Raw genomic sequence first — 57,671 nt, 5'->3', positions numbered from 1 at the left:
CGCGCGTACCGAGTATCGGCCGGCCGATGATCTGGCCGCGATAAGCGGCCTCCTGAAACCGGTCGAACACCACATCATCCGGTGTGTCCTCGGCGGCGCCGATCTCCTGAAGGATGACGTTCTTCTCGCGCTGCAACTCCTCCTCGGCAAACTGGGAGTCGAGCAGGATGTCGGTTAGAAGGTCGATGGCAAGCGGCACGTCGTCCTTTAGAACGCGGGCGTAGTAGGCGGTCGTCTCTACGCTGGTGGCGGCGTTGAGGTCGCCGCCGACATTCTCGATCTCCTCGGCGATCTGCCTTGCGCTGCGCCGGCTCGTGCCCTTGAAGGCCATATGCTCGAGAAGATGGGCGATGCCATGTTCGCCCTCGCCCTCGTCGCGCGCTCCCGCCTTGACCCAAATGCCGAGCGCCGCGCTTTCCAGGCTCGGCATTTCCTCCGTCGCAATGGTGATTCCGTTGAGGAGTTTGGTGATCTCGACTGTCATGCGGATGCTCCCGAACGCGCGGCGCGGCTGCGCTCGGCGATATAGTTCTCCACCTGTCGCAGATCGTTGGGCAGGGTATCGAAGCGCTCGTGTTTTTCCATGAGGCCTGTGTGGCTCGGCGGCAGCTCCGGCGAGAGGCCGCTGGCTTTGCGAACGGCCTCGGGGAACTTGGCTGGATGAGCGGTGCCAAGCGTGACCATGACGCCGGGTCCCGCATGCTCACGGGCGACCTTGACGCCAACCGCGGTATGGGGATCGAGAAGATAGGCGGTGGTGGACAGGAAGGAGCGGATTGTTTCGGCTGTCGCCGCCTCGTCCGATCGCCCGGCGGAGAATTCGGCGCGGATGGCGGAGAGCGTATCCTCGGGAACCGTGAAGCCGCCGGACTGGGTGAGGCTCGCCATGGAGCGCTTCACCATCTCGGCGTCGCGGCCGGAGGCTTCGAAGAGCAGGCGCTCGAAATTGGACGAGACCTGAATGTCCATGGAAGGCGACATGGTCGCTGAAACGCCGGATGTCTCGTAGCGGCCGGAAGAGAGCGTGCGCTCCAGAATGTCGTTGGAGTTGGTGGCGATCACCAGCCTGTCGATGGGCAGCCCCATGCGCTTGGCCGCATAGCCGGCGAAGATGTCGCCGAAATTTCCCGTGGGCACGGTGAAGGAGATGCGCCGGTCTGGCGCCCCGAGACTCGCCGCGGCGGTGAAGTAGTAGACGATCTGGGCCATGATGCGGGCCCAGTTGATGGAATTGACGCCGGAAAGCGCCGTCGCGCGGCGGAAACGGGCGTCGTTGAACATGCCTTTGACCAGCGCTTGGCAATCGTCGAACGTGCCATCGACCGCGACGGCATGGACGTTGCGCGCGCCAGAGGTCGTCATTTGCCGCTGCTGCACCGGCGAGACGCGCCCCTTGGGGAAGAGGATGAAGATGTCGGCGCGCTCGCTGCCGGCAAAGGCGTCGATCGCCGCTCCGCCCGTGTCGCCGGATGTCGCGCCAACGATCGTCGCGCGTTCGTCACGCTGTAGGAGTACATGATCCATGAGACGGGCAAGGAGCTGCATGGCCACGTCCTTGAAGGCCAGCGTCGGACCGTGGAACAGCTCCAGGACGAAGTCGGCGGCGCCGATCTGGACCAGCGGCGCCACTGCCGGGTGCCGGAAGGTCGCGTAGGCTTCCTCGACCATGCGCCTCAGGTCGTTCTCGGCGATCTCGTCGCCGACGAAAGGCGTCAGGATGGAGAGAGCCACCTCCGCGTAGGGACGTCCGTAAAAGCCTCTGATCTCTGCCTCGGCGATCTTCGGCCACACGCGGGGCACGTAGAGGCCGCCATCGCTGGCCAGTCCAGCCATCAAGACGTCCGCGAACCCTAGTGCCGGTGCCTCGCCTCGCGAACTCAGATATTCCACAGTCTCACCACTCTCTCTCCCGGAGGAACGATTTCGCTGTTCCAGCCTTCGATGTCGATTTCACGGCGCGGTCGCAAATTCTCCCTCGCGCTGGTATAGAACGGCGCGCCACAGTAAGGGAAGAACCGAAGAATGCATATGTCTTTCGCGTTTCGGGCCGCTGCCCTGGCGGGGTTCGCGATACTGGCCGGGTGCCAGTCGTCGACGCCGCCCGCCGATCTCTCCGCCAATCCAGTGCCTTCCGCGGCTGAAGGACGGATCCCGGAATATTGTCCCCGGGTGAGCCTGCGTGAGGGCACGGCGGTGCTGACCAAGAAGGCGGGAGAGGATGTCGTCTACGTCGCCTCGATCACCGACTCCAGCCGCGAGTGTCATGTGGTCAACGGCCAGCTGATGATGAAGGTGGGCATCGCGGGCCGGGTGATGCCGGGGCCGGCCGCCAAGAGCGGCACCATCCAGTTGCCCATCCGCGTCGCCCTGGTGAGCGGATCGGACGTCCTCTATTCGCAGCTGTCCCAGCAGAGCGTCTCCGTCTCTGCGGGAGGCGGTGCCGTCCAGTTCGTCTATGTCGACGACCGTGTCGTTGTTCCGGAGCCGCCGGCGCGCACCTATGCCGTGTACGCGGGCTTCGACGAGGGGCCGGCGCCCAAGGCGAAGAGATGATCGCCGAGGGCCGCGCGGCTCAGTCCTGACTCCACCCGGAAAGGGCAGTGATGACGGCCGGGAAATCCAGGAGACGGTTGATCACCGTCTCCGCGCCCGCCTCGGTCAGCGCATCCGCATGGCCCGAATAGGTGTGGGCCGCGCCAGTGAAGCCGACGACGCGACAGCCGGCGGCTGCGGCAGCGGCCACGCCGTGGACCGAATCCTCCAGCACCACCGCCGCCTGGGGCTCCACCCCGAACTCCTTGCAGGCGTAATGGAAGACGTCGGGCGCAGGCTTGCTGCGCCGCGTGCCGACCTCCGAAGCGGAATAGACATAGGGACGGAAGCGGTCCCAAAGTCCGACATGGTCGAGTTCCGTCTTCAGCCACTCGGTGGATGAATTCGAGCAGATGCAGCGCGGCAGATCGATCATGTCGAGAATTTCGTGCGCGCCGGCGATGTCCTTTACCTCTTGGCCAAGGCGGGACATCGTTTCGTTCTCGATACGCTCCACGATATTCTCAGGAAACACCATGCCGGTCTCCTCCTTGAGGAGCTCGATGATGCGCGACAGCTTCAATCCGGCGAAGCGCGCCTGGATTTCCGCCGGTTCGAGCGGATGACCGAGATCGGTGAAGATCTCCGATTCCACCTTGGCGGAAATGATCTCCGAATCGACCAGCGTTCCGTCGCAGTCGAAGATGACGAGGGCGATGGCCGTCATTTTTTTGGCGCTCCCGAGTTTTCCGCGATGATGGCGGCTTTCTGCGCACGCGGCAGCACGAAGCAGCCCCCGCGGCGACGAGGGCTCGGTTATCACAGAGGATCGGCCGACACAAAGTGGCGCCTTTGCGCCGGTGATTCATCCCTCGTTTACCGCGTATTTACCGCGCTCAGTAACCATGATCGCAGGATTTTGGTTCTGGCGTATCCGGTGGGTGAACATGGCAAAGGCACAAAGCGCGGCGCTCAAGGTTTCCGAGGCCGTGTCGAGCGCATGGCTCGACCGCATCCTCAAGGGTGATTGCGTCGCGGCGCTGGAGGCGCTTCCCGCCCAGTCCGTCGACGCGGTCTTCGCCGACCCGCCCTACAATCTTCAGCTTGCCGGAGAGCTTCTGCGGCCCGACCAGAGCCGCGTGGACGCCGTCGACAACGCCTGGGACAAGTTCGAGAGCTTTGCCGCTTACGACGCCTTCACGCGCGCCTGGCTCCTGGCGGTGCGCCGCGTGCTGAAGCCCACCGGCTCCATCTGGGTCATCGGCTCCTATCACAACATCTTCCGCGTCGGCGCGACGATGCAGGATCTCGGCTTCTGGATCCTGAACGACGTCGTCTGGCGCAAGACCAACCCGATGCCGAACTTCCGGGGACGCCGCTTCCAGAACGCGCACGAGACGATGATCTGGGCGGCGCGCAGCGAGGATGCCAAGGGCTACACCTTCAACTACGACTCCATGAAGGCGGCCAACGACGACGTGCAGATGCGTTCCGACTGGCTGTTTCCAATCTGCAGCGGCGCCGAGCGGCTGAAGGGAGAGGATGGCCTGAAGGTTCATCCGACGCAGAAGCCCGAAGCGCTTCTGTCGCGCGTCATTTTGTCGTCGACACGCCCCGGCGACGTCGTGCTCGATCCCTTCTTCGGCACGGGCACGACCGGCGCCGTGGCCAAGCGGCTCGGACGCCACTTCGTCGGGGTCGAGCGCGAGCAGGAGTACATCGACGCGGCCCAGAGGCGCATCGACGCGGTGGAGCCGCTGGACGCCGCCGTGCTTGCGCTCACCGAAGGCAAACGCGCCGAGCCGCGCGTTCCGTTTTCCAGCCTCATCGAATCCGGGCTGATCGAGCCAGGGACGGAACTGACGGACGCCAAGGGGCGCTGGCGCGCGGTGGTGCGGGCCGACGGCACGGTCGCCATCGGCAATGAGGCCGCCTCCATCCATCGGATGGGCGCCAAGGTTCAGGGCCTGTCCGCCTGCAACGGCTGGACGTTCTGGCACGTGCTGGACGGCGGCGTTCTGCGCGTCATCGACGAGCTTCGGCACGAGGCGCGCAGCCGCATGGGCCGGGCCGGCGCCTGACGAGGAAGGCGATCAGGCGGCGATCGGCACGCCCAGCTTACGCAGGTCGATCCTGAGTTGGGCAGCGTTTTCGTGGCGGATGGCCTGCCAGCCGGCCTTTCGGGCCGCCTCCACGTTCTTCGGCGAATCGTCGATGAACACCGTGGCGGCGGGATCGAGGCCGAAGGTCTCTGCATGGTGCAGGTAGATCTCCGGGCTTGGCTTGATCGCCTTGATACGGCCGGAAACGGTGATGCCCCGCGCTTCGCCAAGGAAGGGAAAGAGCTTTTCGGCCTCGGCGAAGGTGTCGGCCGCCCAGTTGGTGAGAAGCGTCACGTCGAGCCCCGTCGCGATCACCTCCCGCAGCACCGCGACCGTGTCCTCGAAGGCATGCGGGACCATCTCGATCCAATAGCGGCGGTAGGCGCGGATGAGGTCCGCCTTTTCGGGATAATCGGCGATGAGGACCGCCTCGGCTTCTTCCCAGGAACGGCCGCGATCCTGCTCCGCGTTCCAGAGCGGCGAACATATCTCGGACAGGAAGACGCGGCGCTCCTGGTCGTCGGCGATCAGGCGCTTGAACGGGATTTCGGGGTCCCAAAGGACCAGCACTCCACCGATATCGAACACCACATGCCGGATCATCGTCCACGCTCCTTTATGGTCGGCGCATTCGCCGAGGGCGACGCGCTCGTGGCTTAGCCGATTCTGGCGGGAGACGGTAGTTCAGGGGGCTGCCCGGCCAGGGCGGCGCCGGAAGATGATGCCCGGCAGCGCGACGGCGACCACCTTTTTCATCACCGTCGGCAGCCCTTCCTCATCGAGCCGCTCGGGAGTTGCCCACCATCCGTCGCTCTGCGGATCGGCTGGCGCGACCGCGCGCCAAACATCAAGGGTCAGATCGAAATGGGTGAACCCATGACTCGCCGTGCCGGCAAGCTCCCAACCGGCGGCAAACGGAGCCGATTCCGCGCCGATGGCGCCGTCTGCCTTGACGCTCCAGGCCGTGGTCGGCGGCTCCACCATCCCGCCGAGCATTCCGCTTTCCGGCCGACGGCGCAGCCATATCGCGCCGTCGCCTTGCCGCATCGCCACGAAGGCGGCGCCGCGCCGCTGTGGCTTCGCCCGCTTCGGTGCCTTGACGGGAAAGAACTCCTGGCGTCCCTCCGCGCGGGCGAGGCAGGGCGCCGAGAGCGGGCAGATGGCGCAAGCCGGGCGCTTGGGTGTGCAGATGGTCGCGCCAAGGTCCATCATGGCCTGCGCAAAATCGCCGGGCCTTTCGCTCGGTGTCATCTCCTGGACAAGGTCCCGAATGCGCGGTTTGGCGGCGGGCAGGGGCGTCTCGATGGCATAAAGCCGAGACACGACGCGCTCGACATTGCCGTCCACCACAGCCACCGGTTCATCGAAGGCGATGGCGGCGATTGCCGCCGAGGTGTACTCGCCGATGCCCGGAAGGCATCGCAGGGCCTTGACCCCCTCGGGAAACCGCCCTTGATGCTGTGCAGCCACAGTCCGCGCGCAGGCCAGCATGTTTCTTGCCCGCGCGTAGTATCCGAGGCCCGCCCATGCGGCCATCACCTCTTGAGGATCGGCGTCCGCCAGCTGCTCGACGCTCGGCCAGCGATCGAGGAAGTGCAAAAAATAAGGCTTGACGGCGGCCACCGTCGTCTGTTGCAGCATCACCTCGGAAAGCCAGACACGATAAGGATCGGCATTCCGCCCTCCAGCGCGCTCTGACGGGGGCGTTCGCCAGGGCAGGCTTCTGGCATGACGGGAATACCAGTCCAAAAGGAGAGAGCTGGCTTGGAGAAATCGAGACGACATGGTGGGTGAGAGAGCACTAGGTGGCAATTCCGTCAATCGTCACGCCTCCAGCTTCAGAAAGACATTCCTCGCGCTTCTGTATCCGCCCCCCGAGGCTATGGGATCGCGCAACCGGCTGTCTGTATTCGTCTTCTTCGTTCTGACTGCGGTCGGGGGATCAGGCGCGTCGATCGTTTGCGGCGTGTTGGGTTCCTGGGCGTTGATCTCGGCAGTCGTCCGGCGCGTGCCCTTCCGTCTCGAGCGGACCGACCGGCCGGTCGTCTTCTCGTTCCTGCTCTATGCGGCCGTGATGACCCTGACGGCGGTCCTGCGCCCCGATTGGGCGCGAGGAGCCAAGGTTTCCGTCCCACTGTTGGTGTTCCTGATCCCGCTCTTTCTCATCCCGCGCCTTCGACTCACTCCGTCCGGTGCGCTCCTGCCCGCCGCACTAACGGGCGCGGCGGTTGGCGGCACGCTTCTGTTGCCGGCCTCGCTTCTTTCTGCTTTCGTTTTCTCTGCCGGACGTATGGAAGGCATCGCGGGAAATCCCGGTCCCTTCTCGGTGACGAGCCTCGTGACGCTTGGCCTCAGCCTCTGTCTTCTGGTCAATGCGCCTGGGCGGCGATGGATGACGGTGCTTGCAATGACAGGGGCGACGGGAGCTGCCTCGGCCGTCATCCTCTCCGGCATGCGCGGCTCGTGGCTGGCGCTGCCATTTGTCATCGCGGTGCCGCTGATCGTCAAATGGCGTTCCGTGCATCACGTCGTCTCGAAGATGTCTCGCAGACAACGACTTTGGCGCGGCGCGGCCTTTTCCATCGTCGTGCTTCTCATCGGCTATGTCGTTTCGACGAAAGTGGTGGGCCGCCTTATGTCGACCGAGTCCGATCTGGCGCAGCTCTTTGATCGGACCCCGCAGTTCGGCTCGTTCTCCGCCCGTGCCGAGATGTATCGCGCCTCGTTGGCCGCCATCTCTGAAGCTCCCGTTTTCGGATATGGCCGTCAGCATCTCTGGGATGCGGTTCGCCCCTATTTCGACGCGTCCTTCATGGACAGCGCGCACTTCACGCATCTGCACAACATCCTGCTGACCATTGCGGTGGACGCCGGGGCTGTTGGAATCGTCGCCTTTTTCGCCATGGTTCTCGCCCCTGCCTGGACGGCATGGCGGGCGCGCTCCCTGCCCGAGGGGGGAACACGCTTCGCGGTCGCCGCGACGCTTTTTGTCGCCTATTTCATACCCGGTCTCACCAACATCATGTTCTTCCACGATATCCTCGATGCGGTATGGATTTTCACGGCCGCCGTCATCGTGGCGTCGGTGCCGGCCGGGGAAGAGCGTGGCATAGCGGCGCGGAGCAGCCGTTGAAGAAGGCGAAGCGCGGCGCGCAACTCATCGGCGACCTTGTCGCCCCCATTCTCGATCCGGTTCTCGCGCGCAAGGCCGGGATGAGTTCGACGCTCGCCGCCGCCTGGGCGGATATCGCCGGCAGCCGGCTCGCCGAGACGACGCGGCCGGAGCGCCTCCTTTGGCCACCCCGGCGCGACGCGGACGATCCTTTCCGCCCGGCCACTCTGGTCGTTGCGTGCGAGGGGCCGGCGGCGCTTCTTCTCCAGCATCAGACCCGCGAGATGATCGCTCGGGTCAACGCGCTCTTTGGCTATGGCGCGGTAGACCGCATCAAGATCGTTCAGCGGCCGGTGCGAAGAGCAAAGCCAAGCCGCAAGCCTGTGCTTCGCGACCTCAAGCCGGCGGATCGGCAGCAGATCGACAGGCTGACGGCCGGCGTCGAGGACGAGAAATTGCGCGAGGCGCTGGCCGCCTATGGCGCCAGCGTACTGCAGCGTCGGCACACGCCTAGTTGATTGGCCGCGACGGTTCAGGAGCGGGCGCGCGGTTGGAAAAGCCATGATCTCTATCTAAAGGAGACATTCTCGGCCTGTTCGTTGTTCCGAAGGGCCGCAGGCAATGAGGAAGGTGTAGAGCCGATGAGTCCAATGCCCGATTGCGCCACCGACAACCGACGCACAACCGTTTCTGCATGGACGCGCCATGGAGCGCTTCTGCTTTGCGGCGTCGCCTTTGCCGCATTGCCCGCGGCGGTTGGCAGTGCCGCGGCGGATGACGCCGCTGGTCCGCTTGTCGCCCAGGCGGAAACCGCGCCGGCCAATTCGTCGCCGACCAAGTCGTCCGTCGAGGCGCCGAAGCCTCAGTCGCATGTCGACGTGGAGAAGCTGATGGCACCTCAGGCGCTGCCGGACATCGTCCTCGGCAAGGAGGATGCGCCCGTCACCATCGTCGAATACGCCTCCCTGACCTGCAGCCACTGCGCCGATTTCCACAAGGAGACGTTGCCGGTGGTGATGAAGAACTATGTCGACACGGGCAAGGTGAAGTTCATCCTTCGCGAATTTCCGTTCGACCCGCGTTCTCTCGCCGCGTTCATGATCGCACGGTGCGCTCCTGATGGTCGCCGGACGGCGATGACCGACGTGCTGTTCGACCAGCAGAACACCTGGGCCACAGCGCAGAACGCCTCGGAGGCATTGCTGCAATTGGCCAAGCTTGCCGGCTTCACGCAGGAGAGCTTCAAGGCTTGCCTCACCGACAAGGATCTTCAGCAGAAGGTGATGCAGGTGCAGAAGGCAGGTGAGGCCTTCGGTGTAAACGCGACGCCGACTTTCTTCGTCAACGGCGACATGTATCCGGGCGCATTCCCCCCCGATGAGATGAGCGCCATCATCGACGCCCATCTCTGAGGAAGCGCCACGCCCTTTCGGGCGGAACGCTTTTGATTTGCGCCCCGATGTTCTAGAGGTGAGGTTCCTGCGAAGGCGCGGGACCACCCGACGGGCGAGCCATGACCAAGCGGATCTTCACCTTCAGGCGCGGTGCTGCGGATCGGACGGCCGATGCCGCCGAGGCGCTGGGCCTGAAGGGCGCCAATCTGGCCCTTCTGGCGGCACTGGATCTTCCCGTGCCGCCGGGCTTCACCGTTTCGACTTCCGCCTGGCGTCAGGTGTCTGCCCAGTCTGACATGCCGGCGGAGGTGCGAGCGGAGATCAGTGCCGCCATCAAATGGCTGGAAGAGGTGACGGGGCGACAGTTCGACGGCGACTGTCCGTTGCTTCTGGCCATCCGCACCAGCGCCCGCGTGCCGATGCCGGGTCTGGCTGAGACAGTCCTCGACCTGGGGCTCAACGACCGAACGGTCGAGCGGGTCGCGGCCGAGTTGGGCGATCTCTCTTTTGCCTTTCGCAGCTATGGGCGCTTCATCGAAGCCTTCTCGGCGCTCGTCTACAATGTTGATCCCGCAGATTTCGAGGAGATCGCCGACGACGAACGGCAGCTCCGCAACTGGACCGGCGACGAGCCGCGCACCCTGGAGGAATGGCGCTCGCTGATCGCGCGCTATCTCGCCTTCGTCGAGGATGAGGTAGGCGAGGCGTTGCCTCAGACTCCCCTGGAACAGCTCTACCGCGCTATCGAGGCCTGCTTCGCGACATGGCGCCGCCCCGTGGCCCGCACCTTTCGCCTCGCTCACGGCATCCCCGAGAATGCGGGCGTTGCCGTCACCGTTCATGCCATGGTCTTCAACGAGCGCGACGAGAAGTCCGGGACGGGGCGGGCCATCTCCCGCGACCTGTCCACCGGCCAGCCCCGCCTCACGGGCGAATTCACCCCCGGCGCACGGGATCGGTCGCAGATTGGTGGCGACGGCAAGGTGCTTGATCTGAGAGCGCTTGCTCATCCCGACCAGCGCTCGCTCTTCCCCGGCGATATCGAGGCCCTCGCCGATCATGTCAGGCGCCTGGAAGCTCACGTCGGCGACGCTGTCGAAGTGACGTTCATGGTAGGGGACAGCGAGCTCGTCCTTCTGCAATCAGGCGTCGCCAAGAGGACGGCGCCGGAAGCCGTGCGTGTGGCCGTCCGGTTGGTGGGGGAGGGGCTCATCGACGAGGAGGAGGCCGTTCTTCGGATCGATCCCGCCTCGCTGGAACAGCTCCTTCATCCGACGATCGAGCACACGGACGATCTCCTGCCGCTCGGCAAGGGCATGCCCGCCGCGCCCGGCGCGGCGACTGGCGAGATCGTGTTTTCGGCCGAGGCCGCCCAGGCATACGCCGCAGAGGGGCGGCCGGTGATCCTCGTGCGCACGGAAACCTTCCCGGAGGACATTCACGGGATGCATGTCGCCGACGGCGTCGTGACGATCCGTGGCGGCACCACCAGTCACGCCGCAGTGGTGGCGCGGGGTATCGGCAAGCCCTGCGTCACCGGCGCCGGCTGGCTGCGGATCAATCGCGCCGAGGGCGCGCTCTATGCTTCCGAGCGCGTCCTGAGGGAGGGTGATTGGATCACCATAGACGGGTCGACGGGCGAGATCATCCAGGGGCGAGCGAGCCTGCGCCCGCCCGGCCTCAGCGGCGACTTTGCCAGCCTCATGGATTTCGCCGACGCCGCGCGCCGGATGCGCGTCAGGACCAACGCCGAGACGCCGAGCGAGGCGCGCGCCGCGCGGGCCTTCGGCGCCGAGGGCATCGGCCTTTGCCGAACAGAGCACATGTTCTTTGACGGCAACCGCATCCAGGTCATGCGGGAGATGATCCTCGCCACCGACGAGGCGGGCCGCCGCGCGGCGCTCGATCGGCTCCTCCCGATGCAGCGTTCGGACTTCGTGGAGCTTTTCGAGATCATGGCTGGCCAGCCGGTCACGATCCGCCTTCTCGATCCGCCCCTGCACGAGTTCCTGCCCAAGGGCGAGGGCGAGATCGAGGACACGGCGCGCCAGCTCGGGATCGATCGCGCCGTCCTCTGTCAGCGCATTATCGCGCTGAAGGAGATGAACCCCATGCTGGGTCATCGCGGCGTCCGGCTTGCCATCTCCTATCCCGAGATCGTCGAAACGCAGGCCCGTGCGATCTTCGAAGCCGCGATCGAGGCGGGTGCGCGGGCCGGGGCGGCCGTGGTCCCAGAGATCCTGCTGCCGCTGGTTAGCCTGCGCAAGGAGGTCGACTTCGTCAGGAAGCGCATCGATCAGGTCGCCGCCACCGTCATGGCCGAGCGCGGCTGGAAGGTCGATTATCTGGTCGGCACCATGATCGAGCTTCCGCGCGCCGCCGTTCAGGCGGATACCCTGGCTGAGGCCGCAGACTTCATGTCGGTCGGCACCAACGATCTGACCCAGACGGTTTTCGGCATCTCGCGCGACGACTCGGCCAACTTTCTTGCCACCTACGAGCGTCAGGGAATTCTTGGGCGTGATCCCTTCCAATCCGTGGATGTTGAGGGGGTCGGCGAGCTGATCGCTCTTGCGGTCGAAAAGGCGCGCCGGACCCGACCTTCGATTGCCATGGGCGTGTGCGGCGAGCAGGGCGGCGATCCTGCCTCCATCGATTTCTTCGAGCGGGTCGGCATCGACTATGTGTCGTGCTCTCCCTTTCGCGTACCGATCGCTCGCCTTGCCGCCGCACAGTCGGCGATCCGCGCCGCCCGACTGGCGCAGAGCCGCCCGCGCCCGCGCGGATAGAGTATGACGCCCCGAAGTCGCGTTTCGCTCTCGGGTCGTTGGAATCTTACAGGCCGTAATAGAAGCTGATGGCGATGCAGCTCACCAAGCCGACCAGAATATTCATCGGCAGGCCGACCTTGGTGAAGTCGAGGAACTGGTAGTTCCCCGCCGCATAGACCAGCGTGTTGGTCTGGTAGCCGATGGGCGTTGCGAAGGACGCCGATGCACCGAACATCACCGCCACCACCAGGGCGCGCGGCTCTATTCCGAGCACGCCAGACAGACTGATCACCAGCGGCGTCATGACCACGGCGACGGCGTTGTTGGTCACGATCTCGGTCAGGACGGAGGCGACCGCGTAGATCAGGATGAGGGTGACGAAGGGCGGCGCGTGGCGCACGATGGGCTCGATGGCCGTGACCAACATCTCGACAGCCCCGGTGTTTTCCATGCCCTTGCCGATGGCCAGCATCGCGAAGATCAGGATCAGGATGTCGCCGCGGATTGATCGCCAAGCTTCGTCGGCATCGAGCACCCGCACCAGCAGCAGCGCCGCGATGGCCAGGAACGCCAGCATCTGGATATCGGCGATGTTCATCGCTGCCAGGATTACGACGCCGAGGAGCGCGCCGATGGCGAGCGGCGCCTTGGAGCGGCGGAAGGAACGCGCCTTGGTCACGTCGACGCCGATGAGGTCGTTGGCCTCTGCGATCCGCGCGATGGCATCCGGGCGCCCCTCCAGCAGGAGACGGTCGGCAGGCCGCAGGCGGGTTTCGGCGAGCGACGGGCCGGGCACGTGGCGATAGCGGGCGACGCCAAGAACCGCGACGCCGGAGCCGGAGATTTCGAGAAGATCGGAGATGCGCCGTCCGATGCCTCGTCTGAAGGGGGCGACCGTGGCTTCGACGATGACCCGCGCGTCGTCCTTCGCTCGCTTGGAGACGCGGGCGACGCGGTAGTACTCGCTGTCGTTGAGGGTGAGGATCTCTTCAGGCGTACCAACGATGACCAGACGGTCGGCCTTCTGCAGCTCCAGAAGGCCGAGATTGGAGCGGATGGTTCCGGTGCCGCGTTTGACCGCGATGAGCCGGATGCCGCGTGTCGAGAGCTCGGTGATCTCTTCCAGACGGCGCCCTATGGAAGGCGCGCCCTCCGCGACCGTGACCTCCGTCAGGTAGGTGTTGGGATTGGTCGCACCCAGGAGGTCCGATGCGTTCTGCCGCTCGGGAAGAAAGAAGCGGCCCACCAGCCCGAGATAGATCACGCCGGTTGCGGCTGCGGCGATGCCTATGGGCGTGATCTCGAAGATCGAGAAGGGATCTAGCCCTTTGTCCCGCGCCACACCGTCGACCAGAAGGTTGGTTGAGGTCCCGATGAGCGAGCACGTGCCGCCGAGAATGGTCAGGAAGGACAGCGGCATGAGAAGACGCGACGGCGCCATGTCGAGCTTTCTGGCGAGCTCGATGACGATCGGGATGAAGACGACCACGACGGGCGTGTTGTTCATGAACGTCGAGGCGACGAGAACGCCGGCGGCCATGAGGCCCAGCGTCCAGTGCGGATGCTTCTCCGCACTGGATACGACTTTCGTCGCTGCGGCTTCGAGCGTGCCTGTTCTTATGAGCGCGCCCGACAGGACGAACATGGCGCCGATGGTGATGGGCGCGCTGTTGGAGAAGACCTCCGTGAATTGATCGTTGCTGAGAAAGCCGAGAGCGAGAAAGGCCACGGCGCCCGCGGTCGCCGTCACCTCTGGCGGATAAAGCTCCAGCGCGAAGGCGAGGAAGACCAGAGCGACGATCGCAAGGCCGATGACGGCCGAATAGTCGTGGAGAAACGCGGGCATCGGCAAAGCAGATCACAAAGCTGGAAAGGGGCAAGCGGGATATTTCAGACCGGCGCGGCCGGTAATCCGTCGCTCGCGGCGATGGGCACTAGGCAGGCTCAAGAGCACGGTGTTCCTGCACCGCAAAAAAGGGATCGCTGTCGATAATGCCTGAATCGCCTCAACGGGAGGCGACCATCGAATAGTCAGGCGCAGGCGCTTGCCGGCATCGTTGCAGCGCGTTGTCCATCCCGGAAACGCTCGATCACGCGGACGAACGCCTGAGCGAAACCCGAAAGGCGTTCGCTGATCTCGCTCTGGCCGCAGAGGCGGATGCTCTCGCCGAGCATGTCGAGCGCGGCAAAGGCGATCTGCTCCCTGCTGCCCGTGGGAATACGGACGGCAGCGATTCGCGACGCGTTCTCCATTGAACAATCCGCCGGTACTTCGAAGAGGAATTCTCCGCCTACGGCCTCCGCTGCCCGGCGGACGCATGAGCGAAAATCGACGTCGAAAGGCTGCTCCAGATCGAGAGCAAGCTGGAATTCCATGATCTCGAAAGGCTCAGGGCGCATCGGTCCTGACGGTGCGGTGGAAGTTTCCAGCTTCATGATCGTCCCCTCAACGCCCGGTCGGCGTAATCATGTCGGCCGCTCACATCTCGATATGCGCTTTCCGGCGGGGAAATAACTGCTGGCAATGCGGGACGGTTCCGTGTCCGCCGGCAAAATGCCGGCTATCGTTACCGAACCATTAAGCCGCTCTTTCTCGCCTGACTTCGCAGGGAAACTCGGCTACATCATGCGGCATGAGCTTGGCCCTTCGCTATGCCGGCCACCGAGCGTCCGGTCACTATCTTACCCGCCGTCTGCGCGCGCCGCGCTGGGCTCGGCGCCTGGCGATCTTTGCGCCCGTTCTTCTGGTGGTCGCCATAGCGATGTACAGGCTGGGGGCGGTGGAGCTCGATGCGCTCTACATCCTTTTGGCCCTCGTGTGCGCCTTGTCGGTCGCGGCGCTGATGCTGTCGTTGATGGTCATCCAGTGCGTTTGGCGCAAGGGAGATCGCGGCGGCGGTCAGGCAATTGGCGCGATGGCTCTCTCCCTGCTGACCCTGCTGCCCTTCCTGGCCGGCGCCTATCGCTGGGAGGTCATGCCGCAGACCAATTTCGCGGTGACGGGCGAGGGCATCAGTGTGCCAGTCGGCTCCATCGGAGCCCCCGCCAACGGCGTCGCGGCTTTGGTCGGGGAAGCTTCCGCTCCGGTCAGCGGGCGCCGGTTCCAGGCAAGCGCCGCCGATATCTATTCGGTTGCCGAGACGGTTCTGGAAGACAAAGGCTGGCACGTCGAGAACACATCGTCCAACGCGCCGCCTCCGAGCCCGCCGGTCGTCGCCCCGCGGCAGCCGGCGGACGCGCCGCCGGATATTTCGGTCGTGCCGATCCCTTACGATCCTTCGGAGCTCGAGGAAGGCCCCAACGCCGATCCCACCGCCGTGCCGGAAGCCGACGACTATGTCGTCACCGCCGTGGCGCGCAGCCTTGTCTTCGGCTTTCCCAGCGAAGTGGTGATCCATATCCACGAGCAGGACGACGAGACGTTGGTGGACATGCGCTCGACGTCGCTTCTTGTGCCCTTCGACCTTGGCCAGAACCGCTATTTCATCGAGTCGTTCCTGGCGGATCTCGACGCGGCGGCTGCGGGCATTGAAGGAGCAGCGGCCGCCGAGGAGTAGGCGCCGCTGGATTTGCTAGCGCAAGGCCACGCTCTTCACCTGCGCGAACAGCGGCTGGCCGTCGCCGAGATGGAGCATCGTCCAGGACCGACGCGTCATGCGCGCCAGAAGATGCGCGCCCATACCGTCCGAGCCGAGGCCCAGAACCGCGACCACCTCGTGCTCGCCGCGCCGCGTATGGGAGAGGATGCGGCATGGCAAAATATTGAGAATGGTCGAACCGGACGAGGGCTGCAGCGAAAGACTGACATCGCCCGCCTTGATCGACAGGCGCCGCATTTCGCCACTGCAGCCTGCCGGAGCCGGGACGAGAAAGCGGCCGCCGCGCACCGAGAGCTCCAAAAGCCCGTAGGTCGAATCGTGGCCTTCTACTGTCGCGTCCAAGCTGACGGAGGCATCTCGCGAAAGCGCCAGGGGCAGGCGCGGATCGCTCTGAAGATCGCCCAGCCGGCCCGCCGCCAGCACCTTGCCTTCATTCATCAGGACGAGATGGTCGGCGAGGCGCTCCACCTCCGAGATGGCGTGGCTGACATAGAGGATGGGGACGGCGAGACGGGCGTGGAGCCGCTCCAGAAAGGGAAGGATCTCCTCCTTCGTCTCGGCGTCGAGCGCCGACAGCGGCTCATCCATCAAGAGCAGGCGAGGATCGGAGAGCAACGCTCTTCCGATCGCCACCCTCTGGCGCTCGCCGCCCGAGAGCTTGGCCGGAGCCCTGTCCAGAAGATGGCCGATGCCCAGAAGGTCCACTGTCTCCTCGAAGCCGACGGCTGGCTTGACGCCGGCTGCGGTCGACTTGTGCGGAGCGCCGTAGGTGAGGTTGCGGCGCACGGAGAGATGGGGAAAGAGGCTCGCCTCCTGAAAGACGTAGCCGATCGGCCGCATGTGCGGCGGGCGAAAGGTCGTTTTGTCCTGCCAGGTGTCGCCGCCGACGCGGCAAAGCCCGTCAGCGATGCGCGTCAGGCCCGCGATGCAGCGCAGTACGCTGGTCTTGCCGCAGCCTGACGGTCCGAACAGCGCGGTCAGGCCGTGGGCCGGCAGCGTGAAGGCGGTATCCAGCACGAAGCCGCCGAGCCTTCCGCGAAAGACGGCCTCGATGGTTTGATCGTCGATCATTCCGTGATGTGCCCGAGGCGCCTGCCGATGGCCGTGACCGACAGGATAACCGCGAAGGCGAAGACCACCATCACCGCCGCCAACGCATTGGCCTCGCTCCACCGGCTGGTCTCGACATAGTCGTAGATGGCGACGGACAGCACCTTCGTCTCTCCGGGAATATTGCCGCCGATCATCAGCACGACGCCGAACTCCCCGACCGTGTGGGCGAAGCCGAGAACGGCGCCGGTGAGAAAGCCCGGCCGCGCCAGGGGCACCGCAACGGTCCAGAACGCCTTCATCGGCGAGGCACGCAGCGTCGCCGCCACTTCGAGCGGCCGATCGCCCATCGCCTCGAAGGCGTTGCGGATGGGCTGGACGACGAAGGGCATGGAGTAGAGAACCGAGCCGATCACCAGGCCCTCGAAGGTGAAGGCGAGGGTGCGCGCGCCCCACAGCGAGGCGAGCGCGCCACCCGGCCCGTTGGGGCCGAGGGCGACGAGAAGATAGAAGCCGAGCACCGTGGGCGGCAGCACCAGGGGCAGGGAAACCACTGAGGCTGCCGCTTCCTTCCACCAGGCGCGCGAGCGCGCGAGCCACCATGCCAGCGGTGTGCCCACGATGAGAAGCAGCACCGTCGTGACGAGAGCAAGCTCAAGTGTCAGGCGTATCGGAACGAGCGTGTCGGCGGAAAACAGCATTGACCGTTATTGGGCCCCGTCGACCGCGTAGCCGTACTTCTCGATGATCTTGCGCGCCTCGGGGCCCTTCAGGAACTCGATGAACGCTTTGGCCGCCTCGTTGTCGGCGCCGGTCTTCAGGAGCACCGCGTCCTGGCGGATCGGGGTATAGTCCTCCTGCGGCACCAGCCACTGCGAGCCGTCCTCGCGCCCGGCGATTTGCGACAGGGCGACGAAGCCGAGCTCGGCATTCTTGCTATCGACGAACTGGAACGCCTGAGAGATATTGTTGCCCTCGACGATTTTTGCCTTCAGCGCATCGTAGACGCCGAGCTTCTTCATCGTCTCGACGGCAGCCGCGCCGTAGGGAGCCGCCGTTGGGTTGGCGATGGCGATCTTGTCGAAGCCCCCCGATTTCAGCGTCTCCTCGCCTTTCACGCGTTCTGCGTCAGGGCTCCAGAGGACGAGCTTGCCGATGGCGTAGGTGAAATCGGTGCCCTCGACGCCGAAGCCTTCCGTAATCGCCTTTTTCGGCCGCACATCGTCAGCCGACAGGAACACCTGGAAGGGCGCGCCCTGGGTGATCTGCGTGTAAAGCTGGCCGCTCGAACCGAAGCTCAGCTTGGCCGTGTCGCCCGTGGACTTGGCGAAAGCGTCGGCGATCTCCTTCACCGCCTCGGTGAAGTTAGCGGCGACGGCGACGTTGGTCTCCGCGGCCTGCGCGGGCACACCAAAGGAGAGGGCGGTCGCCAGACCGGCGGCCACCATCGTCAGGGTCGAGGTTTTCATTGGTTCTCCTGTTCAGTCGATGGCGACAATGACGTGAGCGGCTTCGAACAGCGCGAAGGCGGGGCGGCCCGGCTGAAGGCCTAGCGTCTCCGCGCTGCGGGTGGTGATGGTGGCGGCGAGTGTCTTGTCGTCACCTATGTCGAGAACGACTTCGGCCGTCACCGGCGAGGTCTCGCAGCGCAAGACGGTGCCCGCCACGATGTTTCGTGCGGAAATCTTCGGCGGCGCCTCGCCGACAGCGAAGGCGACGAACGGGGCCTTGATCAGCATCGTCGCCTCGCGCCCGATCACGAGGCCAAGCGAGCGCACGCTCTCGTTGGTGACGATGGAATAGATGATCTGACCCTTGGCGACCTCGACCCCGATCTCCGAGGTCAGCGCGTCCTGGGTCATCGTGACGATGGTGCCTCTTAAGGCATTGCGGGCACTGGTCTTCATGAGATAGCCGGAGATCAGGTTGACGGGCGAGATACCGCTTCCGGCAAGCTCCGGCTCGATGGCGCGCATCACCCGCGTCATCTCGCCTTCCAGCCGGTGAAACGCCTGGAGCACCTTGAATCCGGCCGGCGTCAGGCTGGCGCCGCCGCCGGCCCGTCCGCCCGTGCGCTTCTCGAGCAGCGGCTGGCCGAAGAGGTTGGCCATGGCGTCGAGCGCGTCCCAGGCCGCCTTGTAGGTGAGGCCGACGGCCTTGGCTCCAGCGGTGATCGAGCCTTCTCGCGCCACCGCCTCCAGAAGGCGAATGCGATCGCGCCCGACCGGTGAACGGTCGTCCGCGCGCAGGCTGACCAAAGCTTCCATCATGGGCAGGGGCACCAAACGATATGTACTCACCGTACATAACGGAAGAATGTCGCCCTGATCAACCCCCAGCCGCCGGAGACGAATTGCCGCCGTCGGCCGAGGCATGCTCCCCATCCGGCCGGAAAGCCGCGATTGCTGCCGCGAATGCCTCCACCTTTGCCCAGTCCGTATATTCGACGATCGTCGACGGATCGGTCGGCCCGCCCGTCATTCGCATGATCAGGCGGATCATGAAGCGGTCGAAAGGCTTGTAGCGCGGATAGTCCAACCTCCCGGCGAAGGCGGTGGCCAGAACGGGTTTGAGGCCGAGATGAGCGATCAATTTGCGCAGATAGACATTGCTATCGGCGCCATCCTTGCCGGCCTTGCGCGCCGTAAGGTTCACGGAAGCGAGAAAGAGCGGCGGCGCGTCCGGCGTATTGGCGAGCGCTTTGAGAAAGCGGATGCCTTCCGGCAGGTGGTGGCCATAGCGCAGCGCCAGGATCGCGACGACCGGACCGCCGGGCTCTACTCCGGCCGCAGGATCGTTGCGCTCCATGAGGTCGAGAGCGACCGTGGGAATGCCGCGATTGACGAGATGATGGGCGACCTGCTCGGCGATCTTTTTCGACTGACCGTCTCGGGTGGCGTACCAGATGTTCATGCCGCCCTCGCAGCGTTTCCGTTCGATCGTTGGCGTCCCGTCGTTGGCGCTTCGCATGGCTGGATATCCGCCGCCACGCGGCAAACTGAAACAGAGTCCCTCTGGAACCGCGACGACAATTTGACGCAGCGGCTCATTTTGCTTTCGCTCACAACAGCATGTGCGGACCGCCGACAGTTGGTGCCAAGCCTGGTCTGGAAGGGTTCTAAAACATGAAAGTGAATTTCATCATTTTATTCTTGACAATTACTCTCACGCTTTAGAGTGTGCCGCCGAGGTCGGGGACGGCCGGTCCCGGGAGCCGGGACGCCGCGCATCCCCGTCGAAGCCAATGAACGAAGGTGGTCATCATGCGACGTCTGGCCTGGGCGTTTCTCCTGCTCTTGGGGCTGGCGATACCGAACCTGGCTCATGCCGCGCCCGACTATCGCAGCCTCGTGAGCCGGATCGACCAAATGCTCGGAGAGGCGGAAACGGCCTATCGGGCCGGCGAGGCCGACAAGGCAAAGACGCTCGTCCAGCGCTCCTATTTCGAGCTGTTCGAGAACCTCGAGGGGCCGATCCGCGTCAACGTCTCCGCCAAGGCGAGCTATGCGCTCGAAGCCGAGTTCGGCGACATCCGCCAGCTCATCGTCGACGGCAAGCCGGTAGACGAGGTGGCCGATCGCATCGAAAAGCACATCGCCGCGCTGAATGCCGTCGTGCCGACGCTGGAGCAGGGCTTCGTCATTACGGCCGAGCCGACCGCCCATCCGTCCGATACGGCTTCGTCCGACGCCGCGCCGCAGGAGCCTGTTCAGGTCGCCGCCCCGCAGACCATCGAGCCCTACTGGGAGCGCGCCGTCGCCCGGATCACCGATGATCTCAATGCCGCTGCCGATGCTCTGGAGGCGGGAGATGCCGCAAAGGCCAAGAATCTGATCAAGCAGGCCCAGTTCGACGGCTACAAGAACAGCCTGCTGGAGACGGCGGTGCGCCGCTTCGTCTCGCAGCAGCAGGACATCGAATACAACGCCGAGTTCGAACGCATTCTCGGCCTCGCCGAGGACGGGCGCGAGCCGCGCCTCATTCGCGGATCGGCCAAGGTGCTGGCGGCTGACATGACTAGCCACCTTCCCGGTCTGCCGCTCGTTGGAGCGGCCAAGGAAGAGGCGCAGTCGATGCCGGCGCCGGAGACGGACTGGTCCGATGTGGCGGGCCGCGTCAACGCCGCGATCGCCAGCGCCATCGAGGTCGCGCAGGGCGGCAACCAGGATCAGGCGGTGGCCATGCTCTCCGACGCCTATTTCGACGTCTTCGAGGCGAGCGGGATGGAAAACCGCATCGGCGCGCGCGATGCGGCGCTGAAGACGACGCTCGAGGGCCATTTCAGCAAGTTGATGGCGCTTGTCGGGAGCAAGGCGAGCGATGCCGACCTTTCCGCCGAGGCGAATGCCATGGTGGCCGATCTCGACCGGGCCGTCTCGATCCTCCAGCCCGCCGGCGGCAGCGGCCCGTGGGCGCTGTTCGGCTACGCTCTCCTGATCCTCCTGCGCGAGGGCTTCGAGGCGATCCTCATCGTCACGGCCATCACGGCCTATCTCGTCAAGACCGGCCATGGCGACAAGCAGGGCGTCATCCTCAATTCGGTCGTCGTGGCGCTTCTGGCCAGCGTGGTGACGGCGGTGCTGCTGAAGCTGGTGTTCGCCGCCTCCGCCGCGAGCCAGGAGGTGCTCGAAGGGGCGACCATGCTGTTCGCGGCCGTCATCCTCTTTTCCATGAGCTATTGGCTCATCTCCAAGGCCGAGGCGGCGCACTGGTCGTCCTATATCCGCGAGAAGGTCCAGGGATCGCTGTCGTCCGGCTCCATGCGCGCGCTGTGGCTGACGAGCTTCCTCGCCGTCTATCGCGAGGGCGCGGAAACCGTGCTCTTCTATCAGGCGCTGACCATCGGCGCGGACACCAGCGGCCTTCTGGCCATCGCTGGCGGGTTCGTCCTCGGCGCGATCGGCCTCGCCTTCGTCTACTGGGCGATGAAGTCCGGGGCTCTGCGGCTTCCGATCCGCGCCTTCTTCCAGGGCACGGGCGCGCTGCTCTACATCATGGCCTTCATCTTCGTGGGCAAGGGCGTGATGGAGCTGGTGGAGGGCAAGGTCTTCTCGCCGACGCTCATTCCGCATGCGCCGGAGATCCAGGCGCTCGGCATCTATCCCTATTGGGAAAGCATGATCCCGCAGGCTCTTCTCGTCGTTGCCGCCGCCGTCGCCTTCATCGTCATCGCCCGCGCCGGGCGCTCTTCCGAAACATCGCCGGCGAGCGCGGCCCAACGCGGCTGACGCCGCGCATCAAATGCCGTCGGCCGCTGGCTGGCCGACCCGCCTCGAACCCTTGCTTTGCCAACACCAGGAAGGAGACAAACATGAAGCACCTGGTCCTCACCGCCTCGATCCTTGCCTTCGGCGCCTCCAGCGCCTTTGCCGCCGAGGAGTTCAAGGAATACCCGATCGGCGAAGGGCAGACGCTCAACACGCTGGACGTGGCGGCGGTCTACCTGAAGCCCATCGACATGGAGCCGCGCGGCATCGATCTGCCGGCGTCTCAGGCCGATATCCACCTCGAGGCCGACATCCACTCCGCCCAGGGCAATCCCAACGGCTTCGGCGCGGGCGAATGGGTGCCGTATCTGACGGTTTCCTACAACCTTCAGAACACGGACACGGGCAAGGTGCTGACCGGCAATCTGATGCCGATGGTCGCCGTCGACGGCCCGCATTACGGCTCGAACATTAAGATGCCGGGCGCTGGCAACTACAAGCTGACCTATCACATCGACCCACCGTCCAAGCAGGGCTTCGGCCGTCATACGGACGAGGCGAGCGGCGTCGGCCAGTGGTTCCAGCCGTTCGATGTCGATTTCGAATTCCAGTACGTGCCGCTGAAGTAGGCCGTACTTAAAGAGATGACATTGGGGCGGCGCCCGCGTTTCGCGGAGCGCCGCGCCGGTCGTGGAAAGGAAGGGGACAATGGCGTTCTATATCGCGGCATTGGCTCACGCGCTCCTGCCGCTCGCGGTGATCATGGCTCTGGTTCCCTCTCTGGCCAGGCGCGCGAACGGTGCGCTGCCGGCCGGCGGCGTTCTGGCGCTGGTCGCCGGCTTCGTCGGCGGCGGGGTGGCGACGCTTGCCGCCGCGATCAATTCCAGCGAGATCGTCGTCGGGACCTTGATCCATGGGCTGACGCTGGTCGTCGCGGCGCTGGCCTTGCTCGCTCTGGTCGGGCTCCTGGCAGTCCTGATCCGTCGCGGCAAGGGCACGGTCCTCGCCCACGCCACGGCGCTTTTCCTTCTCGCCGCGTTCGCGGCGCGCGGCATCTACGACGCGGCCTCGGCCAGCGCCAACCGGAGCCTGACAGTTACCGGCGTCGTCAACACCGAGATGATCGTCAATTCGGCGGCCCTCGTCATCGGCGTAGCGCTCCTTCTGGCGCTGGCGTTGGTGGGCGCGCGGGTGGTTGCGCGCGCACCGCGCTGGCTCGCGCTCGCGGTTCTCGCGCTGGTGCTTGCCATGGAGGTCGTCGCCGGTTCGGCGGCCGTCATGCTCGGCCTTCTGAAGCTCGACGCCATCGGCGTTTCGTCGGGCCGCATCTCCTATGTCGCCAAGGTGCTGATGGTCGCGCCCTGGGCGGCCTATGCCGAGCTGGCGCTTCTCCTCATCCTCGGCATCGCGACGGTCCTGCGCAGCCCCCGCGTGCCGCCCTTGGCCGATGCCGCGCCAAGCGCCGAGCGCGTCGAGCATCGCAAGGTGAGGGCGAGGGCGCTGTTCGAGCGGCGCTGGCGCACGCGCCTTGCGGGAGTGGCGGTGTTTCTCTTCGCCGTGCTCGCCTACCAGGACCTGTACGCGTCCCTGCCGCCCGCGCTCTCGGCCGCCGCACCGGTGACGCCGGACGAGAAGGGCGAGGTCCGCATCCCGATCGAGCAGGTGAAGGACGGCGACCTTCATCGCTACGCCTATGTCGCCGCCGACGGCCATCGCGTCCGCTTCTTCCTCATCAACCGCTACGACGCCGAACACGTCCGGATCGGCGTCGTCTTCGATGCCTGCATGATCTGCGGCGACGACGGCTATATCCAGCGCGGCGAGGAGATCATCTGCATCGCCTGCGGCGTGCGGATCTTCAAGCCGTCCATCGGCAAGCCCGGCGGCTGCAATCCCATCCCACTGAAGCATCAGGTCGCCGGCGACACCATCGTCATCGCCAAAGCCGATCTCGACAAGGGCGCTTCGTATTTCTCCGAGGTCGTCGAGGTCGATACGGTGGACCCCGTCAACGGCGAGAGCGTCAACAACCTCAAGGCGCCCTATCGCTACGACTATGGCGGGCGGACCTACTTCTTCTCCGGCAAGGACTCCTACGAGGCGTTCAAGGCCGACCCCGGAAAATACACCAAGGGCAATGAGGCGCGGCGGCTGCGCGTTCAGGGCCACGAGCAGGTGGAGGGCTAGGCGATGTTGGGCCGGATGCTGTGGCGCTCCGTTCTGGAAGGGCGCCGGCGCAAGAGCCTCGCGGCGATCACCGTCGCCCTTTCAGCGGCGCTGATCACCACGCTCTTTTCCCTTTCCGTCGACGTCGGCGACAAGATGGCAAAGGAGATGAAGTCCTACGGCTCCAACATCCGCGTCTCGCCCAAGGCGGAGGCCATGCCGCTGGTGATCGACGGTGTCGACTACAACCCGTTGAAGGACCAGGACACGCTGGAAGAGGCCGATCTTCCCAAGATCAAGGACATCTTCTGGCGCAACAACATCGTCGGCCTGTCGCCACGCCTTGCCGTCGCCGCACGGGTCGAGGGTGCGGCGGATACGTCGAAACCGGCCGAGGTGAATCTCGTCGGCACCTATTTCGACCACCCGCTGGCCTTGCCGGACGATCCCGACTACCGCACCGGCGTCAGGGCGACCAACCCATTCTGGCGGGTAGACGGTGCCTGGCCGAACGAAGACATGGCCGGCGCGCCCTCCGAGGAGGTGCTCGTCGGCGCCAACCTCGCCTCGCGGCTTGATGTGAAGACGGGGGACGAACTGACGCTTTCGCTCGCCGCTGACAGCGGAGCCGCCGAGACAGTCAAGGTGTCCGGCATCCTATCGACGGGCGACGCCGAGGACGATGCCGTCGTCGCGCCGCTCGCCCTGGTCCAGGGTATGACCGGCCTCGAGGGGCAGGTTCAGTCGGTCGACGTCTCGGCCCTGACGATCCCCGAGAACGAGCTTTCGAACCGCGCCCGCCGCGACACCGGCCAGCTGACCGCCGAGGAATACGACGTCTGGTATTGCACGGCCTATGTCAGCTCCATCGCCCATCAGATCGAGGAAGCGGTGCCCAACGCCGCCGCCCGGCCGATCTGGCAGGTGGCGGCCAGCGAGGGCGTGGTGATCGGGCGCATTCAGGTTCTGCTCCTCACCGTCAGTCTCGCCGCCATTCTAGCCGCGGCGATGGCGGTGTCCTCGCTGATGAACACGACGGTGCTGGAGCGCTCGCGCGAGATCGGCCTGATGAAGGCGCTCGGGGCGCGCCGCTGGGAGATCCAGGCGCTCTTCCTCGGCGAGGCGGCGATGGTCGGGCTGGTCGGGGGCGTTCTCGGTCTCATTGTCGGCGTCGGCCTCGCTCAGGTGGTCGGGCGCAGCGTCTTCGGCACCGGCATCGACTTTCAGTGGATCACGGTGCCGATCGTCCTTGTCGTCTCAGTGGCGACCGTGATGCTGGGCTCGATCCTGCCGGCGCGCAGCATCTCCTCCCTCTCGCCGGCGGAGGTGCTCCATGGCCACTGATCGCAACGCTTCTGGCGGTGGCGGAGCGGCGGCCCGCCCGCTCGGCCCGCGCGCGCGCATGTTCACTCTGATGGTCGTTCGGGCGCTGACCAAGCGCGGCAGCCGCCTGACCGTAGCCCTCGGCGCGATCGCCGTCGGCGCGGCGGTCGTCTTCGCCCTCACGAGCCTCTACTTCGACATCTCCATCAAGATGAGCGAGGAGCTGCGAACCTTCGGCCCGAACATCATCATCTCGCCCCATGTCGACGAGAAGCAGGGGGGTGAAAGCCGTCTGGCTGATGCCTCGCTTCTGGAGAGCGCGGCGAAAAGCCTTCCGGCGGATCGGATGGTCGGCGCGACGCCCTATCTCTACGGCGTCGTGCGGCTCGATCGCGGCAACGCGGTGCTCGTCGGCGCCGATATGGCGGCCATGCGCGCCCTCGCGCCCTATTGGCAGGTGGACGGAGGATGGATCGCGGCATCGTTCGACGATCGCAACGCCATGGTCGGGCGGCGCCTCGCGACCTCCATGGGGCTGAAGGTCGGCGATCCCGTCACCATTGTGAACCGCGACCGCAGCACCCAGGCGAGCGTCACCATCAAGGGCATCATGGACACCGGCGAGGCCGAGGACGACCAGATCTTCATCAATCTGGCGCTGGCGCAGAAGATCCTGAACGAGCCGGGCAAGGCGAACTTCGCCATGGCCTCCATCGTGGCCGACGGCGCCGAGGCCGATAGCCTCGCCGCCTCGATCGGCCAGCGCTTTCCCGGCATCGAGGCGCGTCCCATCCGCAAGGTGTCCGAGGCGGACGGCCAGATCCTCGGCAAGATCGACGGGCTGATGGCGCTGGTGGCGCTCATCATCCTCGTCATCACCACGCTTTGCGTCAACGCCACGCTGACCGCCATGGTCGCCGAGCGCACGCCGCAGATCGGCCTGCAAAAGGCGATCGGCGCCTCCGACGGCTCGATCGTCGCTCAGTTTCTGGCCGAGACGGCGCTCGTCTGTCTCGTCGCGGTCGCGATCGGCATTGTCGGCGGCTTCCTTCTGGCCCAGCTTCTGGGGCAGGCCGTCTTCAGCGCCTGGGTGACGTTCCGCCCCGGCATGGTCCCGCTGACGCTGGGACTGTGCCTGATCGCGGCGCTTGCCGCCGCGATGTTGCCCATTCGCGGCGCCGTTCGCGTCGTGCCCGCCCGCGTCTTGAGAGGAGAATGATCATGGCTCCCATGGATGGAACGGCGTTCGCCGCCGTCTCCGACGATGCCGCCACGACGAGCGCGCCGATCCCGAACCCGTCTCGCGAGGTGATCGGCTGTGATGCGCTCTCCCGCCATTTCGGCCAGGTCGCGGCGCTGGACGACGTGACCTTCCGTGTCGGAGAGGGCGAGTTCCTCGCCATCATGGGCCCTTCCGGCTCGGGCAAGACGACGCTGCTCAACATCCTGTCGCTGCTCGACGCGCCGACCTCCGGCTCCTATCGCCTCGACGGCATCGAGACCGCGAACCTCACGGAAAAGGACCGGGTGGTCATCCGCCGCGAGAAGATCGGCCTCGTCTTCCAGCAGTTCCACCTGATCCCCTACCTTTCGGCGGTCGAGAACGTCATGCTCGCCCAGCACTATCACTCGGTGGCTGATCGCGACGAGGCGCTGGAGGCACTGGAGCGGGTGGGGCTGGCCGAGCGCGCCGGCCATCTGCCGTCCCAGCTTTCGGGCGGCGAGCAGCAGCGCGTCTGCATCGCCCGCGCCCTGATCAACGCGCCGGCGCTCATCCTCGCGGACGAGCCGACCGGCAATCTCGACGCCGACAACGAGCGCCGGGTGATGAAGCTATTGGAAAGCCTGCGGGCAGAGGGACGGACCATCGTCCTCGTCACCCACAACCCGGCGCTCGGCCGGCAGGCGGACCGCATCCTGCGCCTGGAGCACGGGAGGAAGGCATGAGGCGGCTCGCCCTCTCCCTGGCCCTCGGGGCGCTGGTGCTGCTTGCCGCCTGCGACGACAAGCGCGAGGAAGCCCTGCGCCAGCCGGACGGCGACAGGACGGCGCCGGAGATCGTTGCCACGGACCTCGACGGCTCCACCGTTCGCCTCGCGGATCTCAAGGGCAAGGTCGTCCTGGTCAACTTCTGGCAGGCGAGCTGCGGACCGTGCCTCGCGGAGCTTCCGGATTTCGACGCCTTCTATCGCGCCAACCAGAACAAGGGCGTCGCCATCCTCGCCATCAATATGGGCGAGTCGGAAGACGTCGTGCGCGCCACAGTGCGCCGGCTGGACCTGTCCATGCCGCTCCTGACGGATCGGCTCGACCTGACCAGCGCGCGCTACAACGTGCTGGCCGCGCCGACCTCGTTCCTGATCGACGGGGAGGGGCGGTTGATCGAGCGCGTCAACGGTCCGCTCAACGAGAAGGCCCTCGGCGAGAAGATCGGACCGCTTCTCTCAGCTCCCACCGCCGAGAGAGGAAACGTAGTCGGCTAGGGCCTTCACCTCGTCGTCGGTGAGCGCCGCCTTGACGCGATCCTGCATGGTGCGGGGAGCGGCGCGGCGGGCGATAAGGGTCTCGGTGATGGTCGCGGCATCGAGCGTCGCGATTGGACGCGACTGGCCAAGGGCGCGCTGATCGCCCTTGGCGCCGTGGCAATCGGCACAGGTGGAGCGAAAAAGCTCCGCGCCATCCTCGTCCGCCAGGGCGGGGAGGGGAACAGCCAAGACAGCGATGAACAGCGCGGCGGCGGCGCCGCGAATACGAAAGGACAAGGGATGGCTTTCTCGGCTGGAGCGTTGAGGAATTGCGTGGGCGGTGTCGTCGCGCTCGCGGCGTTGACCTCTCTGGCCGCATGCAGCGACGCCGGCGAGACGGCGACCGGCGTGAAGGTGGGCGATCATCCGCCGTCCCTGGCTCTGGAGGCGGTGCAGGACCCGATCGGCGTCGCCGATCACGGCCTCGATGCCTACAAGGGAAAGGTGCTGGTGCTCGGCTTTTGGCTCGGCGGCTGCGCGCCCTGCCTGAAGGAGATGCCGGAACTGGTCGAGCTGAGGCGTCGCTATGGCGCCGAGGGGCTCGACGTGCTCCTCGTCAACACCGGCGGCAACCGCAAGGCCGTGGATGACGCCATCGCCGACAACGGGATCGATTTCGCCATGGCGATGGACGCGCTCAACCTCTCCTCCCAGCGCTTCGAGGTCGGCGTCTTCCCGACGACCTTCATTCTCGACCGTGACGGTGTCATCCGCGCCCGTATGGCCGGCGAGCACCGCCCCGGCGACATCGCAAGAGAGGCGACGGCGCTTCTGGGCGCCAAAGGGCCGGATGCCTGAGAGGCGGTGCGGGGATAATAGGAAAGTCATGGTCAACTAATATTCGGGCCGAGGAGGACGGATCAAGCCGCCCCCTTGTCGCAGCGCTCACCGAGCGGGGCGCGTCGTTACGGTCATTCAATCGATTCGCGAAAAAAGCTACCGTTGATTGTAAGCTTTTGGCGCGGGGCCGGGGCTTAGCGTGGTGTCTCGGAGCGGTGTCGAGCCACACGCGTTTAAGCCCGCGGCGGCTTTCCGATCAGGATTTCCAGACTCTTCCGCTCTCGTGAAGGCGGGCGATTTTTGCCCGTGCGGAGAACGAAGAGGAGGGAATTTCATGAAGCTCGCTGCGCTTTGCCTGTCCGCCCTCGCTCTCTTGACCGCGCCCGCCCTGGCCAAGGGCGAATGCGATCCGGGCGAGATTGTCGTCAAGTTCAGCCATGTCGTCGCCGCCGTCGGCCATCCCAAGGGGGATGCCGCCAATTTTCTCGCCCGCCGGGTGAACGAGGAGATGAATGGCCGGATGTGCATGGAGGTGTTCGCCAACGGTTCGCTCGTCAGCGACGAGGCGGTGATGGGCGCCCTCTTGTCCGGGCAGGTGCAGCTCGCCGCGCCCTCGCTCGCCAAGCTCGAGCCCTACACCCGCAAATACCGTATCTTCGATCTTCCGTTCCTGTTTCAGGACCTTTCCGCCGTGAACCGGTTTTTCGTCTCAAACGGCGGAAAGCAGCTGCTCGGGGCCATGCGCGGCTCCGGCTTCCAGGGGCTCGGATATTGGGCGTCGGGACTCAAGCAGTTCTCGGCCATGCGACCCCTGGTTCTGCCTGATGACGCAAGGAACATGACCTTCCGAATCCAGCCTTCCGCCGTGGCCGCGGCCATGATCGATGCGCTCGACGCCAAGGCGAAGGTGACCCCCTTCGAGAGCGTGTTCCACGCCCTTCAGGTCGGCGATGTCGATGGCCAGGAGAACACCTGGTCGAACATCTAAACGCAGGACTTCTACGCCGTGCAGGACGGCATCACCGAAACCAATCACCAGACGCTCGCTTACCTGCTGGTGACGTCGGCCGCTTGGCTGCAGGGTCTGAGACCCGATGTGAGGGAGGAGTTCCTCACGATTGTCAGCGAGGTGACGGCCGTTGCGAACGAGAAGGTCGCCGAGACGGAGGCGCGGAACCGTCAGCGTCTCGTCGACGCCGGCGTTCGCATTCGCGTTCTCTCTCCCGCCCAGCGGAAGGCTTGGACCGATCGGATGAAGCCCGTGTGGACGCGCTTCGAGGGGGAAATCGGCAAGGACTTCATCGATGCGGCCGTCGCCGCTAACGCCGACCCCAACACGCTGGGGCTATGACGGTGGACGAGCCGCTGACGAAAAGGCGCAGTGGCGGCTCAAGCCCTTGCCAGTCTTCGCATTTTGCGCAATGCCAAAGGCGTGATGGGAGGAATGTCGAAGACGTCGCGCAGGATACGCCGCCGCGCCGGCCGATGGGCCGTCGCGGTGCTTGTTGTCGTCTGCGCCCTTCTCGTTCTCGCCGCCGCCATGACCTCACGCGCTCGCGTGCTGGATTCGCTGCGCCGCGAGGCCGAGGAGCGGCTGGCGATCCAGACCGAAGTGCTCACCGGACTCTTCGAGAAATACCGTCTCGTGCCGGCGTTGGTGGCCCGCCGGCGGGATGTGGCCGACCTCTTCGCCGCGCCTGAGCAGGCATCACGCGATGTGGAAGCCGCCGCGATGGCTCTGGAGGTGCAGGGGCTTTCCGGCGCTCCGCATGTGCTCTTCGTCAACAGCACCGGCGCGGTCTTCGCCCACGCCGCGCCGCATCGACCTGCGCCGGCGGTGCCCGCCTCGCTGTTCGAGGCGGCGCGCCAGCACCGGCTTGGCCGCGCCTCCGTGACCGACAGTGCCGGCGAGCGGGCCTATCTCTTCTCCAGCGGCGTCTGGCAGGGCGACAGGCTACTCGGCCTTGTAGCCGTCGCGGTCCCGCTCGACAGCCTGGAAGCGACGTGGTCGCTGTCGCGCAACCCCATCTTCGTTACCGACGAGCTGGGGCGTATCCTTATCTCCAACGTGCCGGACTGGCGACTGCAGCCGGGGCGGGGAGCAACCGCCGTTCTGCCGGCGCACGATCTCGACGAGGTCTTCCTCGCCAGCCCCGATGGGCGCGAGCATCCCTTCGTCGAGGCATCGCGCGATCTGCCGCTGCTCGGTTGGACGCTGTCGGTGCTGGTGGACGTCGCGCCGGCGCGGCTCACCTTCTGGATCGGCGGCGGCGCCGCCGCGCTGGTGCTCGGCCTCGTCGCGCTTGTCGCGCTCTTCATTCTCATGCGGCGGGACGCACTACTGCGGCGCATGAGAAGCGAGCGCGCCGCCACGCTGCGCCTGGAGCGCCGGGTTCGCGACCGCACGCGTGAGCTGGCGCGCGAGGTGGAGGAGCGGGCCGAGGCCGAAAGAAACCTGCGCGCCGCCCAGGAAAAGGTGGTGCAGAGCGCCAAGCTCGCCGCGATCGGGCAGATGGCGACGACGCTGAGCCATGAGTTCAACCAGCCGCTGACGGCGATCCAGGCCTTCGCCGACAACGCTAAGCGCTTTCTGGAGCGGGGCAACTCCGAGGCCGCGACCCGCAACCTCGGCAAGATCGAGGAGATGATCCGCCGCACGGGTGAGCTTTCCCGCACGCTCCTCAGCTTTGCCCGGCCGCCGGATCAGAGCGTGACGTCGGTTCCGCTTGCGGTCGTCGTCGACGAGGCGCTGATCATGATGCGGCCGCGCGCGCGGACGCTTGCCATCGCGCTCGAGATCGAGCGGCCGGAAAAGGCAGTCGCGGTTCAGGGCGGCCGCATCCGGCTGACGCAGGTCGTGGTCAACCTCCTCGCCAACGCCATCGATGCCGTGTCCGAGGAGAAGGACGGGCGCGTTCGCATTGCCTGGGGAGAGGATGAGGAGGGGGCGTTCCTCTTCGTGGAAGACAACGGCCCCGGCGTTTCGCCGGAGATGCGCCAGACGATCTTCGATCCCTTCTTCACAACCAAGGGCGTCGGCAAGGGCTTCGGCATCGGCCTTTCCATCGTCGCCAGCATCGTCGCCGAATTCGGCGGCTCGATCGCGGTGGGCGAGGGCAGGGAGGGCGGCGCCCGCTTCGAGGTGAGGCTGAAGGGCGGAGGCGCGACCTTGCCAACAGAGAGCATGACAGTGAAAGTCGCATCATGACCGCGCCCCGCCAGCCGCCGACCGTTCTTTTCGTTGATGACGATCCCGACCTTCGCGAGGGCATTGGCGAGAGCTTCGAGCTTGCCGGCATCGCGGTTCAGGTGTTCTCCAGCGCGGATCTGGTGCTGGAGCGGGTGACGCGTTCGCTCAACGGCATCATCGTCACCGATATTCGTATGCCGGGCATGGACGGGGCGAGCCTCATGCGCAGCGCTTTGGAGATCGATCCGGCGCTGCCGGTCATCGTGATCACCGGCCATGGCGACGTGCCGATGGCGGTGGAGACCATGCGCGACGGCGCCTATGACTTCATCGAGAAGCCCTTCGCCATGGATCGGCTGCTCATCGCCTGTCGCCGCGCTCTCGAAAAGCGCCGGCTGGTGCTGGAGGTCCGGGCGCTGCGCGACGTGCTCGACCAGCAGAAGGCGCTTGCCGCACGCCTTGTCGGGCGTTCATGGGCGATGGAGCGCCTGCGCGCCGAGATCACGGCGCTGGCGGGCACCGACGCCAACGTGCTCATCCACGGGGAAACGGGTTCCGGCAAGGAGGTCGTGGCGCGGGCCCTCCACGACTTCTCGGAGCGCGCTGAAAAGCCCTTCGTCGCCATCAACTGCGGAGCTTTGCCCGCAGACATCATCGAATCCGAGCTTTTCGGTCACGAGGCGGGAGCCTTCACCGGCGCCGCCCGCCAGCGCATCGGCAAGATCGAGCATGCCGCCGGCGGCACCGTCTTCCTGGACGAGATCGAATCCATGCCCCTCGATCTTCAGGTCAAGCTGCTGCGCACGATCGAGGAGCGCCGCATCGAGCGGCTCGGCTCCAACAGGTCGATCGGCGTCGACGTGCGATTCGTCGCCGCCACCAAGGAGGATTTGGCGGCGGCCAGCGCGTCGGGCCGCTTCCGCGCCGATCTCTATTATCGGCTCGATGTCGCCAATCTCCACATTCCGCCGTTGCGCGAGCGGCGCGACGACATTCCGCTGCTTTTCTTCCATCTCGCGCGGGAGGCGAGGGCGCGCTATCGGCGGGAGATCCCAGAGATGACGCCGGAGATGGAGGCCCGCCTTCTGGCCCATGACTGGCCGGGCAATGTCCGCGAGCTCCGCAACGTCGCCGACCGCTTCGTCCTCGGGCTCTATCGCATCGCGGAAGACGCGCCACGCCCACGCGAGGCGCCGGGGATGGACGAGCGCAGCCTTGCCGAGCGGGTCGACGATTTCGAGCGCGCCCAAATTCGAGCGGAGCTGAAGAGGAGCGAGGGCAGGCTCAAGCCGGTTTACGAGCGTCTTCAGATCTCCCGCAAGGGGCTCTACGACAAGATGCGGCGGCTTGGTATCGAGGGCGCGGAAGGGTAGAACGCGACCCATCGCCGGTTGCAATGTGTCGTCATCTACACATCGGATGGGGCTGTCATGCTCCTCATCGACGACGTTCCGCCGCAGAAGGCTGCCGACGCGTCGCCTCCCGCGAACTGCGGCAACTTGGCACACCTCTTGCTCTTCCTGAAGCGGGCGCGGGTGGTTCCACCCGCTGTTCTGGAGGATCCAATGGGAGGAATTGATCCAATGAAGCTTTTCGCTCTGTCCGTGTCGACGGCCGCTCTTGCTCTCTTCGTGTCGCCGGTTCTGGCGCAGGAAAGCTGCGACCCCGGCGAGACGGTCGTCAAGTTCAGCCACGTCGTCGCGGGCACGGGCCATCCCAAGGGGGATGCGGCCAATCTTCTCGCCAAACGCGTCAACGAGGAGATGAACGGGAAGATGTGCATGCAGGTCTTCCCGAACTCGACCCTCTATGACGACGACAAGGTCATGGAGGCTCTGCTCCTCGGCGATGTTCAGCTCGCCGCGCCCTCGCTGGCCAAGTTCGAGCCCTACACCCTCAAATATCGTCTGTTCGACCTGCCGTTCCTGTTCCAGGACCTCGACGCGGTCAATCGCTTCATCACGTCGGATTCCGGCAAGGGCCTTCTGGACGTGATGCAGGATTCCGGCTTCCAGGGGCTCGGCTACTGGTCGTCGGGCCTGAAGCAGTTCTCGGCCAACAAGCCCCTCGTCATGCCCGAGGACGCGAGCGGTCTGAAGTATCGCATCCAGACGTCGGACGTCGCCGAGGCGATGATCAAGGCGTTGGGCGGCTCGGCCCAGAAGCTCGCCTTCAACGAGGTTTACGGCGCGCTCCAGACCGGCGTCGTCGACGGACAGGAGAACACCTGGTCCAACATCTACACCCAGAAGTTCTTTGAGGTGCAGGACGGCATCACCGAGACGAACCACCAGCTCCTCGCCTACCTGCTGGTGACGTCGACCGACTGGCTCGACGGGCTCGATCCCGACGTTCGCGACCAGTTCCTGAAGATCGTCAATGAAGTCACGCAGAACGCCAACGACAATGTCGCGGCGATCGAGAAGAAGAACCGCCAGAACATCATCGACGCCGGCTCCAAGGTACGTGAACTGACGCCGGAGCAGCGTCAGGCGTGGGTCGACAAGATGAAGCCGGTCTGGACCCAGTTCGAGGGCGACATCGGCAAGGACCTGATCGACGCGGCGGTGGCCTCGAACAACAAGTAGGCCGGGGGCTCCCCGCCCGCATCGCGCTGCCGCAAGAGGCGGCTCGCTCATGGATCGCCGGCCATTCATCGGGCCGGCGGCCTTTGCCTATGCATCCTTAAGACCGGCGGATAGACCGCGAACGGCTTCTCGCCCATGGGATTGGCCGCTCGCGATGGAATGCGCCGGTTGCCTCGATTTTCGCCCGGAACGCACTGGAGGAGCCAGCGAGCATGGCGCGTTTCAACAAGGCCGTCGATCGTTTCGAGGAGAATGTCCTCGCGATCCTGATGGCTGCCATCACCATCATCTCGTTCACCCAGGTCATCGCCCGCTACGGATTCAATTCCGGGTGGGGCGGCGCGCTGGAGCTGACGCGCATCCTCTTTGCCTGGCTCATCCTCTTCGGCATGAGCTATGGCCTGAAGATCGGCGCCCATCTCGGCGTCGACGCCGTGGTGCGCCTTTTCCCGAAACCGGTGGTCCGGGTCTTCGGCCTCTTCGGCGCGCTGGCGACGCTCGCCTACGCCGTGATCCTCATCAAGTCCGACTGGCTCCAGCTCTTCGGCGCGCAGGCGCGGGGCGGGGCCTATGACTATTGGCTGCTTCTGTGGAAGCGACCGTTCGGCCTCGACGACCTGCGCTATCCCCTCTGGATGCAGGACACGTTCGGGCTTCAGGAGCGGGTGCAGCGCTGGGTCGCCTATCTGATGCTGCCGGTCGGCCTCGGCCTTCTCGCCCTGCGCTCGGCCCAGGCCTTCTGGCAGATCGCCACCGGCAAGCGCGAACTGGTGGTCGCCAGCCACGAGGCGGAGGAGCTGGTCGCCGAGAACCGGGGCGCGCTGGCCGACCATGAGCCCGGCGAAGAACCTTTCGACGAGGTCTTCGCTGAAAGCGCTGAGACACCAGAGCAGAAACAGGCGCATGACGCTCGCCATCGACCACATCGGCCGGAAGACGGCCGGCCGACCGGGCGCTGAGGGAGGATAACGATGGAACCGCTCATCCTTCTCGGCCTCGTTCTCGGCCTGATGTTTCTCGGCGTGCCGATCGCTGTGGCGCTCGGGCTCTCCTCGACGCTGATCATCGCCTATTTCTCCAACGACAGCGTCTCGTCCGTTGCCCAGCAGCTCTTCACCGCCTCGCAGAACTATACGCTGCTGGCCATTCCCTATTTCATTCTCGCCTCGTCCTTCATGTCCACCGGGGGCGTGGCCAGGCGCATCATCCGCTTCGCCGTCGCTGTGGTCGGCCATATTCGTGGCGGTCTCGCCATCGCGGCGGTGCTGGCCTGCATGCTCTTCGCCGCGCTCTCCGGATCCTCGCCGGCCACCGTCGTCGCCATCGGTACCCTCGCCATCAGCGGCATGGTCCAGGTCGGTTATTCCAAGAGCTTTGCCGCCGGTATCATCGCCAACGCCGGAACGCTCGGCATCCTGATCCCGCCCTCGATCGTCATGGTGGTCTACGCCGCCTCCGTGAATGTCTCGGTGGGGCGCATGTTCATGGCGGGCGTCGTCCCTGGCCTCCTGGCCGGCGCGATGCTGATGGGGCTGATCTACATCGTCGCGCGCATGAAGGGGCTGCCGGCCGAGCCGCGCAAGAGTGTTCGCCAGATCATCGATGCGGGCAAGGAAGCGGGCTTCGGCCTCTTCCTCATCGTCATCATTCTCGGCGGCATTTATGGCGGCGTCTTCACGCCGACCGAGGCTGCGGCGGTGGCGGCGGTCTATTCATTCTGGACGGCCCTCTTTGTCTATCGCGACATGGGGCCGATGAAGGGCGTCTCGTGGTTCGAGCCGGCCGATCCCGAAGAGGGGCGCATCGGCTTTTCCGGTGCGATCTATGGAACGAGCCTCATCATTACGTGGTTCGCCGTCTTCTTCCTGCTCGCACCCTCCGTCATGGCGCCCTGGCTTACGATCGTTTCAGGCCTTGCCCTCGGTCTTGCCGGAGCCCTCTATTACGTCCGTCTTCGTGGCGGCGAGATCGGCGCGAATGCCGGCTCCTGCTTCGCCGGCGGCGCCGCGATCTTCGCACGGGCCGTGAGACTCAGCCTTCGCCACACGCTCGGCACCCTCTTCCACGAGGACACGCGCAAGGTGCTGGTCGACTCGGCCAAGGTCACGGTGATGCTGATGTTCATCATCGTCAACGCGCTGCTCTTCGCCCACGTGCTGACGGCCGAGCGGGTGCCCCAGATCATCACCGACTGGATGATCGGCATCGGCTTCAACTGGTTCACCTTCCTCATCGCGGTGAACGTACTGCTGCTCATCGGCGGCCAGTTCATGGAGCCCTCGGGCCTGCTCCTCATCGTCGCGCCCGTGGTGTTTCCCATCGCCATCCAGCTCGGAGTGGACCCCATCCACCTCGGCATCATCATGGTCGTGAACATGGAAATCGGCATGATCACGCCGCCCATCGGGCTCAACCTCTTCGTCACCTCGGGCATTACCGGCATGAGCCTGGTTCAGGTGGTGAAGGCGGCGATGCCCTTCGTCGCCGTGCTCTTCCTTTTCCTCATCATGGTGACGTACATCCCGGCGCTCTCCACCGCCCTGCCCAACGCCATGTTCGGGCCGGAGATCGTCCAGCGTTGACAAACGGGGGAGGAGCGCGATCCTCCCTCTCTCCTCGCAGGTGGCGCCCGATGGCTCGATGGCATAGTCCTGGCGGCCGTCGCGCCATTTTTTGCCCTTTCTTGGGTTCCGGTCCGGCACCCCTCTCGTCATCGCACCTTGAGATCGCGTTCCCGTATGCCTCATGACCGCCGCGCCGCCATATCCGCCAGCCTTGGACTGATCCAGATCACGATCATGGTGTTCGGCATCCTGTCCGCGTGGATCGGCGGGGCGGTGTTCGATGTGGCGGGCGGCATCCTTCTGGTCGTGCTGATCTGCCTTGCTCTGCCCCGCCTCTCCGCGACCCGGTTTGGCTTTGTCGCCGTGGCGCTCGCGCTGGCTGCGAGCACCATCGTCATCGATCCCGATTGGCGTCGGACGCTGGAGAACGCGGTCGGGCGTGGCGTCTTCATCGCCTCCTTCTTCGTGGCGCTCGCCACGTTGCGCATTCCCTCGGCCTACTCGCCAGCGGTCCAGCGCTGCGGCCTTTATCTCGCCCAACAGCCGCCGGGCCGGCGCTACGCCGCCCTGACGGCCGGCGGCCACCTCTTCGCGCTCATTCTCAATTATGGCTCCATCACCCTGCTGGGCGGGCTGGTCGAGTCCGTCAACCAGAAGGAGGAGAACGCCGAGGTCCGCGCCATCCGCAACCGGCGCATGCTTCTGGCCATCCAGCGCGGCTTTTGCACCAGCCTGTGCTGGTCGCCGCTGGCGTTCTCGATGGCCATCTCCACCTCCGTTGTTCCAGGAGCCAGCTGGAGCGCGACGGCCGCTCCGGCTCTGGTGAGCTCCGTCATTCTTGGCGCCACGGGCTGGCTGCTCGACACCATCGTCAAGCCGAAGCTCTCGACGCCGCGCCCGGCGGGCGCCGCACGCCGTTCCATATCAGGCTCCTGGCGCGACCTTTATCCGCTTCTCGCGCTTCTTGTCATCCTGGGCGCCGTCACCGGAACGATCGAGGTGATGACTGGTCTGGCGGTAACGGCCATCGTCATGCTGGTGGTGCCGATCCTCAGCCTCCTTTGGCTCACCCTCCAGGGAATGGGGCGAAGCGGCACCGGCCTCGACCATGTGGTCGAGTATGCGGGCGCCTACGTGGTTCGGGATCTGCCGTCCTACGTTTCGGAAGTGGTGCTGCTGGTAATGGCGGGCGTCATCGGCGAACTCGGCGGCGCGCTGCTGGCACCTTTCGCCGCTGCCGGCGGTCTCTCCTTCGGCGCCCTTTCGCCGACCGTCGCCCTCGTCCTGGTGGTATGGCTCATCCCGCTCACCGGCCAGCTCGGCATGAATCCTATCCTTGCCGTCACCCTGCTCGGGCCGATGCTGGGGAGTCTGACCACGCTTGGCATCGCGCCGAGCGTCATCGTCCTTGCCATCACGGCGGGCTGGGCCTTGAGCGGCGCGACCTCGCCCTTCACCGCCACGGTGCTGCTCGTCGGGCGGCTCGGCGGCGTTCCGCCCCTGCGTGTCGGCTGGCAGTGGAACGGGACCTTCGTCCTTTTCGGCGGTCTTGTCCTCTGCGCCTGGATCGTCGTCCTGAATGCGCTGATGGGGGCGTGAGGCGGGGGCGCTGTGGGGCTGCTCGACTAGGGGGCTGAACCAGCGCTCTCGTTCTTCCTCGCCAGTTGGCGCGTCCGCCCGCTCCAGCGCCGCGGTGAGGAAACGCACGACGGCGGCGACGTCCTCGGCCGGTGCCTCTTTCCACGTGGTGCAAAGCGCCTCGCGCAGGTCGCGGTTCTCCTCCAGAACCGTGCGCGCCTTGTCGCCGACCAGCTCGATGGTCACACCCCGGCGGTCCGCCGCGTTCGGTCGCCGCGCGACATAGCCCTCCCGCTCCAGGCGGTCGATCAAGGCGGTGGTCGCGCCGGTGGTCAGCGCCACATGCTGCGATATCATTTTCGCGCTGACCGACATGCCCTCTTCTCCGCTCATTTCCAGAAAGCTGAGGCAGGCGAGGTCCTTCAGCGCCAAGCCGCGCCGACTCGCCAACTCCTGATCCCGCGCTATGACCATGCGCACGGCGCGATGAAAAAGGCGCTGCACGTCCTGAAAAGCCGGCTTCTCGTCCATGTTCCGCCTCCCTGCTTGCGAACCGTTCGTTAATTAGCTTTAATATAAAGCATCTTCTTGGCCAAACTATATGGAGCGCCCTCCTTGCGCGCACATCCGACCATCCCGATTCTTCTGGGGCTCGGGGCAATGCTCTTTCTGGCGGCCTGCAGCGACGAGCAGCCTCTCAGCCAACGCCCGCCACGGCCGGTTTCCGTCGTTACCGTGAAGGAACGACCCTACCAGCGGACTATCGCCCTCACGGGCGAGATCGCGGCACGCGACAGCGCCTCCCTCTCGTTCAAGACCGGAGGTCGAGTCGACCAAATCATGGTCGATGTGGGCGATCACGTCGACAAGGGAACGGAGCTCGCGCGGCTCGATCCGGCCCAGCAGCAGGCGGATGTCGCGGCGGCGGAGGCGGCTGTTCGCTCGGCCGAGGCGCAGCTCAGCCAAGCGACGTCGAACTTCGATCGCCAGAGCGCCCTCTTGAAGAGCGGCTACACCACCCGCTCCACCTATGATTCCGCCGAGGAGGCGGTCAAGAAGGCACAAGGGGCGCTCGATGCCGCCAAGGCCGAGCTTGAGACGGCGCGCACCGCGCTCTCCGACACAGTGCTTCGAGCCGATGCCGCCGGCATCATCACAACCCGCTCGGTGGAGCCGGGCCAGGTGGTGAGCGCGGCCCAGACCGTGTTCGGCTTTGCTCAGGACGGTGCGCGCGACGCCGTGTTTCATGTCCAGGAGCAGCTGGTGACGAAGGCGGAAGCCTCGGGCCGCATTCGAACCATAGATCTTGCGCTCGTGGCCGATCCCACGGTTCACACGACCGGCCACGTCCGGGAAGTGTCGCCGCTGATCGACCCGGCGACGGGCACAGTGATCGTCAAGGTGGCGCTCGATGAGGTGCCGCCGGGCATGACGCTGGGCGCGGCGGTGATGGGCCACGCGATGAGCGATCCTGTCGAGGACGCCATCGTGCTGCCTTGGCAGGTGCTCATGGCCGACCAAGGCAAGCCCGCCGTCTGGGTGGTCGCCGACGACAACACCGTGTCGCTGAAGCCCGTCGTGATCGCTCGCTACGACTCGAAGGATATCGTGATCGTTTCCGGCCTTGCCTCCGGCGATCGCGTTGTGGCGGCCGGCTCGCAGCTTCTTCGTCCCGGCGAGGCGGTGGAACCGAAGGAAGAGGCGCTGTGATGCGACGTTCCGTGACGAGCTTCTTCACCGGATTGGCGCTTCTGTCGCTGGCCGCCTGCCGCGAGGAGGCGAAGGATGAGCCGCTGCCGCCCCGGCCCGTGCTGACGACCACCGCCGCGCGCTCAAGCACCGACGAGCAGGGTTTCAGCGGTACCATCGCGCCCCGCTACGAAACGAACCTCGCCTTTCGCACGCTCGGGCGCATCGTCTCGCGCGCCGTCGATGTCGGCGAGGAGGTGAAGAAGGACCAGGAGGTCGCGGCGATCGACGCCGAAACCTTGTCCGCTACCGTTCGGCAGGCGAAGGCGCAGGTCGCCTCGGCCCGCGCGCAGGCCGACAACGCCGCCGCGAGCGCTGAGCGCGCGCGCCGGCTGTTCGAGGAGAAGACCGTCTCCTCCGCCGAGCTCGAATCCGCCAACCAATCGAAAAGCACGGCGGATGCTGCGCTGGAGCGCGCCGAGGCCGAACTGGCGAAAGCAGAGAATGCGCTCACCTATGCCGTTCTCACCGCGCCCTATGACGGGGTGGTCACGCAGGTCTCGCTCGATGTCGGCGAGGTTGCCGCCGCCGGCCAGCCGGTCATGACGATCGCGCGCACCGACGTGCGCGAGGCCGTCGTTGATATTCCTACGGACGAACTGGACGGGATCAAGGTTGCGGATCGCTTCCGCGTCCGCCTTCAGACCGACCCGACGATGGCGACCGAAGGCAGCGTTCGCGAGATCGCGCCGGAAGCGGATGCCGCGACCCGCAGCAACCGGGTGCGCATCCTGCTCGACCAGCCGCCGCCGGGCTTTCGCCTGGGGGCCTTGATCCGCGCGTTCCCCGTGCGCTCCAGCGATGACCTGATCCGTGTTCCGCAAACGGCGGTGCTGGAGGAGGGCGGCGAGGCATATGTCTGGGTCGTGCCGCCCAAGGCGAGCACGGTTGAGAAACGCAAGGTCTCGCTGGGCGAGCGGCGTGGCGACGTCGTCGAAGTGGTTTCCGGGCTCAACGAGGGCGAGACCGTGGTGATTGCCGGTGTCCATAGCCTGGAGGAAAACCAGGCCGTGACCCTGTCGGGAGAGCCGTCGTGAAGTCGTTCAATCTCTCCGACTGGGCGCTCCATCATCGCTCGATGATCTGGTTCTTCATGATCGCGGCGCTCTTGGCGGGCACGATGTCCTACCTCAACCTGGGGCGGGCGGAAGATCCCGACTTCACCATCAAGACGATGGTGGTGTCCGCCGCCATGCCCGGCGCCACCGTCAAGGAAATGACCGAGCAGGTCACCGATCGCATCGAGAAGAAGCTCCAGGAGCTGGATTCTCTCGATTACACCCGCTCGATCACGACGCCGGGCCGCACCGTCATCTTCGTCAACCTTCTGCCGACGACGCCGGCGCGCACCATCCGCGACACCTGGGTGCGGGTGCGCAACATGATGAATGATATCCGCCCGGAATTTCCCAGCGAGTTCCAGGGGTTCTCATTCAACGACGATTTCGGCGACGTGTTCGGCAACATCTACGCCTTCACCGCTGACGGTCTCAGCCAGCGCCAGTTGCGGGACTATGTCGAGGGCGTGAGAACACGCATCATCCAGCTTCCCGACGCCGGAAAGGTCGAGCTCGTCGGGGCGCAGGACGAGGTCATCTATCTGGAATTCTCGCTGCGCAAGATCGCCGCGCTCGGGCTCGATCAGCAGCAGATCATCGCCACGCTCCAAGCCCAGAATGCCATCGTTCCCTCGGGGGTCATCCAGTCCGGCCCGGAACGCATCCTGGTGCGCACCAACGGCCAATACACTTCCGAGGAGAGCCTCAGAAACGTCAATCTGAGGATCAACAATCGCTTCTTCCGGCTCTCGGATTTCGGCACCATCACGCGCGGCTATCAGAACCCGCCCGAGGACCTCTTCCGCTACAACGGCCAGCAGGCCATCGGCCTCGCCGTCGGCATGAAGACGGGCAGCAACATCCTCGATTTCGGCGAGGAGCTGAAGGAGGAGATGCGCAAGGTTACGGCCGAGCTTCCGGTGGGTGTGGGAATTCATCAGGTCGCCGACCAGTCGGCGGTGGTCGAGGAGGCGGTGGGCGGCTTCACGCGCTCGCTGGCCGAGGCGGTGATCATCGTTCTCGCCGTCAGCTTCGTCAGTCTCGGCCTGCGCGCCGGCCTCGTGGTGACGCTGGCCATTCCGCTCGTCCTGGCGCTGACCTTCATCGGCATGGAGATCATGGGCATCACCCTTCAGCGGGTGTCGCTGGGCGCGCTGATCATCGCCCTTGGCCTTCTCGTCGACGATGCGATGATCGCCATCGAAACCATGGTGTCGCGGCTGGAGGCCGGCGACAGCCGAGAGAAGGCGGCGAGCTTCGCCTGGACGTCCATCGCTTTCCCGATGCTGTCGGGCACGCTCGTCACCGTCGCGGGCTTCCTGCCCATCGGTTTCAATCGGTCGATGGCGGGCGAGTTCACCTTCTCCCTCTTCCAGGTTTTGGCGCTCTCGCTGCTCCTGTCGTGGATCGTCGCCGTGCTGTTCGCGCCCCTCATCGGCGTCACCATGCTGCCGAAGACGATGAAGGCGCATCATGAGAAGCCCCATCGCATTCGCCGGGCCTTCGGCTGGCTGCTGCGCACCGGGATGAAGTGGCGCTTCACCACCATCCTCATCACCGTGCTTCTGTTCGGTGCCTCGGTCTATGGGATGCAGTTCGTCCAGCAGCAGTTTTTCCCGACGTCCGACCGCCCCGAGCTGATCGTCGATTTCACCCTGCGGCGCAATGCGACCATCGCCGAGACCAAGGCGCAGATGGACGAGCTTGAGAAGACCTTCGTCGGCGACGACGACATAGACCATTGGAGCTCCTATGTCGGCCGCTCGGCGGAGCGCTTCATCCTCGCCTTCGACGTGGGGGCGCCCAACCCGTTCTTCGGCGAGATCGTCCTTGTCACCAAGGACATGGAGGCGCGCGAGCGGGTCATGGAGCGCATCAACGCTTATTCGCGCGATCATTTCGTCGGCACGGACGTCTACGTGAAGCGTCTGGAGCTTGGCCCGCCCGTGGGACGGCCCATCCAGTATCGCCTCGGCGGTCCCGATATCGAGGTCGTTCGAGCGAAGGCGCGCGAACTCGAGGCCGTGCTCGCCACCGACCACCGCCTCGACAACATCGTGATGGATTGGAACGAGCCGGCTCGCGTCCTCAAGGTCGAGATCCTTCAGGACAAGGCGCGCCAGCTCGGCATCACCTCCAAGGAGATCGCCTCGGCGCTCAACTCCGTGCTCGACGGCGTAACGATCACCCAGATCCGCGACGGCATCTATCTCGTGCCCGTCGTGGTGCGCGGGCGCCAGTCCGACCGCGACTCCATCTCGGCCATCGAGAACCTCCAGCTGGTCAATGCGAGCGGGGTTTCGTTGCCGCTGTCGAGCCTCGTCAACTACGGCTTCGGCTATGAGGACCCGATCGTCTATAGCCGCTCCCGCGTGCCCACCATCACTGTCATGGCCGCGATCAGAGGCTCGGCCCAGCCGGCGACCGTCGCCAAGGATCTGGAGCCGAAGATCGCCTCCTTCAACAAGGAGCTGCCAAGCGGCTATGATGTCGAGGTGGGGGGCACGGTCGAGTCGAGCCAGGACAGCCAGGGGCCGATCGCGGCTGTCGTGCCCGCCATGATCTTCACGATGCTGACGCTGATCATGATCCAGATGCAGAGCTTCTCGGCCATGTTCATCGTCCTGTCGGCGGCGCCCCTCGGGCTCATCGGCGTTGTCGCCGCTCTTTTGCCCAGCGGCGCCCCATTGGGCTTCGTCGCGATCCTCGGTGTCCTCGCGCTCGTCGGCATTCTGATCCGCAACTCGATCATCCTCGTCCATCAGATCCACATTCTGGAAGGGCAGGGCCTCCACCCGTGGGACGCGGTCTACGAAGCCAGCCAGATGCGCGCGCGCCCGATCCTTCTCACGGCGGCGGCAGCGTCTCTGGCGCTGATCCCGATCGCGCGGGAGGTGTTCTGGGGCCCGATGGCCTATGCCATGATGGGCGGCATCATCGCCGGAACGCTGGTGACGCTGATCTTCGTGCCCGCGCTCTACGTCGCCTGGTTCCGCATTCACCGGCCGGAGAAGCCTGAGACGGAAGCCGCATCCAACGATGCCGGCGAGCCGTCTTCGGAGCCGGCCTGACGATATGACGGAGCGTTCGCTGAACAGCGGGCGCTCCGAGCGCGCTGGCGGGCGTGGAAAACTCCTGTCATGTTTCCGCGTCACTCTGGCGCACCTGATCCCGCCCCTTTAAGATGGCGGGCGAACAGTCAGGGAGGGTGGCATGGCGTGGTTGTCGAGACCCGGAAAGTTCGCTCTGGCCTTGCCGCTGCTGGCGGCTTTTTTGTTGTCAGGCGCGGCCACTGCCAAGGATGCGGCCGCAACCAAGGGTGCCGATCCCGCTGGGCGTCCGGTCAAGGTGGTCACCACCCCCGGCGCCGATTATTTCGGCCATGACCTCGATATCGTGAAGGGCGTCGACCTCGATGGCTGTACCGCCGCCTGCTTCGGCGACGAGCGCTGCCAGGCCTTCACGCTGAACGAGAAAACCGGCTGGTGCCTCCTCAAGGATGGAGTCGGCGAACTGCGGAGCGCCAAAGGCGCGACCGCCGGGCGCCTGGTCGCCGAGGACGGGGCGGATGAGCCGTCGATGGAGAAGCGCGAGGCCGATCTGGCCTTCCTGCCGCGGGCCGTGCTCGACGCCGCCAAGCAGCTCCGGGTGCAAATCGCGGACGAGGACCGCGATCAGGACAGGGCCGCCCTTTCTGTCAAGGAACTGACGGAGCGAGCTTCCACCGCGCTCGCCTATCCCGACGCCATCGCCGATTGGCGCGAGGTGCTGCGCCGCGAGCCCGAAAGCGCGCGCGCCTGGCGCGGGCTGGCGGACGCCGCGCTTGCCAATCAACCCGAGAATTACGACGAGCAGCGCGAGAACGCCGCGCTGCGCGAACCGGCGGCGGTCAATGCCGCGCTTGCCGCCAAGACGCCTGCCGACCGCTCCGCTGCTCTTCGTGTTCTAGGTGAAGTCTATGAAGCTGCCGAAAACTGGAAGTCGGCGATCAAAATATATCGGCAAAGCATTGCCATCGCTGATGATTCGCAGACCAGAGAAAAGCTGGAGGCGGCCGTCGCCAGCCACGGCTTCCGCATCACCGATCATTCCGTCGACAACAATGCCGCCGCGCCGCGCCTCTGCCTCACCTTTTCAGACACCCTCGCGCCCAGCCTGACCACCGGGGAAACGGCCGGCGACTATGTGCATGTCGATGACGGCGATACGCTGCCGGTGACGGCGAGCGGCAACCAGATCTGCGTCGATGGCGTCAAGCATGGAGAGCGTTACCGGCTGGTGGTGCGGCCCGGCATCCGCTCGTCGGATGGCGAGGTGCTGGAGAAGCAGGCCGAGCTCAGCATCTATGTGCGCGACCGCGATCCTTCCGTGCGCTTCTCGACCAACGCCTATGTGCTGCCCGCCGGCGGAAAGCCGACAATTCCGGTCGTCACCGTCAACACCGACGAGATCGAGGCGACCGTTCAGCGCGTCGGCGAGCGTGCGCTCTCGCGCGTGATCACGGATGGGCAGTTCCTGCGTCAGCTTTCCTCCTGGCAAATCAGCGACTTCTCTGAAAATGTCGCGAGCCCGGTTTGGAAGGGGCACGTCACCGTCGCCCGCGAGGCGAACCAGGAGGTGACGACGGCGATTCCCGTCGCCGAGATCGCGCCAGAAATGACGCCGGGCGTCTATGTGCTGACGGCGGAAGCGAAAAACGGTCCGCAGTATCAGGATTCCGTTGCGACCCAGTGGTTTGTCGTCAGCGATATCGGCCTCGTCAGCTTCTCCGCCACCGACGGCTTCCACGTCTTTGCCCGCTCGCTGGGAAGCGCCAATCCGCTGGCTGATGTTCAGCTGACGCTGATTGCCGCGAACAATCGGGAGCTCGGCACCATCGCGACCGACAGCGCGGGACATGCGCGCCTCCCCGCCGGGCTGATGAACGGCACCGGTAGCGACCGGCCGGCGGTCCTGACGGCACGACACGGCGAGGACTTCGTCTTCCTGGACCTGACCGCGGCTCCCTTCGATCTGACGGATCGCGGCGTTTCCGGCCGGGCGCCCGCCGGGCCGCTCGACGTGTTCCTGACCACCGAGCGCGGCATCTATCGCGCCGGCGATACCGCCTGGTTCACCGGTCTTGTGCGCGATTCCGAGAGCCGGGCGGTGGAGAACCTCACTCTGACGGCCATCGCGACGCGGCCGGACGGCGTCGAGCATCGCCGCTGGCAAGTGAAGGATGGCGGCGCCGGCGGCTTCGCTTTCGCCTTCGACGTTCCTCGAAATGCGCAGCGCGGCGTCTGGAAGCTCCAGCTCTTCACCGATCCCAAGCGGCCGGCGCTCGCCGAGAAGACCTTCGTGGTCGAGGATTTCGAGCCCGAAAAGCTCGATTTCGATCTTACCGCCGAAGCTGAAACCCTTGATCCGGCGGCGCCTTCGCCGGTCGATGTGGCAGCGCGGTTCCTCTTCGGCGCTCCGGCCGGAAATCTCACGGTCGGCGGCGAGGCCGTAGTGACGGCGACCCGCGAGCTTTCGGGCTATCCGGGCTTCGTGTTCGGGCTGACGGATGATGAACCCACCTCGATGCGCCAACCCTTCGAGGAAGCGACGACCGACGAAGAGGGCAAGGCTACCGTCTCGCTGATGCCGTTCGAGGTGCCGGCGACGACCCGTCCCCTTCAAGTGTCGCTTCAGGTCAGGGTTATGGACCCGGCGGGCCGTCCAGTGGAGCGCACCCTCGACCAGCCGCTGACGGGTCAGAAGGCGCGCCTCGGCCTCAAGTCGAGATTCTCCGGCGCGGTGGAAGAGGGCGGCCAAGCCGGCTTCGACCTCATCGCCGTCGACGCCAAGGGGCAGCGCACGGCCTTGGACAAGGCCGAATGGGTGCTCAACAAGATCAACACCCGGTTCCAGTGGTATTCCTCCAACGGCCAGTGGAACTACGAGCCGATCCGCTCTTCCGAACGGGTGGCGAGCGGTACGCTCTCGATCGCCACCGACCAGCCGGCATCGCTTTCCCTGCCGGTTGAGTGGGGCGATTACGAGCTGGTGGTGCGCGATCCCAATGGCGCCGCCGTTCCGGCGAGCCTCGCCTTCGAGGCGGGCTGGTCCATCGCCGCGACCTCGCTCGATACTCCTGAAATGGCAAAGGTCTCGCTCGACAAGCCGCGCTACGCGGTGGGCGAAACCGCCGTCGTCCATATCGAGCCGCGCTTTGCCGGAAAGGCCGAGGTGCTGGTGATGGACGAGCGCGTGGTCGCGACGAAGAGCGTCGACATTCCCGCCGAAGGTGGCGATGTGGAGCTGCCGGTCACGCGCGACTGGGGTCCTGGCGCCTATGTCACGGCGATCGTCTATCGCCCGATGGACCTTTCGGCCAAGCGCATGCCGGGACGGGCCATCGGTCTCGCCCATGCCGCTGTCGATCCCGGCGAGCGAGCGCTCTCAGTCAAGATCGAGGCGCCGGACAAGATCGAGCCGCGCCGCACCGTCGATGTCGCCGTCGATGTTTCCGGGGCAAAAGCCGGCGAGACGGCTTATTTGACGCTGGCGGCCGTCGATGTCGGCATTCTGAACATCACGCGGTTCTCGCCGCCCTCGCTCTCCGACCACTATTTCGGCCAGCGCCGGCTCGGCGTCGAAATCCGCGATCTCTACTCCAAGCTTATCGACCGGATGCAGGGGGCGCCGGGGGCGGTGCGCTCCGGCGGCGATGCGGGCGCGAGCTACGAGAGCCCGCCGCCGATGGATCAGCTCGTCGCGCTGTTTTCCGGCCTTGTGACGGTGGGCGCGGACGGCAAGGCGCACGTCTCCCTGGATATCCCGGACTTCAACGGCACCTTGAGGCTGATGGCGCTCGCCTGGACGAAGACCGCCGTCGGAGAGGCGAGCACCGACATGCTGGTGCGCGATCCGGTGGTGATCTCGGTCAGTCGGCCGCTCTTCATGGCGCCCGGCGACGAATCTCGGATCGCCGTCGACGTGACCCATGTCGAGGGACCGGTGGGCGACGCCGAGCTGACGCTTTCGGAAGCCGGCGCGGCCGCATCGCTCTCCGATGACGGCGCCCGCTCGCTGACACTCAAGGAAGGCGGGCGGGAGCGCCTGCTCTTCCCGATCAAGGCGAAGGCCATTGGCGATGCATCGTTCGAGCTGACGCTGTCGGTCGAGGGAGGCGAGACGCTGACCAAGCAGTTCTCGCTCGACGTTCGCTCCAATGCGCCGAAGACGATCGAGAAAAGCCGCCTGACGCTGGCCGCCAATGGCGGAACACTGTCGCTCGACCCGGCGCTCTTCTCCGAGTACGTGCCGGGCACCGCGACGGCAACGCTCACGGTTTCGGGCGCGACGGATTTCGACGTTGCCGGCGTCGTCGCCGCGCTCGACCGCTACCCCTATGGCTGCACCGAGCAGATCACCAGCCGCGCGCTGCCTCTGGTCTATCTCGACCGCACGATCCTCGCGGCCGGTCTCGGTGAGAATGTCGATGTCGGCAAGCGTGTCGGCGACGCGATCTCCGCCGTACTCGCCAACCAGTCGTCCAGCGGCTCCTTTGGCCTCTGGCGCCCGGATTCCGGCGATCTTTGGCTGGATGCCTATGTCACCGACTTCCTCACTCGCGCGAAGGAAGCCGGATACGCCGTTCCGGAAGAGGGCATGACGCTCGCCCTCGACAATCTGAAAAACAGCCTCGCCTATCTTCCCGATCAGCCCGACTGGGGGCCGGTGGCCTATGCCTACTACGTGCTGGCCCGCAACGGCCGGGCGGCCATCGGCGACCTGCGCTATACGGCGGACAACCAGTCGGAGGCGCTGCCGACGCCTCTGTCGAAGGCGCAGATCGGGGCGGCGCTGGCGCTTTATGGTGATCGTCTCAGGGCCGAAACCCTCTTCCGAGAGAGCCTGGGCGACAACCGCCGCCTGCCCGAGGGCGCGCTTGGCGATTATGGCACCGTGCTGCGCGACGAGGCGGCGGTCCTGACCCTCGGCCTCGAAACCAAGGTTCCGGGGGTTGTCTTCGACGGGCTCGTCCAGAAGATCAATCAGCGCCGCGAGGAGCAAAGGCGAACCTCGACCCAGGAAGACGCCTGGTCGCTGCTCGCCGCCCACGCGCTGCTCGAGAGCAACCCGCCGAAGCTCACCGTCGCGGGCAAGCCCCATGATGGGCCGTTCGCCCGCTCCTTCGACGCGGTGGACGTGAAGTCGGGGCTCGAGATTGAAAATCGGGGTGCCGCCTCGGTCGGCGCGGCGGTGACTCTCGCCGGCGTGCCGAAGGTCGCGCCGCCGGCTTCGAACGACGGCTACGCCATCCAGCGCAGCATGTTTACGCTCGACGGCGAGGAGGCCGATCCTTCGGTGGTCGAACTTGGCGAGCGTCTGGTCGCGGTGATTGAGGTGACGCCGGCCGATGGCGGACCGGCGCGCCTGATGATCGACGATCCGCTGCCGGCGGGCTTCGAGATCGACAATCCGGCGATCCTGCGCGGCGGCGACGTCGCCAGCCTCGATTGGCTGGAACTCACGGGCGAGGCCGCCCACACCGAGTTCCGCGCCGATCGCTTCCTCGCCGCCGTCAATCAGAGCGAAGGCGAGACGGGCCCCTGGCGCTTCGCCTATATCGTGCGCGCCGTTTCGCCGGGCACCTTCGTGCGCCCGGCCGCGAGCGTCGAGAACATGTATGACCCGAGCCGGCGTGGCCGGACGGCGGAGGATACGGTTTCCGTCGCCGGTCCGCTGAGATGAGGAGGGGGGCCCGGTTGGCACTGGCGGGTGCGCTCGCCGGTGCCGTTCTTCTCGTGGTTGCGGTCGCTTCCTTCGAGGCGGCGGTCGAGCGGCGCGAGGCGAGCCTTCAGGCGCCGGTGACGGGCGTCGAGGTTCTCGACAGGGACGGGGCGCTGCTTCGCGCCTTTGCGCTCGATGACGGCCGTTGGCGGCTCCGGGCGACCGCCGACGACGTCGACCCCCGTTACCTGCGAATGCTGCTGGCCTGGGAGGACAAGCGCTTCCAGACCCATGGCGGCATCGATCCCTCGGCCTTTGCCCGCGCGGTCTGGCAATCTCTCCGGCATTTTCGCATCGTCTCCGGCGGATCGACGCTGACCATGCAGGTGGCGCGGATGCTCCTCGACCTGCCGACGCGCAGCTTTGCGGCCAAGGGCGAGCAGGTGCTCTCGGCGCTGGCCTTGGAACGCAGTCGCTCCAAGGCGGACATTCTGGCCCTTTATCTTTCGATGGCGCCCTATGGCGGCAATCTGGAGGGGGTACGGGCGGCGAGCCTCGCCTTTTTCGGCAAGGAGCCCCGGCGCCTGACCGCCGCCGAGGCGGCGCTGCTGGTCGTCCTGCCGCAATCGCCGGAAAGGATGCGGCCGGATCGCAACCCCGGCGAGGCCAAACGCGGCCGCGACCGGGTGCTAGACCGGATGGCGGCGCTCGGCGTCATCGCGCCGGAGGAGGCGAGGCGCGCCAAGGCTGAGCCCGTCCCGACCCGCCGCATGGACCTGCCCATGTTGGCCGCCCATGCCGCCGATCGCCTGCATACGGAGCATCCGGACCGCGCCCAGATTCGCCTCACCATCGACCGGGCGCTCCAGGAGCGTCTGGAAACCTATGTACAGGTCAAGGCGGCGAGCCTCAAGCGGCCGCTCAGTCTCGCCATCCTCGTGTCGGACCATAGCACCGGCGAAGTGTTGGCCTCCGTCGGCTCGCCCGATCTCTTCGACGCGAGCCGCGACGGCTTCGTCGACCTGACGCGCTCCGAGCGCTCCCCTGGTTCGGCGCTGAAGCCCTTGATCTACGGTCTCGCCTTCGAGCGCGGGATCGCCCATCCGGAGACACTGGTCGACGACTCGCCCGGCGGCTTTTCGGGCTATACGCCGCAGAACTTCGACCATGACTTCCAGGGCATCATCACAGCGCGCCGGGCGCTCCAGCTGTCGCGCAATCTGCCGGCGGTCGAGCTTCTCTCCGCCGTCGGGCCCTCCAGGTTGATCTCGCGGATGAAGAGGGCCGGCGCTGCGCCGGACCTTTCCGATCGTTCCATTCCGGGCCTCGCCATCGGCCTCGGGGGCCTCGGACTGTCGCTGGAGGACCTCGTGCGTATCTATGGCGGCCTCGCCAATGGCGGTCTCGCCGAGCCTCTGCACGTGACGATGGGGGAGGCGCTGCCGAGAGGCCGCCGCATCCTTTCGCCCCAGGCGGCCTGGGAGGTCACGTCCATTCTGGCGGGCGCGGCCACGACAGCCAAGGGCTCGCCCGGTCTCGTCGCCTACAAGACGGGAACGTCCTATGGCTACCGCGATGCCTGGACCGTCGGCTACGACGGACGCCACGTCGTCGGCGTCTGGCTCGGGCGGCCGGACGGTGCGCCGGTCTCCGGCCTCGTCGGGCAGGACATGGCGGTTCCCGTGATGCGCGACGTCTTCGCCCGCATCGGACCGATCGAGCCGCTGCCGGGGCCGCCGCCCGGCATTCTCGCCTCGGCCGGCGCGGGACTGCCGCCTCCGCTGAAGCGCTTCGGCCGCGCCGCCGAAAAGGCCGATGCGCGCCTCAGGCCGGAGATCGCCTATCCGCCCAATGCCGCCAGGGTCGAGCTTGTCGGGCAGGGGGCCGACAGCGACCTCTTCCTGAAGGTGAGAAACGGCGAGCCGCCCTTCACCTGGTATGTCGACGGCGCCCCGATTGCGCAAAACCTCGACGGCCGGCAGGCAGCCTGGCGCCCGCAAGAGCCCGGCTTCGTCGAGATATCCGTGGTGGATAAGGCGGGAGCCGCCGCAAGGGCCAGCGTCTTCGTCGACCTTCAGTGATCCGACGCTTCCTTCGGCGCACGGGCCACTATCGGCCTAAGCGAACGTCCGCCTCCTGGGCGTTCCTGCCGGCCAGAAAGCCGGCGACATGGTTGGCGGGCATCGCCTTTCCGAAGAGGTAGCCCTGGCCCAGATTGCAGCCCAGCTCCTTGATGCGTTCGAGCTGCGAAAGCTGCTCGATCCCCTCGGCGGTCGTCGTGATGCCAAGGCCCTGGCTGAGGCCGACGATGGCGCGCACGATCTTGGTCTGCTTGCTGTCTTCCTCGCCGAGCGAGTTCATGAAGCTGCGATCGATCTTGATCTCATCGAAGCTCATGTTGGAGAGCTGAGAGAGGCTGGAATAACCGGTGCCGAAATCGTCGAGAACGATATGGATGCCGATGCGCTTGAGTTCCTCGATGGTCTGCGTTGCCGTCGCAAGTTCGCGCACGACCGCCGTTTCCGTTATCTCGATCTCCAGGCGCCGAGGAGGAAAGCCTGTTTCCCCGAGGATCTGGATGATCCGCAGGCCGAGCAGGCGGTCGGTGAGCTGGGCGGGGGAGATGTTGAAGGCGAGGCGGGTCTCGCTCGGCCAGGAGAGAGCGTCGAGACAGGCCTGCCGCAGGAGTTGCCCCGAAAGGTCGGTGATCAGCCCCGCTTCCTCGGCGATCTCGATGAAGACGGCCGGCGAGACGGCGTTGCCGCTCTTGTCCGTCCAACGGGCCAGGGCCTCGAAGCCGTGGATCTTGCCGCCGTCGAGGTGGATGAGCGGCTGGTAGTGCGGCCGGATCACGCCCGCGCGAACGGCCTCGCGCAGCTCCGTCTCCAGCCTGACGCGTTCGGTTAGGATTTCCCGCATCGACGCCTCGAAGACGCAGACGCCGTTTCGGCCGCGCCGCTTGGCGGCGTACATGGCAAGATCGGCCTGCTCCATGACCGTCTGCAGGCGCTCCTTGCGGTCGTGGTTGTGGCCTATGCCAACGGATGTGCCAACCTCGACTTGGATGCCGCCGATGATCACCGGGCGGCTCAGCAAATCCACCATCCGCTCCGCCATCTCCTCCGCGGCGTCCGCCGGGGTTTGCGACAGGACGCAGAACTCGTCGCCTCCCATGCGAATGACGGTATCCTCGGGGAAGAGTTGCCGCAGCCGCTCGGCCACCGTGGTGAGCAGGGCGTCGCCGCCGTGATGGCCGACGAGGTCGTTGACCTTCTTGAAGCCGTCCAGATCGATGGCGAAGACCGAGACAGGGCTCGTAGCGTTCTTGTTCCTGCCGTTCATACGGCCGTCGACATAGTGCCGGTTGGGCAGGCGCGTCAGAGGGTCGTGATAGGCGAACCAAAGCGCCTCGCCTTCCGCCTCGCTGCGGCGCTTGGCTTCGCGCTTGAGGTCGAGAAGACGCCGCCAAGCGTAGACGAAGCCCGAGAGGCCCGACAGGAAGATGGCGAGGATGATCTCGTCAAGCTCCCAGCTCTCGTGTCCTTTCATGAAGGCAGCGAATCTGTCGTAGGCGTCGAGGTAAAGGAACAGCGCATAGAGAGCGATGGCCATGCCTGTCGCGATGACCGCGTCGCGCCTTGCGGGGTTGCTGAATAATTCGCGGAACATGCACGGCCTCGAAAGTCATGATCGCGATTCAACAAACCACAATTTTCTAAAGGATTCGTGCCAAACGAGCCTTCCTGTCGAGCTTGCACCGATGGTTGTGCCACGGCTGCCTTGGCTTCGGCGGACAATGCGCTATCAACAACACGGACAGGAGGTGGTTCATGGACTTGGGAATCAAAGGCAAGCGTGCGGTCGTCCTTGCCTCGTCGCGCGGCCTAGGCCTTGCCATCGCCGAGGCGGTCGCGGCCGAAGGGGCATCTGTTCTCCTGTGCGGCCGGAGCGCCGACAGGCTGGCGGACAATGTCGAGCGCATCAACGCGCGCGGAAAAGGGCAGGCGCATTTCGTCGCCGCCAACCTTTCGGACGATGGCTTCGTCGATACCCTGATGAGCGCCGCCGAGAAGGAACTGGGCGGGATCGACATCCTGGTCAACAACACGGGCGGTCCGCCGCCGGGAGGCGCCGCCGGCATGTCGCTGGATGTGTTGCGGCAACAGTTCGCCATGATGGTCGAGCGCATCATCGAGATGACCACCCGCGCCGTTCCGGCGATGCGCGAGGCGGGATGGGGGCGCATTCTCACGGTCGCGTCCTCGGGCGTCGTCCAACCGATCCCGAATCTTGCCCTCTCCAACACCCTGCGATCGGCTCTCGTCGGCTTTTCTAAGACCTTGGCGAGCGAGGTCGCGGAGGACGGCGTGACCGTCAACATGCTCCTGCCGGGACGGATCGACACCGACCGGCTGCAGGAGCTGGACTCTGCCAACGCCAAACGGACGGGTAAAAGCATCGAGGCCGTTAGGGAAGCCAATCGCGCGGCCATCCCGACCGGACGCTATGGATCGGTCGAGGAGTTCGGCTCCGTGGCCGCGTTCCTGGTCAGCGCGCGGGCGAGCTATGTGACGGGCAGCCTCGTCCGCTGCGACGGCGGAGCCGTGAAGGGCATTTGACGTAAGGCCAAGGTAGCCTCACCTTCCGCGCCCGCCTCTTCCGGCGAAGCTGCGGCTTAAAGCACCTTGCCAGCCTATTCGACGGCGCGCATTCTTCGAGGGGTTGCGAGGAGGGGAGAGCCTCGCGATCCGTCGGGAAGGGGAGGAAATATGCAGTGCTTCGTCTGTGGCGGCCCGGCCGATAGGATCGACAGCCCGGCGGATGCCATCTCGATCCGTTGCCCAAAATGCGGCGAATACGATGTCTCGCCGCTCGCACAGGAAAGGCTGGGCCAGCTGACGCCCTATTCGCGGATGCAGGCGCTTCGTTATGCCCAGACCACCGCGGAGCCAGGGCGGCGCCCCCACTTGCACGCTCTCGGTTGAGGCTCGCGGCCGGCGGGAAGGCCCGTCGGCTCCGATGCCTGGCATTGAACCCGTGGCGGCGGAAATGCTGCGGCGACATTTGATCCATTCGCGCAAGTTCTGCTCCTACTTTGCGGGGTAGGATTGACGCGGCTGTGTTGGGTGTCGCTGGAGCCTGCGTGTGAATTTTCGGAATGTCGGGATGCCGCGAAAGCTGGCGGTTGGCTTTGTCGTCGCGCTTGTCGCGGTGACGCCCGCCGGCGTCTTCGCGCTGTCCGGCATCGACCGGGCCTTTGAGGCCGCGGGCTCGGCGGTCGATGCTCGCGCTCTGGTGGAGGGGCTGAGCACCGTTGAGAAGGATCTCCTGGCGCAGCAAAGCGCGGCGCGCGCCTATCTTCTCACAGGTGACGAAGCCTTCAAGCGCGCCTACACCTCCGCGAAATCAGCCTTCGAACACGATATGGACGCTGCTCGAAGGGACGGCCGTGCGTCGGGCGATGCGCCGGCCCTGGCGCGGCTTGCTGACGCCGTCGCCGCTTGGCAGCGGCAAGGCCCGGAGCGGGAGATGGGCTATGTCGACGATCCGACCGTCGACGACCACGCCTTGCTCGGTCGGGTTGGGGATATCGATCTCGGCGATGTGCGCGCCATCCTCTCCGATGTCATGGATCACCACCGGATCTTGGCCGCCACGGCCGAGGTGGATTGGGCCGGCGCGGCCTCATCGGTGAAGACCAGGCTGATCGCCGCTGGCGCCGCCCTCCTGCTCGTCTTGATCTGTCTCTTCGTCTTCCTCCGGTGGGTGTTCGTTCGGCCGCTCTTGGAGCTTGCCGAGGTCGCGGGGCGCATTCTGGATGGCGAGCGCGCGGTGGCTGTCCCAGGCAATGAGCGCCAGGACGAAATCGGCCAATTCGCGCGCGTCTTTTTGCGCGCCGACGAACTTGCCCGCAAGAGCGACCAACTTGAGCAGGAGGTCGCCGACCTTCGTCGCGACAACGAGACTGAGCGCGAACGTCATCTCGCGGCCGAACGCGATCGGTCGGAGGCTCATTCCGCCTTTGCCGCCGATCTCGATCGCGGCTTTCAGCGTCTTGCCGGTGGCGATCTGACGGTCCGCCTGAACCGCCCGGCGAGCCCGGACCACGAGCCGATCCGCCAGCGCTTCAACGCCTCGGTTGCCGAGTTGGAGGATCTGCTCTCGGGTGTCGTGGAGTCGGTGGACGAGATTCGAGCGGGCCTCGGCGAAATCGACGGGATCACCGGCGGTCTCGCCGAACAGAGCGAACGCCAGGCAAGCGGCCTCGCCGAGGCTATAGCGGCGCTCGAGGCGGTGAGCCGGGCCATCGGAGCGACGGCAACACATGCGGGCAAGGCCCAGACTTCCGCCGAGGCCGCAAGGGCGAACGCCGAAAAGGGCGGCGAGACGGTGGGCCGGGCCGTTGCCGCCATGAATGGGCTGGAAAAGAGCTCGACCGAGATCAGCAAGATCATCGGCATCATCGACGAGATCGCGTTCCAGACAAGCCTTCTTGCCCTGAATGCGGGCGTCGAGGCGGCGCGCGCGGGGGAGGCGGGCAAAGGCTTTGCCGTGGTCGCGCAGGAGGTGAGGGCGCTGGCGCAGCACTCGGCGACGGCCGCCAAGAAGATCAAGAGCCTGATCGCCGCCTCGCGCGCCCATGTCGCCGATGGTGTCGCGCTGGTCTCAGCCTCCGGCGAAAGCTTCGAGGAAGTCATCGCCGAGATCGTGGCCATGTCGTCACTGGTGGGCGAGATCGCCAGGGGCACCCGCGAGCAGGCCGCGAACCTCGCGCAGATCGCCGGCGAGACCGAGCATCTGGACGGCCTTGCGCGCCAGCAGGCGTCCATGGTCGAGGAGGCGGCGGCGGCGGCGGAGAGTCTGGTTCGCGAGACGGACCATCTCGGCGACCTTATCGCCAGCTTTCGGACCACCGTTTCGAAGGGCCATGCCGATCAGCAAGAGCGCGCGGCTCTTCGCGCGGTGCCGCCGACACTCGCGCGCCCCGTGCGCGCTCCGATCTCTCGTGGAATCCCGGCACCCGCCTCACGTCCGACGCTCTTGCGGCGAGATGCACCGGCCCGCGCCGTACCTGTCGCGGTTCCTCCTCCGCCAAGACGGCAGAGGATGCCCGCTTCCGTCAATGCGGCGCCACGGCCCGAGCCGGTGGATGACGGATGGACCGACTTCTGATCGGTCCTCGTCTCTTTACTCGGTATCAGCGGTCGGCACCGGCCCGGTCGATCACCGGGCCGGTGCCGTTTTGCGTCAGCCGCGAGCCTTGAGCGCGACGACTTCGCCGTCGCCGGCGTCCTCGCGGGCCTCTCCGTGGCGCTCCGCGTAGGGGCGGCCATAGTAGCTGTCGAGCAGCACCTGGCGGATTTCGCTGATCAGCGGATAGCGCGGATTGGCGCCGGTGCACTGATCGTCGAACGCCTTTTCGGCGAGCTGGTCGACCTTGGCTAGGAAGTCGGCTTCGGCAACACCCGCCGCCTGGATGGAGGGCGGAATGTCGAGCTCGCGCTTGAGGTCGTCCACCCATGCGATGAGCTTTTCGACGGAATGGTGGTCGTCGCGTCCGCCAAGACCCAAATGCCGGGCCACCTCGGCATAGCGGCACACCGCCTTGGGCCGGTCGTACTGGCTGAAGGCCGCCTGCTTCGTCGGGTTGTCCACCGCATTGTAGCGGATGACGTTCGA

Annotated in this window: 43 protein-coding genes and 2 pseudogenes (2 of these 45 cut by a window edge); 29 read left to right on the top strand and 16 right to left on the bottom strand. The window is 65.8% G+C overall.

Annotated features, from left to right (window positions below; all coding sequences use genetic code 11):
- Positions 1–484: the 5' end (the start) of a M16 family metallopeptidase gene (locus B5D38_RS03635; RefSeq protein WP_078706982.1), read on the bottom strand. It extends 821 nt beyond the left edge of the window; 484 of the gene's 1,305 nt are visible here — the first part of the coding sequence; it begins with the start codon at positions 482–484; its stop codon lies beyond the left edge, outside the window.
- Complete coding sequence (gene thrC, locus B5D38_RS03630) at positions 481–1,890, bottom strand: threonine synthase (RefSeq protein WP_078706981.1); 1,410 nt, start codon at positions 1,888–1,890, stop codon at positions 481–483. Before thrC ends, B5D38_RS03635 begins: the two co-directional genes overlap by 4 nt.
- A gap of 138 nt (positions 1,891–2,028) precedes the next feature.
- Between thrC and B5D38_RS03625 the strand changes: the two genes are divergently transcribed.
- Positions 2,029–2,553: a hypothetical protein gene (locus B5D38_RS03625; protein ID WP_131829859.1), complete on the top strand. Its 525-nt coding sequence runs from the start codon at positions 2,029–2,031 to the stop codon at positions 2,551–2,553.
- A gap of 19 nt (positions 2,554–2,572) precedes the next feature.
- On the opposite strand, the gene B5D38_RS03620 is transcribed toward B5D38_RS03625, so the two are convergent.
- Positions 2,573–3,259: an HAD family hydrolase gene (locus B5D38_RS03620; RefSeq protein ID WP_078706979.1), complete on the bottom strand. Its 687-nt coding sequence runs from the start codon at positions 3,257–3,259 to the stop codon at positions 2,573–2,575.
- A 220-nt stretch (positions 3,260–3,479) separates the two neighbouring features.
- On the opposite strand from B5D38_RS03620, the gene B5D38_RS03615 reads away from it, so the two are divergent.
- Positions 3,480–4,613 carry a site-specific DNA-methyltransferase gene (locus B5D38_RS03615; protein WP_078706978.1) on the top strand — a complete coding sequence of 378 codons (1,134 nt, stop codon included), beginning with the start codon at positions 3,480–3,482 and terminating at the stop codon, positions 4,611–4,613.
- A 12-nt stretch (positions 4,614–4,625) separates the two neighbouring features.
- Here the strand turns inward: B5D38_RS03615 and B5D38_RS03610 are convergent, their stop codons facing one another.
- Together B5D38_RS03610 and mutY are read right to left on the bottom strand one after the other, a co-directional pair.
- Complete coding sequence (locus B5D38_RS03610) at positions 4,626–5,237, bottom strand: HAD family hydrolase (protein WP_078706977.1); 612 nt, start codon at positions 5,235–5,237, stop codon at positions 4,626–4,628.
- Positions 5,238–5,318: 81 nt separating this feature from the next.
- On the bottom strand, positions 5,319–6,419 hold the full coding sequence (gene mutY, locus B5D38_RS03605; protein WP_078706976.1) for an A/G-specific adenine glycosylase: 1,101 nt from the start codon (positions 6,417–6,419) through the stop codon (positions 5,319–5,321).
- Here mutY and B5D38_RS03600 point away from each other — a divergent pair.
- The 4 genes from B5D38_RS03600 to ppdK all read left to right on the top strand — a co-directional run bounded on the left by B5D38_RS03600 (position 6,418) and on the right by ppdK (position 11,929).
- Positions 6,418–7,767 carry an O-antigen ligase family protein gene (locus B5D38_RS03600; RefSeq protein ID WP_078706975.1) on the top strand — a complete coding sequence of 450 codons (1,350 nt, stop codon included), beginning with the start codon at positions 6,418–6,420 and terminating at the stop codon, positions 7,765–7,767. The genes mutY and B5D38_RS03600 overlap by 2 nt on opposite strands.
- Complete coding sequence (locus tag B5D38_RS03595) at positions 7,764–8,264, top strand: DUF721 domain-containing protein (RefSeq protein ID WP_245318777.1); 501 nt, start codon at positions 7,764–7,766, stop codon at positions 8,262–8,264. Before B5D38_RS03600 ends, B5D38_RS03595 begins: the two co-directional genes overlap by 4 nt.
- A gap of 123 nt (positions 8,265–8,387) precedes the next feature.
- Positions 8,388–9,158: a DsbA family protein gene (locus tag B5D38_RS03590; RefSeq protein ID WP_245318775.1), complete on the top strand. Its 771-nt coding sequence runs from the start codon at positions 8,388–8,390 to the stop codon at positions 9,156–9,158.
- Between the two features lie 101 nt (positions 9,159–9,259).
- Positions 9,260–11,929: a pyruvate, phosphate dikinase gene (ppdK, locus tag B5D38_RS03585; protein ID WP_078706972.1), complete on the top strand. Its 2,670-nt coding sequence runs from the start codon at positions 9,260–9,262 to the stop codon at positions 11,927–11,929.
- A gap of 46 nt (positions 11,930–11,975) precedes the next feature.
- Here ppdK and B5D38_RS03580 read toward each other — a convergent pair whose 3' ends face one another.
- Together B5D38_RS03580 and B5D38_RS03575 are read right to left on the bottom strand one after the other, a co-directional pair.
- Entirely contained in the window at positions 11,976–13,757 is a 1,782-nt protein-coding gene (locus tag B5D38_RS03580; RefSeq protein ID WP_078706971.1) for an SLC13 family permease, read from the bottom strand.
- Positions 13,758–13,942: 185 nt separating this feature from the next.
- A complete protein-coding gene (locus tag B5D38_RS03575) occupies positions 13,943–14,347 on the bottom strand; it encodes a hypothetical protein (RefSeq protein ID WP_131829858.1) in 405 nt (134 codons plus the stop codon).
- A 197-nt stretch (positions 14,348–14,544) separates the two neighbouring features.
- On the opposite strand from B5D38_RS03575, the gene B5D38_RS03570 reads away from it, so the two are divergent.
- Entirely contained in the window at positions 14,545–15,468 is a 924-nt protein-coding gene (locus tag B5D38_RS03570; RefSeq protein ID WP_078706969.1) for a DUF1499 domain-containing protein, read from the top strand.
- A 15-nt stretch (positions 15,469–15,483) separates the two neighbouring features.
- On the opposite strand, the gene modC is transcribed toward B5D38_RS03570, so the two are convergent.
- From modC to hemG, 5 genes are read right to left on the bottom strand one after another with little or no spacing between them, the layout of a single operon-like run.
- Positions 15,484–16,581, bottom strand: a complete 1,098-nt coding sequence (gene modC, locus B5D38_RS03565; protein ID WP_078706968.1) for a molybdenum ABC transporter ATP-binding protein — start codon at positions 16,579–16,581, stop codon at positions 15,484–15,486.
- Positions 16,578–17,261, bottom strand: coding sequence for a molybdate ABC transporter permease subunit (gene modB / locus B5D38_RS03560; RefSeq protein WP_078706967.1), 684 nt, complete (start codon positions 17,259–17,261; stop codon positions 16,578–16,580). The genes modC and modB overlap by 4 nt, the downstream gene beginning before the upstream one ends.
- A gap of 6 nt (positions 17,262–17,267) precedes the next feature.
- Entirely contained in the window at positions 17,268–18,029 is a 762-nt protein-coding gene (modA, locus tag B5D38_RS03555; RefSeq protein ID WP_078706966.1) for a molybdate ABC transporter substrate-binding protein, read from the bottom strand.
- Between the two features lie 12 nt (positions 18,030–18,041).
- Positions 18,042–18,830 carry a TOBE domain-containing protein gene (locus tag B5D38_RS03550; RefSeq protein ID WP_078706965.1) on the bottom strand — a complete coding sequence of 263 codons (789 nt, stop codon included), beginning with the start codon at positions 18,828–18,830 and terminating at the stop codon, positions 18,042–18,044.
- Between the two features lie 58 nt (positions 18,831–18,888).
- Positions 18,889–19,530 carry a menaquinone-dependent protoporphyrinogen IX dehydrogenase gene (gene hemG, locus B5D38_RS03545; protein ID WP_078706964.1) on the bottom strand — a complete coding sequence of 214 codons (642 nt, stop codon included), beginning with the start codon at positions 19,528–19,530 and terminating at the stop codon, positions 18,889–18,891.
- A 293-nt stretch (positions 19,531–19,823) separates the two neighbouring features.
- On the opposite strand from hemG, the gene B5D38_RS03540 reads away from it, so the two are divergent.
- From B5D38_RS03540 to B5D38_RS03510, 7 genes are all read left to right on the top strand, one after another.
- Complete coding sequence (locus B5D38_RS03540) at positions 19,824–21,788, top strand: FTR1 family iron permease (RefSeq protein ID WP_078707119.1); 1,965 nt, start codon at positions 19,824–19,826, stop codon at positions 21,786–21,788.
- Between the two features lie 83 nt (positions 21,789–21,871).
- The gene (locus B5D38_RS03535) at positions 21,872–22,396 is read left to right on the top strand and encodes an iron transporter (protein ID WP_078706963.1); all 525 of its coding nucleotides are present in this window, start codon (positions 21,872–21,874) and stop codon (positions 22,394–22,396) included.
- A 79-nt stretch (positions 22,397–22,475) separates the two neighbouring features.
- The gene (locus B5D38_RS03530) at positions 22,476–23,954 is read left to right on the top strand and encodes a Fe-S-containing protein (protein ID WP_078706962.1); all 1,479 of its coding nucleotides are present in this window, start codon (positions 22,476–22,478) and stop codon (positions 23,952–23,954) included.
- A gap of 3 nt (positions 23,955–23,957) precedes the next feature.
- Positions 23,958–25,277, top strand: coding sequence for an ABC transporter permease (locus tag B5D38_RS03525; protein ID WP_078706961.1), 1,320 nt, complete (start codon positions 23,958–23,960; stop codon positions 25,275–25,277).
- The gene (locus tag B5D38_RS03520; protein WP_207552881.1) at positions 25,267–26,475 is read left to right on the top strand and encodes an ABC transporter permease; all 1,209 of its coding nucleotides are present in this window, start codon (positions 25,267–25,269) and stop codon (positions 26,473–26,475) included. The genes B5D38_RS03525 and B5D38_RS03520 overlap by 11 nt, the downstream gene beginning before the upstream one ends.
- 2 nt (positions 26,476–26,477) lie before the next feature.
- The gene (locus B5D38_RS03515) at positions 26,478–27,203 is read left to right on the top strand and encodes an ABC transporter ATP-binding protein (RefSeq protein WP_207552880.1); all 726 of its coding nucleotides are present in this window, start codon (positions 26,478–26,480) and stop codon (positions 27,201–27,203) included.
- Complete coding sequence (locus B5D38_RS03510; protein WP_078706960.1) at positions 27,200–27,739, top strand: TlpA family protein disulfide reductase; 540 nt, start codon at positions 27,200–27,202, stop codon at positions 27,737–27,739. The genes B5D38_RS03515 and B5D38_RS03510 overlap by 4 nt, the downstream gene beginning before the upstream one ends.
- Here B5D38_RS03510 and B5D38_RS03505 read toward each other — a convergent pair.
- Positions 27,701–28,018: a c-type cytochrome gene (locus B5D38_RS03505; protein ID WP_207552879.1), complete on the bottom strand. Its 318-nt coding sequence runs from the start codon at positions 28,016–28,018 to the stop codon at positions 27,701–27,703. The genes B5D38_RS03510 and B5D38_RS03505 overlap by 39 nt on opposite strands.
- A gap of 3 nt (positions 28,019–28,021) precedes the next feature.
- On the opposite strand from B5D38_RS03505, the gene B5D38_RS03500 reads away from it, so the two are divergent.
- From B5D38_RS03500 to B5D38_RS03465, 8 genes and pseudogenes are all read left to right on the top strand, one after another.
- Positions 28,022–28,579: a TlpA family protein disulfide reductase gene (locus B5D38_RS03500; protein ID WP_078706959.1), complete on the top strand. Its 558-nt coding sequence runs from the start codon at positions 28,022–28,024 to the stop codon at positions 28,577–28,579.
- Between the two features lie 316 nt (positions 28,580–28,895).
- Positions 28,896–29,912 (top strand): annotated as a pseudogene (locus B5D38_RS03495) (DctP family TRAP transporter solute-binding subunit).
- A 93-nt stretch (positions 29,913–30,005) separates the two neighbouring features.
- Positions 30,006–31,769: a sensor histidine kinase gene (locus B5D38_RS03490; RefSeq protein WP_165690777.1), complete on the top strand. Its 1,764-nt coding sequence runs from the start codon at positions 30,006–30,008 to the stop codon at positions 31,767–31,769.
- Entirely contained in the window at positions 31,766–33,124 is a 1,359-nt protein-coding gene (locus B5D38_RS03485; RefSeq protein WP_078706957.1) for a sigma-54-dependent transcriptional regulator, read from the top strand. The genes B5D38_RS03490 and B5D38_RS03485 overlap by 4 nt, the downstream gene beginning before the upstream one ends.
- A gap of 210 nt (positions 33,125–33,334) precedes the next feature.
- Positions 33,335–34,339: a DctP family TRAP transporter solute-binding subunit gene (locus B5D38_RS03480; RefSeq protein WP_078707115.1), complete on the top strand. Its 1,005-nt coding sequence runs from the start codon at positions 33,335–33,337 to the stop codon at positions 34,337–34,339.
- A 212-nt stretch (positions 34,340–34,551) separates the two neighbouring features.
- A complete protein-coding gene (locus B5D38_RS03475; protein ID WP_078706956.1) occupies positions 34,552–35,298 on the top strand; it encodes a TRAP transporter small permease in 747 nt (248 codons plus the stop codon).
- 12 nt (positions 35,299–35,310) lie between these two features.
- Positions 35,311–36,921, top strand: a complete 1,611-nt coding sequence (locus tag B5D38_RS03470; protein ID WP_078706955.1) for a TRAP transporter large permease — start codon at positions 35,311–35,313, stop codon at positions 36,919–36,921.
- A gap of 156 nt (positions 36,922–37,077) precedes the next feature.
- Positions 37,078–38,502 (top strand): hypothetical protein, encoded by a 1,425-nt coding sequence (locus B5D38_RS03465; RefSeq protein WP_245318773.1) that lies wholly within the window; start codon positions 37,078–37,080, stop codon positions 38,500–38,502.
- Positions 38,503–38,736: 234 nt separating this feature from the next.
- On the opposite strand, the pseudogene B5D38_RS22820 reads toward B5D38_RS03465, so the two are convergent.
- A pseudogene (locus B5D38_RS22820) lies at positions 38,737–38,955 on the bottom strand (MarR family transcriptional regulator); the annotation flags it as partial.
- A gap of 141 nt (positions 38,956–39,096) precedes the next feature.
- Here B5D38_RS22820 and B5D38_RS03455 point away from each other — a divergent pair.
- The 5 genes from B5D38_RS03455 (at position 39,097) to pbpC (ending at position 52,072) form a co-directional block, all read left to right on the top strand.
- Entirely contained in the window at positions 39,097–40,191 is a 1,095-nt protein-coding gene (locus B5D38_RS03455; protein WP_116002559.1) for an efflux RND transporter periplasmic adaptor subunit, read from the top strand.
- Complete coding sequence (locus B5D38_RS03450; RefSeq protein ID WP_078706954.1) at positions 40,191–41,267, top strand: efflux RND transporter periplasmic adaptor subunit; 1,077 nt, start codon at positions 40,191–40,193, stop codon at positions 41,265–41,267. Before B5D38_RS03455 ends, B5D38_RS03450 begins: the two co-directional genes overlap by 1 nt.
- Entirely contained in the window at positions 41,264–44,359 is a 3,096-nt protein-coding gene (locus B5D38_RS03445; protein WP_078706953.1) for an efflux RND transporter permease subunit, read from the top strand. The genes B5D38_RS03450 and B5D38_RS03445 overlap by 4 nt, the downstream gene beginning before the upstream one ends.
- A gap of 142 nt (positions 44,360–44,501) precedes the next feature.
- Positions 44,502–50,012 (top strand): MG2 domain-containing protein, encoded by a 5,511-nt coding sequence (locus B5D38_RS03440; RefSeq protein WP_078706952.1) that lies wholly within the window; start codon positions 44,502–44,504, stop codon positions 50,010–50,012.
- A gap of 14 nt (positions 50,013–50,026) precedes the next feature.
- Complete coding sequence (gene pbpC, locus B5D38_RS03435) at positions 50,027–52,072, top strand: penicillin-binding protein 1C (protein WP_245318771.1); 2,046 nt, start codon at positions 50,027–50,029, stop codon at positions 52,070–52,072.
- 28 nt (positions 52,073–52,100) lie between these two features.
- Here the strand turns inward: pbpC and B5D38_RS03430 are convergent, their stop codons facing one another.
- Entirely contained in the window at positions 52,101–53,660 is a 1,560-nt protein-coding gene (locus B5D38_RS03430; protein ID WP_078706950.1) for a putative bifunctional diguanylate cyclase/phosphodiesterase, read from the bottom strand.
- 161 nt (positions 53,661–53,821) lie between these two features.
- On the opposite strand from B5D38_RS03430, the gene B5D38_RS03425 reads away from it, so the two are divergent.
- Together B5D38_RS03425 and B5D38_RS03415 are read left to right on the top strand one after the other, a co-directional pair.
- Positions 53,822–54,610, top strand: a complete 789-nt coding sequence (locus B5D38_RS03425) for an SDR family oxidoreductase (RefSeq protein WP_078706949.1) — start codon at positions 53,822–53,824, stop codon at positions 54,608–54,610.
- Between the two features lie 547 nt (positions 54,611–55,157).
- Positions 55,158–57,164, top strand: a complete 2,007-nt coding sequence (locus B5D38_RS03415; RefSeq protein WP_078706947.1) for a HAMP domain-containing methyl-accepting chemotaxis protein — start codon at positions 55,158–55,160, stop codon at positions 57,162–57,164.
- A gap of 75 nt (positions 57,165–57,239) precedes the next feature.
- On the opposite strand, the gene adhE is transcribed toward B5D38_RS03415, so the two are convergent.
- Positions 57,240–57,671, bottom strand: partial view of a bifunctional acetaldehyde-CoA/alcohol dehydrogenase gene (adhE, locus tag B5D38_RS03410; protein ID WP_280949363.1) — the end only. The gene runs 2,274 nt beyond the window's last position; 432 of the gene's 2,706 nt are visible here — the last part of the coding sequence; the start codon falls outside the window, past its right edge; the stop codon is at positions 57,240–57,242.

Origin of the sequence: Consotaella salsifontis (assembly GCF_900167365.1) — a bacterium.
GTDB classification, from domain to species: domain Bacteria; phylum Pseudomonadota; class Alphaproteobacteria; order Rhizobiales; family Rhizobiaceae; genus Consotaella; species Consotaella salsifontis.
This window is presented reverse-complemented; position numbering and strand designations above follow the sequence as displayed.

Coding starts and splice junctions, on each gene's coding strand:
- modB (WP_078706967.1), bottom strand. CDS start 17,261: ATGCTGTTTTCCGCCGACACGCTCGTTCCGATACGCCTGACACTTGAG.
- B5D38_RS03465 (WP_245318773.1), top strand. CDS start 37,078: ATGCCTCATGACCGCCGCGCCGCCATATCCGCCAGCCTTGGACTGATC.
- B5D38_RS03535 (WP_078706963.1), top strand. CDS start 21,872: ATGAAGCACCTGGTCCTCACCGCCTCGATCCTTGCCTTCGGCGCCTCC.
- B5D38_RS03425 (WP_078706949.1), top strand. CDS start 53,822: ATGGACTTGGGAATCAAAGGCAAGCGTGCGGTCGTCCTTGCCTCGTCG.
- B5D38_RS03475 (WP_078706956.1), top strand. CDS start 34,552: ATGGCGCGTTTCAACAAGGCCGTCGATCGTTTCGAGGAGAATGTCCTC.
- B5D38_RS03575 (WP_131829858.1), bottom strand. CDS start 14,347: ATGAAGCTGGAAACTTCCACCGCACCGTCAGGACCGATGCGCCCTGAG.
- B5D38_RS03430 (WP_078706950.1), bottom strand. CDS start 53,660: ATGTTCCGCGAATTATTCAGCAACCCCGCAAGGCGCGACGCGGTCATC.
- B5D38_RS03525 (WP_078706961.1), top strand. CDS start 23,958: ATGTTGGGCCGGATGCTGTGGCGCTCCGTTCTGGAAGGGCGCCGGCGC.
- B5D38_RS03620 (WP_078706979.1), bottom strand. CDS start 3,259: ATGACGGCCATCGCCCTCGTCATCTTCGACTGCGACGGAACGCTGGTC.
- B5D38_RS03515 (WP_207552880.1), top strand. CDS start 26,478: ATGGCTCCCATGGATGGAACGGCGTTCGCCGCCGTCTCCGACGATGCC.
- B5D38_RS03510 (WP_078706960.1), top strand. CDS start 27,200: ATGAGGCGGCTCGCCCTCTCCCTGGCCCTCGGGGCGCTGGTGCTGCTT.
- B5D38_RS03610 (WP_078706977.1), bottom strand. CDS start 5,237: ATGATCCGGCATGTGGTGTTCGATATCGGTGGAGTGCTGGTCCTTTGG.
- B5D38_RS03500 (WP_078706959.1), top strand. CDS start 28,022: ATGGCTTTCTCGGCTGGAGCGTTGAGGAATTGCGTGGGCGGTGTCGTC.
- B5D38_RS03490 (WP_165690777.1), top strand. CDS start 30,006: ATGTCGAAGACGTCGCGCAGGATACGCCGCCGCGCCGGCCGATGGGCC.
- B5D38_RS03590 (WP_245318775.1), top strand. CDS start 8,388: ATGAGTCCAATGCCCGATTGCGCCACCGACAACCGACGCACAACCGTT.
- mutY (WP_078706976.1), bottom strand. CDS start 6,419: ATGTCGTCTCGATTTCTCCAAGCCAGCTCTCTCCTTTTGGACTGGTAT.
- ppdK (WP_078706972.1), top strand. CDS start 9,260: ATGACCAAGCGGATCTTCACCTTCAGGCGCGGTGCTGCGGATCGGACG.
- modA (WP_078706966.1), bottom strand. CDS start 18,029: ATGAAAACCTCGACCCTGACGATGGTGGCCGCCGGTCTGGCGACCGCC.
- B5D38_RS03530 (WP_078706962.1), top strand. CDS start 22,476: ATGGCGTTCTATATCGCGGCATTGGCTCACGCGCTCCTGCCGCTCGCG.
- B5D38_RS03520 (WP_207552881.1), top strand. CDS start 25,267: ATGGCCACTGATCGCAACGCTTCTGGCGGTGGCGGAGCGGCGGCCCGC.
- B5D38_RS03480 (WP_078707115.1), top strand. CDS start 33,335: ATGAAGCTTTTCGCTCTGTCCGTGTCGACGGCCGCTCTTGCTCTCTTC.
- B5D38_RS03580 (WP_078706971.1), bottom strand. CDS start 13,757: ATGCCCGCGTTTCTCCACGACTATTCGGCCGTCATCGGCCTTGCGATC.
- B5D38_RS03415 (WP_078706947.1), top strand. CDS start 55,158: ATGCCGCGAAAGCTGGCGGTTGGCTTTGTCGTCGCGCTTGTCGCGGTG.
- hemG (WP_078706964.1), bottom strand. CDS start 19,530: ATGCGAAGCGCCAACGACGGGACGCCAACGATCGAACGGAAACGCTGC.
- B5D38_RS03615 (WP_078706978.1), top strand. CDS start 3,480: ATGGCAAAGGCACAAAGCGCGGCGCTCAAGGTTTCCGAGGCCGTGTCG.
- B5D38_RS03440 (WP_078706952.1), top strand. CDS start 44,502: ATGGCGTGGTTGTCGAGACCCGGAAAGTTCGCTCTGGCCTTGCCGCTG.
- B5D38_RS03540 (WP_078707119.1), top strand. CDS start 19,824: ATGCGACGTCTGGCCTGGGCGTTTCTCCTGCTCTTGGGGCTGGCGATA.
- B5D38_RS03470 (WP_078706955.1), top strand. CDS start 35,311: ATGGAACCGCTCATCCTTCTCGGCCTCGTTCTCGGCCTGATGTTTCTC.
- B5D38_RS03450 (WP_078706954.1), top strand. CDS start 40,191: ATGCGACGTTCCGTGACGAGCTTCTTCACCGGATTGGCGCTTCTGTCG.
- B5D38_RS03550 (WP_078706965.1), bottom strand. CDS start 18,830: ATGATGGAAGCTTTGGTCAGCCTGCGCGCGGACGACCGTTCACCGGTC.
- modC (WP_078706968.1), bottom strand. CDS start 16,581: ATGATCGACGATCAAACCATCGAGGCCGTCTTTCGCGGAAGGCTCGGC.
- B5D38_RS03600 (WP_078706975.1), top strand. CDS start 6,418: ATGGTGGGTGAGAGAGCACTAGGTGGCAATTCCGTCAATCGTCACGCC.
- B5D38_RS03625 (WP_131829859.1), top strand. CDS start 2,029: ATGTCTTTCGCGTTTCGGGCCGCTGCCCTGGCGGGGTTCGCGATACTG.
- B5D38_RS03570 (WP_078706969.1), top strand. CDS start 14,545: ATGAGCTTGGCCCTTCGCTATGCCGGCCACCGAGCGTCCGGTCACTAT.
- B5D38_RS03485 (WP_078706957.1), top strand. CDS start 31,766: ATGACCGCGCCCCGCCAGCCGCCGACCGTTCTTTTCGTTGATGACGAT.